At 63.8% G+C, this 55,880-nt stretch carries 53 protein-coding genes (2 of these 53 cut by a window edge); 32 read left to right on the top strand and 21 right to left on the bottom strand.

Annotation, left to right across the window (positions count from 1 at the left end):
- From norR to AAHK20_RS15420, 9 genes are all read left to right on the top strand, one after another.
- On the top strand, positions 1-214 hold the 3' end of the coding sequence (norR, locus tag AAHK20_RS15380) for a nitric oxide reductase transcriptional regulator NorR (RefSeq protein WP_449182334.1). Its footprint begins 1,388 nt before the window's first position; 214 of the gene's 1,602 nt are visible here — the last part of the coding sequence; its start codon lies beyond the left edge, outside the window; the stop codon is at positions 212-214.
- Between the two features lie 429 nt (positions 215-643).
- On the top strand, positions 644-1,327 hold the full coding sequence (locus tag AAHK20_RS15385) for a c-type cytochrome (RefSeq protein ID WP_498063346.1): 684 nt from the start codon (positions 644-646) through the stop codon (positions 1,325-1,327).
- 12 nt (positions 1,328-1,339) lie between these two features.
- Complete coding sequence (locus AAHK20_RS15390; protein WP_449182335.1) at positions 1,340-2,659, top strand: c-type cytochrome; 1,320 nt, start codon at positions 1,340-1,342, stop codon at positions 2,657-2,659.
- A 13-nt stretch (positions 2,660-2,672) separates the two neighbouring features.
- Positions 2,673-2,855: a hypothetical protein gene (locus AAHK20_RS15395; RefSeq protein WP_449182336.1), complete on the top strand. Its 183-nt coding sequence runs from the start codon at positions 2,673-2,675 to the stop codon at positions 2,853-2,855.
- Between the two features lie 29 nt (positions 2,856-2,884).
- The gene (locus AAHK20_RS15400; protein WP_449182337.1) at positions 2,885-3,454 is read left to right on the top strand and encodes a cupredoxin domain-containing protein; all 570 of its coding nucleotides are present in this window, start codon (positions 2,885-2,887) and stop codon (positions 3,452-3,454) included.
- On the top strand, positions 3,444-5,066 hold the full coding sequence (locus AAHK20_RS15405) for a b(o/a)3-type cytochrome-c oxidase subunit 1 (RefSeq protein WP_449182338.1): 1,623 nt from the start codon (positions 3,444-3,446) through the stop codon (positions 5,064-5,066). The genes AAHK20_RS15400 and AAHK20_RS15405 overlap by 11 nt, the downstream gene beginning before the upstream one ends.
- Entirely contained in the window at positions 5,063-5,863 is an 801-nt protein-coding gene (locus tag AAHK20_RS15410; protein ID WP_449182339.1) for a c-type cytochrome, read from the top strand. The genes AAHK20_RS15405 and AAHK20_RS15410 overlap by 4 nt, the downstream gene beginning before the upstream one ends.
- 301 nt (positions 5,864-6,164) lie before the next feature.
- Positions 6,165-7,817 carry an alkaline phosphatase family protein gene (locus AAHK20_RS15415; RefSeq protein WP_449182340.1) on the top strand — a complete coding sequence of 551 codons (1,653 nt, stop codon included), beginning with the start codon at positions 6,165-6,167 and terminating at the stop codon, positions 7,815-7,817.
- A 336-nt stretch (positions 7,818-8,153) separates the two neighbouring features.
- Complete coding sequence (locus AAHK20_RS15420) at positions 8,154-8,294, top strand: hypothetical protein (RefSeq protein ID WP_449182341.1); 141 nt, start codon at positions 8,154-8,156, stop codon at positions 8,292-8,294.
- Between the two features lie 60 nt (positions 8,295-8,354).
- On the opposite strand, the gene AAHK20_RS15425 is transcribed toward AAHK20_RS15420, so the two are convergent.
- Both AAHK20_RS15425 and AAHK20_RS15430 read right to left on the bottom strand, forming a co-directional pair.
- On the bottom strand, positions 8,355-8,840 hold the full coding sequence (locus tag AAHK20_RS15425; protein WP_449182342.1) for a hypothetical protein: 486 nt from the start codon (positions 8,838-8,840) through the stop codon (positions 8,355-8,357).
- A 26-nt stretch (positions 8,841-8,866) separates the two neighbouring features.
- The gene (locus AAHK20_RS15430; protein ID WP_449182343.1) at positions 8,867-9,874 is read right to left on the bottom strand and encodes a hypothetical protein; all 1,008 of its coding nucleotides are present in this window, start codon (positions 9,872-9,874) and stop codon (positions 8,867-8,869) included.
- A gap of 349 nt (positions 9,875-10,223) precedes the next feature.
- Between AAHK20_RS15430 and AAHK20_RS15435 the strand changes: the two genes are divergently transcribed.
- Positions 10,224-11,255 (top strand): hypothetical protein, encoded by a 1,032-nt coding sequence (locus AAHK20_RS15435; RefSeq protein ID WP_449182344.1) that lies wholly within the window; start codon positions 10,224-10,226, stop codon positions 11,253-11,255.
- A gap of 1 nt (position 11,256) precedes the next feature.
- Here the strand turns inward: AAHK20_RS15435 and AAHK20_RS15440 are convergent, their stop codons facing one another.
- Together AAHK20_RS15440 and AAHK20_RS15445 are read right to left on the bottom strand one after the other, a co-directional pair.
- Positions 11,257-12,330, bottom strand: a complete 1,074-nt coding sequence (locus AAHK20_RS15440) for an ABC transporter ATP-binding protein (protein ID WP_449182345.1) — start codon at positions 12,328-12,330, stop codon at positions 11,257-11,259.
- Positions 12,331-12,387: 57 nt separating this feature from the next.
- The gene (locus tag AAHK20_RS15445; RefSeq protein ID WP_449182346.1) at positions 12,388-13,164 is read right to left on the bottom strand and encodes an SDR family oxidoreductase; all 777 of its coding nucleotides are present in this window, start codon (positions 13,162-13,164) and stop codon (positions 12,388-12,390) included.
- 259 nt (positions 13,165-13,423) lie between these two features.
- Between AAHK20_RS15445 and AAHK20_RS15450 the strand changes: the two genes are divergently transcribed.
- From AAHK20_RS15450 to AAHK20_RS15460, 3 genes are all read left to right on the top strand, one after another.
- Complete coding sequence (locus tag AAHK20_RS15450) at positions 13,424-14,656, top strand: ABC transporter substrate-binding protein (protein WP_449182347.1); 1,233 nt, start codon at positions 13,424-13,426, stop codon at positions 14,654-14,656.
- Positions 14,657-14,719: 63 nt separating this feature from the next.
- The gene (locus AAHK20_RS15455) at positions 14,720-15,640 is read left to right on the top strand and encodes a carbohydrate ABC transporter permease (protein ID WP_449182348.1); all 921 of its coding nucleotides are present in this window, start codon (positions 14,720-14,722) and stop codon (positions 15,638-15,640) included.
- 8 nt (positions 15,641-15,648) lie between these two features.
- Complete coding sequence (locus tag AAHK20_RS15460) at positions 15,649-16,482, top strand: carbohydrate ABC transporter permease (RefSeq protein WP_449182349.1); 834 nt, start codon at positions 15,649-15,651, stop codon at positions 16,480-16,482.
- A gap of 24 nt (positions 16,483-16,506) precedes the next feature.
- Here AAHK20_RS15460 and AAHK20_RS15465 read toward each other — a convergent pair whose 3' ends face one another.
- Positions 16,507-16,734 carry a CDGSH iron-sulfur domain-containing protein gene (locus AAHK20_RS15465; protein ID WP_449182350.1) on the bottom strand — a complete coding sequence of 76 codons (228 nt, stop codon included), beginning with the start codon at positions 16,732-16,734 and terminating at the stop codon, positions 16,507-16,509.
- Between the two features lie 198 nt (positions 16,735-16,932).
- Between AAHK20_RS15465 and pdhA the strand changes: the two genes are divergently transcribed.
- The 4 genes from pdhA to AAHK20_RS15485 all read left to right on the top strand — a co-directional run bounded on the left by pdhA (position 16,933) and on the right by AAHK20_RS15485 (position 21,897).
- Positions 16,933-18,039 carry a pyruvate dehydrogenase (acetyl-transferring) E1 component subunit alpha gene (gene pdhA, locus AAHK20_RS15470; RefSeq protein ID WP_449182351.1) on the top strand — a complete coding sequence of 369 codons (1,107 nt, stop codon included), beginning with the start codon at positions 16,933-16,935 and terminating at the stop codon, positions 18,037-18,039.
- Positions 18,032-19,009 carry an alpha-ketoacid dehydrogenase subunit beta gene (locus AAHK20_RS15475; RefSeq protein WP_449182352.1) on the top strand — a complete coding sequence of 326 codons (978 nt, stop codon included), beginning with the start codon at positions 18,032-18,034 and terminating at the stop codon, positions 19,007-19,009. Before pdhA ends, AAHK20_RS15475 begins: the two co-directional genes overlap by 8 nt.
- A 137-nt stretch (positions 19,010-19,146) precedes the next feature.
- A complete protein-coding gene (locus AAHK20_RS15480; RefSeq protein ID WP_449182353.1) occupies positions 19,147-20,280 on the top strand; it encodes a dihydrolipoamide acetyltransferase family protein in 1,134 nt (377 codons plus the stop codon).
- A gap of 246 nt (positions 20,281-20,526) precedes the next feature.
- Complete coding sequence (locus AAHK20_RS15485) at positions 20,527-21,897, top strand: MFS transporter (protein ID WP_449182354.1); 1,371 nt, start codon at positions 20,527-20,529, stop codon at positions 21,895-21,897.
- 75 nt (positions 21,898-21,972) lie between these two features.
- Here the strand turns inward: AAHK20_RS15485 and AAHK20_RS15490 are convergent, their stop codons facing one another.
- The 4 genes from AAHK20_RS15490 to AAHK20_RS15505 form a co-directional block, all read right to left on the bottom strand.
- The gene (locus tag AAHK20_RS15490; RefSeq protein WP_449182355.1) at positions 21,973-22,458 is read right to left on the bottom strand and encodes an aminoacyl-tRNA deacylase; all 486 of its coding nucleotides are present in this window, start codon (positions 22,456-22,458) and stop codon (positions 21,973-21,975) included.
- Positions 22,459-22,557: 99 nt separating this feature from the next.
- Entirely contained in the window at positions 22,558-23,526 is a 969-nt protein-coding gene (locus AAHK20_RS15495; protein ID WP_449182485.1) for a LacI family DNA-binding transcriptional regulator, read from the bottom strand.
- A 92-nt stretch (positions 23,527-23,618) separates the two neighbouring features.
- Positions 23,619-23,984, bottom strand: a complete 366-nt coding sequence (locus tag AAHK20_RS15500; RefSeq protein WP_449182486.1) for a type II toxin-antitoxin system VapC family toxin — start codon at positions 23,982-23,984, stop codon at positions 23,619-23,621.
- Positions 23,978-24,196 (bottom strand): CopG family ribbon-helix-helix protein, encoded by a 219-nt coding sequence (locus tag AAHK20_RS15505; protein WP_449182356.1) that lies wholly within the window; start codon positions 24,194-24,196, stop codon positions 23,978-23,980. The genes AAHK20_RS15500 and AAHK20_RS15505 overlap by 7 nt, the downstream gene beginning before the upstream one ends.
- 230 nt (positions 24,197-24,426) lie before the next feature.
- Here AAHK20_RS15505 and AAHK20_RS15510 point away from each other — a divergent pair, with 230 nt between their 5' ends.
- The 3 genes from AAHK20_RS15510 to hpaI all read left to right on the top strand — a co-directional run bounded on the left by AAHK20_RS15510 (position 24,427) and on the right by hpaI (position 28,185).
- Entirely contained in the window at positions 24,427-25,974 is a 1,548-nt protein-coding gene (locus AAHK20_RS15510; RefSeq protein WP_449182357.1) for a UxaA family hydrolase, read from the top strand.
- A gap of 107 nt (positions 25,975-26,081) precedes the next feature.
- Positions 26,082-27,422, top strand: a complete 1,341-nt coding sequence (locus tag AAHK20_RS15515) for an MFS transporter (protein ID WP_449182358.1) — start codon at positions 26,082-26,084, stop codon at positions 27,420-27,422.
- Positions 27,391-28,185 carry a 4-hydroxy-2-oxoheptanedioate aldolase gene (gene hpaI / locus AAHK20_RS15520; protein WP_449182359.1) on the top strand — a complete coding sequence of 265 codons (795 nt, stop codon included), beginning with the start codon at positions 27,391-27,393 and terminating at the stop codon, positions 28,183-28,185. Before AAHK20_RS15515 ends, hpaI begins: the two co-directional genes overlap by 32 nt.
- A gap of 697 nt (positions 28,186-28,882) precedes the next feature.
- Here the strand turns inward: hpaI and AAHK20_RS15525 are convergent.
- Positions 28,883-31,753, bottom strand: a complete 2,871-nt coding sequence (locus AAHK20_RS15525) for an ATP-binding protein (protein WP_449182360.1) — start codon at positions 31,751-31,753, stop codon at positions 28,883-28,885.
- Positions 31,750-32,904, bottom strand: a complete 1,155-nt coding sequence (locus AAHK20_RS15530; protein WP_449182487.1) for a substrate-binding domain-containing protein — start codon at positions 32,902-32,904, stop codon at positions 31,750-31,752. The genes AAHK20_RS15525 and AAHK20_RS15530 overlap by 4 nt, the downstream gene beginning before the upstream one ends.
- 655 nt (positions 32,905-33,559) lie before the next feature.
- Here AAHK20_RS15530 and AAHK20_RS15535 point away from each other — a divergent pair.
- A complete protein-coding gene (locus tag AAHK20_RS15535) occupies positions 33,560-34,417 on the top strand; it encodes a hypothetical protein (protein WP_449182361.1) in 858 nt (285 codons plus the stop codon).
- Positions 34,418-34,542: 125 nt separating this feature from the next.
- On the opposite strand, the gene AAHK20_RS15540 is transcribed toward AAHK20_RS15535, so the two are convergent.
- The 3 genes from AAHK20_RS15540 to AAHK20_RS15550 all read right to left on the bottom strand — a co-directional run bounded on the left by AAHK20_RS15540 (position 34,543) and on the right by AAHK20_RS15550 (position 38,226).
- Positions 34,543-35,982, bottom strand: coding sequence for an MFS transporter (locus AAHK20_RS15540; RefSeq protein ID WP_449182362.1), 1,440 nt, complete (start codon positions 35,980-35,982; stop codon positions 34,543-34,545).
- Positions 35,983-36,103: 121 nt separating this feature from the next.
- Positions 36,104-37,252: a CaiB/BaiF CoA transferase family protein gene (locus AAHK20_RS15545; RefSeq protein WP_449182363.1), complete on the bottom strand. Its 1,149-nt coding sequence runs from the start codon at positions 37,250-37,252 to the stop codon at positions 36,104-36,106.
- 8 nt (positions 37,253-37,260) lie between these two features.
- Positions 37,261-38,226, bottom strand: coding sequence for a hydroxymethylglutaryl-CoA lyase (locus AAHK20_RS15550; RefSeq protein WP_449182364.1), 966 nt, complete (start codon positions 38,224-38,226; stop codon positions 37,261-37,263).
- A 299-nt stretch (positions 38,227-38,525) separates the two neighbouring features.
- Between AAHK20_RS15550 and AAHK20_RS15555 the strand changes: the two genes are divergently transcribed.
- From AAHK20_RS15555 to AAHK20_RS15575, 5 genes are all read left to right on the top strand, one after another.
- Positions 38,526-39,443 (top strand): LysR family transcriptional regulator, encoded by a 918-nt coding sequence (locus AAHK20_RS15555; protein ID WP_449182365.1) that lies wholly within the window; start codon positions 38,526-38,528, stop codon positions 39,441-39,443.
- 162 nt (positions 39,444-39,605) lie between these two features.
- Entirely contained in the window at positions 39,606-40,061 is a 456-nt protein-coding gene (locus tag AAHK20_RS15560) for a hypothetical protein (protein WP_449182366.1), read from the top strand.
- A gap of 482 nt (positions 40,062-40,543) precedes the next feature.
- Entirely contained in the window at positions 40,544-41,287 is a 744-nt protein-coding gene (locus tag AAHK20_RS15565; protein ID WP_449182367.1) for a type IV pili methyl-accepting chemotaxis transducer N-terminal domain-containing protein, read from the top strand.
- Between the two features lie 24 nt (positions 41,288-41,311).
- Entirely contained in the window at positions 41,312-42,721 is a 1,410-nt protein-coding gene (locus AAHK20_RS15570; protein ID WP_449182368.1) for an MFS transporter, read from the top strand.
- Positions 42,722-42,798: 77 nt separating this feature from the next.
- The gene (locus AAHK20_RS15575; protein ID WP_449182369.1) at positions 42,799-43,287 is read left to right on the top strand and encodes a GNAT family N-acetyltransferase; all 489 of its coding nucleotides are present in this window, start codon (positions 42,799-42,801) and stop codon (positions 43,285-43,287) included.
- 20 nt (positions 43,288-43,307) lie between these two features.
- Here the strand turns inward: AAHK20_RS15575 and AAHK20_RS15580 are convergent, their stop codons facing one another.
- Complete coding sequence (locus AAHK20_RS15580) at positions 43,308-43,982, bottom strand: pentapeptide repeat-containing protein (protein ID WP_449182370.1); 675 nt, start codon at positions 43,980-43,982, stop codon at positions 43,308-43,310.
- Positions 43,983-44,086: 104 nt separating this feature from the next.
- Here AAHK20_RS15580 and AAHK20_RS15585 point away from each other — a divergent pair, with 104 nt between their 5' ends.
- The 5 genes from AAHK20_RS15585 (at position 44,087) to AAHK20_RS15605 (ending at position 47,558) form a co-directional block, all read left to right on the top strand.
- Entirely contained in the window at positions 44,087-44,650 is a 564-nt protein-coding gene (locus AAHK20_RS15585; RefSeq protein ID WP_449182371.1) for a TetR/AcrR family transcriptional regulator, read from the top strand.
- Positions 44,651-44,723: 73 nt separating this feature from the next.
- On the top strand, positions 44,724-45,401 hold the full coding sequence (locus AAHK20_RS15590) for a heavy metal response regulator transcription factor (protein WP_449182372.1): 678 nt from the start codon (positions 44,724-44,726) through the stop codon (positions 45,399-45,401).
- Positions 45,401-46,843, top strand: a complete 1,443-nt coding sequence (locus tag AAHK20_RS15595) for a heavy metal sensor histidine kinase (protein ID WP_449182373.1) — start codon at positions 45,401-45,403, stop codon at positions 46,841-46,843. The genes AAHK20_RS15590 and AAHK20_RS15595 overlap by 1 nt, the downstream gene beginning before the upstream one ends.
- A 65-nt stretch (positions 46,844-46,908) precedes the next feature.
- On the top strand, positions 46,909-47,364 hold the full coding sequence (locus AAHK20_RS15600) for a hypothetical protein (protein WP_449182374.1): 456 nt from the start codon (positions 46,909-46,911) through the stop codon (positions 47,362-47,364).
- Positions 47,361-47,558: a hypothetical protein gene (locus tag AAHK20_RS15605; RefSeq protein WP_449182375.1), complete on the top strand. Its 198-nt coding sequence runs from the start codon at positions 47,361-47,363 to the stop codon at positions 47,556-47,558. Before AAHK20_RS15600 ends, AAHK20_RS15605 begins: the two co-directional genes overlap by 4 nt.
- Here AAHK20_RS15605 and AAHK20_RS15610 read toward each other — a convergent pair.
- The 4 genes from AAHK20_RS15610 to AAHK20_RS15625 all read right to left on the bottom strand — a co-directional run bounded on the left by AAHK20_RS15610 (position 47,512) and on the right by AAHK20_RS15625 (position 53,866).
- Positions 47,512-48,990, bottom strand: coding sequence for an efflux transporter outer membrane subunit (locus AAHK20_RS15610; protein WP_449182376.1), 1,479 nt, complete (start codon positions 48,988-48,990; stop codon positions 47,512-47,514). The two genes, AAHK20_RS15605 and AAHK20_RS15610, sit on opposite strands and share 47 nt — an antisense overlap.
- Positions 48,991-49,013: 23 nt before the next feature.
- The gene (locus tag AAHK20_RS15615) at positions 49,014-50,315 is read right to left on the bottom strand and encodes an efflux RND transporter periplasmic adaptor subunit (RefSeq protein WP_449182377.1); all 1,302 of its coding nucleotides are present in this window, start codon (positions 50,313-50,315) and stop codon (positions 49,014-49,016) included.
- A 30-nt stretch (positions 50,316-50,345) separates the two neighbouring features.
- On the bottom strand, positions 50,346-53,570 hold the full coding sequence (locus AAHK20_RS15620) for an efflux RND transporter permease subunit (protein WP_449182378.1): 3,225 nt from the start codon (positions 53,568-53,570) through the stop codon (positions 50,346-50,348).
- Positions 53,571-53,734: 164 nt separating this feature from the next.
- The gene (locus tag AAHK20_RS15625) at positions 53,735-53,866 is read right to left on the bottom strand and encodes a hypothetical protein (RefSeq protein ID WP_449182379.1); all 132 of its coding nucleotides are present in this window, start codon (positions 53,864-53,866) and stop codon (positions 53,735-53,737) included.
- 38 nt (positions 53,867-53,904) lie between these two features.
- Between AAHK20_RS15625 and AAHK20_RS15630 the strand changes: the two genes are divergently transcribed.
- Complete coding sequence (locus AAHK20_RS15630) at positions 53,905-54,240, top strand: DUF4148 domain-containing protein (protein WP_449182380.1); 336 nt, start codon at positions 53,905-53,907, stop codon at positions 54,238-54,240.
- 96 nt (positions 54,241-54,336) lie between these two features.
- Here the strand turns inward: AAHK20_RS15630 and AAHK20_RS15635 are convergent, their stop codons facing one another.
- Together AAHK20_RS15635 and AAHK20_RS15640 are read right to left on the bottom strand one after the other, a co-directional pair.
- Positions 54,337-55,104 (bottom strand): HpcH/HpaI aldolase family protein, encoded by a 768-nt coding sequence (locus tag AAHK20_RS15635; RefSeq protein ID WP_449182381.1) that lies wholly within the window; start codon positions 55,102-55,104, stop codon positions 54,337-54,339.
- 28 nt (positions 55,105-55,132) lie between these two features.
- On the bottom strand, positions 55,133-55,880 hold the 3' portion of the coding sequence (locus tag AAHK20_RS15640) for an NAD-dependent epimerase/dehydratase family protein (RefSeq protein WP_449182382.1). 65 nt of this gene lie beyond the right edge of the window; only the last 748 of its 813 coding nucleotides appear in the window; its start codon lies off the right edge, out of view; it ends in the stop codon at positions 55,133-55,135.

Here is a 55,880-nt window from a genome sequence, read left to right on the forward strand (position 1 = left end):
CACACCCGATTCACACGGACACAGCAAGCCGCCGCTTGCCGACGAACCCGAAGCCGTCGAAAAGGACTTCCGCACTTCAGTCGCGGACTTCGAGCGCAAGACGGTTCTCGATGCACTCGTGCGTCACAAGCAGAACTGGGCCGCTACTGCGCGCGAGCTCGGTCTTGATCCGGCGAATCTGAATCGATTGGCAAAGCGGCTTGGATTGAAATGACGCGCGCCCGTCAATGCGACGCTTTCCTGCTTTAGCCGGCAACTGGTCACCTGGAGCGGCCTTAAATAACTTTTGAATTGGCTCTTTGGCGATTGCGGCCATATGGTTAGACTTTTTTGCTTTCGCGAGGCGGCTCTCTTGGACAGCACGGTACGTCGCGCGGCATTAACTGTTTAAGGAATTCGTCTAAGACGAAAAAAATTCTTGCGCAGTTCTTTTAGCCTCACATAATGACTCTGCGTGTAGAAGACCGGTCACATGATTCGTGTAGCCTTTGCTGGCCATGCGAATGAGCAGGTTTGCGGGTGCAGTAGGCTGCGCAATTCGCGCGGCGGATAAAGCGAATAGAACAATAGGAATCGCTCCTGACATGCAATCCGTACGAGGACTCCGGTGACGAATCGAATCGCCTTAGGGATCGTCGCGCTATTGGCGTCATGCACGTTATTCACGGTGCGGGCATTGGCCGCCGGCCCCGTCGCCGAGAAAGCGCCGGACACGATGGAGGCACGCGTGATGGGCTGCGCGGCCTGTCACGGCGCGCATGGCGAAGGCACTGATAACGATTACTTCCCGCGCCTGGCCGGCAAGCCCGCCGGCTATCTCTACAACCAGTTGGTCGCGTTTCGCGACGGCAAGCGCAAATACCCGCCGATGAATTATCTGCTCGCGTATTTGCCCGATGCCTACTTGAAGCAGATTGCCGATTACTTCGCGAGCCAGCGCCCGCCGTTCCCACAGTTGGGGGCGCCCACGGTCGACGCCGCCACGCTCGAGCACGGCAAGTCGCTCGCGACCGGCGGCGAGCAAACGCGCGGCGTGCCTGCGTGCGCGAGCTGCCACGGTGCGGCGCTCACCGGCATGGCGCCGGCGATTCCCGGCTTGCTCGGCCTGCATGCCGACTATCTGAGCGCACAGCTCGGCGCGTTCCGCTACGGCACGCGACACGCGGCGAGCCCCGATTGCATGCACGAGATCGCTACACGCCTCTCCGATCGAGACATCACCGCGATCGCCGCGTGGCTTGCCTCGTTGCCCGCGCCCGCGAACCCGACGCCTGCCGCGGCCGGCTCCTTGAAGCTGCCGCTCGCGTGCGGCAGCGTTCCCAACTAACCGAGGCCATCCGTGCACCGCGTGTTGAGTCATCGCTACTTCAAGGCCAAGGCGTTTGCTGCGCTGACCGCGCTTGCCACGCTGACGTGTGGCCTCATGCTCTCGCTTGGTGTGCCGCGAGCTCAAGCGCAAACGTCAGCGCCTGCAAGCACCGGCACCGACGCCCAAGTCATCGCGCGCGGCGAAACCCTCGCGCGCGCAGGCGACTGCATCGCGTGCCATACGATACCGGGCGACAAGCTCTTCGGCGGCGGACGCCCGATGGCCACGCCATTCGGCACGCTCTTTTCGCCCAACATCTCCTCGGACAAGGAAACCGGCATCGGCAATTGGACGGCCGACGAGTTCTACCGGATGCTGCACGAAGGCAAGTCCAAAGACGGCGAGCTGCTGTATCCGGCTATGCCCTACGCGTCGTACACGAAGGTCACGCGCGCGGACTCCGACGCGATCTACGCGTACCTCCAATCGACGCCGCCGATCCACCAGCCGAACCGTCCGCATGAGCTGCGCTTCCCGTTCAACAAGCGGCAATTGCTGCTCGGCTGGCGCACGCTGTTTTTCCGGGCCGGCGAATACCAGCCCGATCCGTCGCAATCGGTCGAATGGAACCGCGGCGCGTATCTCGTGCAAGGGCTCGGCCACTGCACGATGTGCCACACGGAGATCAACGCGCTTGGCGGCAATACGAAGTCGAAGGAGTTCCAGGGCGGGCTGATCCCGATCCAGGACTGGTATGCGCCGTCGCTGACTTCCAACAAGGAAGCGGGCCTCGGCGACTGGAGCATCGACGATATCGTCGACCTGCTGCACGCCGGCGTCTCGAACCGTGGCGCGGTGTACGGACCGATGGCCGAAGTCGTCTACGACAGCTTCCAGTACCTGAGTGAAGACGACGTGCGCGCCGTGGCTGTCTATCTCAAGGCGTTGCCGGGTCATACGAGCGAAGTCAGCAGCGCGCCGCCCACGACAGCGATGACCGAAGAGAAGAGCCGGCTCGCTCCACTCGGCAAGAAGATTTACGACGCGCAGTGCGCGGTGTGCCACGCGGACCAAGGGCAGGGCAAGCTGCCGAACTTCCCGCCGCTCGCGAACAATCAGTCGATCCAGATGACCTCGTCGGTCAATCCGATCCGGATGGTGCTCAACGGCGGCTACGCGCCGGGCACGATGAAGAACCCGATGCCGTACGGCATGCCGCCGTTCGCGCAGTCGCTCTCGGATGCCGAGATTGCGGCGGTCGTCACCTATATCCGCACGGCCTGGGGCAATCACGGCACGCCGGTCACGGAGAAGGAAGTCAACACGCTGCGCTCGGCGACCATCTTCTGAATCTGAGGACGCGATGATCAATTCCCCTGTCCCCCAGAACAGCAGCGAACCACCCGAAGCGGAGCGCGTCGACGAGATCGTGCGCCGCGGCCCGCGCGGCGCGATCGCGGTGGCCGGCATCGCGACAGCCATCGTGATCGGCATGTGGTACGCGTTCTACTTCCTGGTGTTCCTGCCGCGCGGCGTCATTCAATGAACGGCTCATTCCTCTAACCAGACGGCGCTATGTCGAACCCTACCGTTCCCGATCCGCATGCCTCCGCCCAAGTCGCCGAAAGCATCGAGCGGCGCTGGGCGTTCCTCGCGGTGCTGCTCGTCGCGAGCACCATCGCGGTGGTGATCTTCACTGGCTTGCGCTGGTCGGCGATGCCGCCTTCGCGCGTCGAGACCATCGACCCCGCGACGCTCAACGTCTCGGGCGAATTCGTCGAAAGCAACCTGGGCAGTGCGGTTGCGCCCGACGGTTCGGTGACGGTGCGCATCGTCGCGCAGCAGTACTCGTTCACGCCGCAGTGCCTGCTGGTGCCGGCCGGCGTGCCGATCACGTTTCGCGCGACGAGCGCCGACGTCGTGCATGGCTTTCTCGTCACGAACACCAACATCAACTCGATGGTCGAGCCCGGCTATATCGCCACGTTCAGGACCACCTTCGCGCAGCCCGGCGATCACCTGATGCCGTGCCATGAGTTTTGCGGCACGGGGCACCAGGGGATGTGGGCGCACGTGAAGGTCATCGATAAAGACGCGTTCATGCAAATGGCGGCCGCATCAAGGAGACTCAGTTGTGTTAAATAACAAGCGGCTCGTGCTCTCGCATTTCTGGCTCGCATTCGGCGTGTTCGGCGTCGCGCTCCTGCTTGGGGCCTGGCAGATGTATGTGCGTAGTCCGCTGCATCCTTGGCTGAAAGATCCCGAGATTTACTATCGCTCGGTGACCGAGCACGGCACCGTGATGGGCTATGTGTTCCCGACGCTCATCGCAATGGGCTTCGGCTACGCGGTGACGGAGCTTGCGCTCAAGCGCACGCTCGTCGGCGTGCGCTGGGCGTGGGTGGGGTTCTGGCTGGTGGCGCTCGGCGCGGTCATGGCGTCGATCACGGTGGCGCTCGGGCTCGCCTCGGTGCTCTACACGTTCTATCCGCCGATGATCGGCAACGTGTTCTATTACCTTGGCGTCGTGCTGGTGGTGGTGGGCTCGTGGATCTGGGTGGCGCTGATGTCGGTGAATCTCGCGGCATGGAAGCGCGACAACCCGGGCAAGCCTGTGCCGCTCCCGATGTTCGCGACCGTGGCGGGTTCGTACCTGTGGGGCTGGACCGCGGTAGGCGCGGCGATCGAAATCATCTTCCAGATTCTACCGGCCGCGTTCGGCTGGAAGACGACCATCGACGCGGGCCTCGCACGCGTGTTCTTCTCGTGGACGCTGCACGCCATCGTCTACTTCTGGCTGATGCCCGCGTATATCGCCTATTACACGATCGTGCCGCGCGCCATCGGCGGGCGGCTGTACAGCGATACGATGGCGCGCATCTCGTTCATCCTGTTCCTCGTGGTGGCGATGCCGATCGGCATTCACCACCTGTTCGCCGATCCGCAAGTAGGCTCGGGCTTCAAGTTCCTGCAGTCGGTATTCACGGCGCTGGTGGCGGTGCCGACGCTCTTGACCGTGTTCACGATCTGCGCGTCGGTGGAGATCGCCGCGCGCCTGCGCGGCGGCAAGGGCGCGTTCGGCTGGCTCACGGCGCTGCCCTGGGACAACCCGCAGATGCTCGCGATCGCGCTTTCGTTCGTGATGCTCGGCTTCGGCGGCGCGGGCGGCCTCATCAACATGAGCTACCAGCTCGACTCGACGATCCACAACACGCAGTGGATCACGGGTCACTTCCATCTGATCTACGCGGGCGCGATCGTCATCATGTACTTCGCGATCGCCTACGATTTGTGGCCGCAAATCACGGGCCGCGCGATGACGAACTGGAAGCTCATGCGCCTGCAACTATGGCTATGGTTCATCGGCATGATCGTGCTGACGTTCCCATGGCACTGGGTCGGCATTCTGGGCATGCCGAGGCGCATGGCCTATTACGACTACACCGATCCCGAGATCGCCGCGCAGGCGATCTGGGTGGCGATGTCGGCGATCGGCGGGTTCATTCTCGTGCTCTCGGCGATTGTGTTCTTCATCGTGCTGATTCAGGGGCATCGGGCTCAGGCCGCGGCGCCTGAGGAGTATCGCTTCGCCACCGCGGTGCACGAGCCGCACACCGTGCCGGTCGCGCTCAACAGCTTCGCGCTGTGGCTCACGCTGATGGTCGCGCTGACGGTGCTCAACTACGGTTATCCGATTGCGCAATTGATGGCGAGGGGCGACACCGTGCCCGTGATTCCGATTGGAGCCCAGCGATGAGCGAAGAACGCCTGTTCTCGTTGCGCAACCCGTGGTTCAGGGCGAGCGTCGGCGCCACGGCGGTGGTGTTCGTGTTCAGCGTGGTGGTGGGCTTCGTGTGGTTGCCGTCGGTGCAGCGCGACGCGCAGTTCCAGGGGCTCTGGAATGCGATCTGCAGCGCGGCGGGCGTGCCGCAGCAGTGGCTCGCCAACGACGCGCCGGTCGCGCCGCAAGTGCAGTTGAGCAAGGTCGAGGTGACGCCGCAATTGCTCGCGGGGGCGACGGCGTCATCAATCGGACGCGGTGCGACGCTCGCGCTGCGCTGCACGATGTGCCATGGCGAGCGCGGCATGAGCGGAGCGAACTCGCCGAATCTGGCGGGGCAGTATGCGATCGTGGTCTACAAGCAGTTGCAGGACTTCCAGAGCGGGGCGCGCACGAATGCGGTGATGTCGCCGATGGCCTTGAACTTGAGCGATCAGGACATGCGCGACTTATCGGCGTATTACGCGTCGCTGCCGCGTCCGGCTGCGGGTCAAGCGCTCGATCTGGCCGATGCGCCCGGGATCGTCGTGCACGGTGCGCCGCTGCGCAATATCCCGGCGTGCGCGGCGTGCCATGGCGGCATCGACCACAAAGCGGGCAGCCCCTGGCTCGACGGCTTGCCGGCTGCCTATACGCAGGCGCAGTTGCAGGCGTTTGCATCGGGCGCGCGGCATAACGATATCTCCGGGCAGATGCGCAACATCGCACGCAATATGACACCCGATGAAATGGTTGCGGCTGCAACCTTTTACGCGCAAAGCACGAAGCGGTAACTTCTCCCAAGCTGTGTTGTCGTCGCGGAAATTCTTTCCGCAGACGCACGCCTGCGCTTTTCCGTCCCGCTACTTCAGACCATCTGGCGTCTCGCACGCCTATCCTGGGCGAGGCTGCCCGTTCGCGACTGACTTCGCATTCCAGAACATGTTTTCGCTCACGACGCGCGACTGAATGCCGGGATAAGTCCGACATGTAATTGTTTGTAAATAGCAGATCGACTTCACGGACGAGACTCAATCGACATTCACATTGCCTGCGCTGTTGCTCATTTCTGAAAACAAACCAACGAGGTCGTGAATGAAAAAGGTCTTCAGGAGGTGGTCTGCAAAAAGCGCTGCAATCGGCGCGGGCGTGCTGGCGCTGGCCGGCATGCAAGCACCGGTTCAAGCGCACGAGATGAAAGAAGCGAAGCACGTGCTTCTTATCAGTTTCGACGGTCTGCACGAACAGGACGTGGCGCGCTGCATCGGCGCAAATACCTGCCCGAATCTGGCGCTCTTGGCGAAATCGGGTGTGACGTATACGAACGCGCACACACCGGGTCTGTCCGATTCCTTCCCCGGTCTTGCCGCGCTCTTGACCGGCGGCTCGCCGAAGACGGCGGGTCTCTTCTATGACGTGTCGTACGACCGCACGCTCTATGCTCCGTCCGATACGACTTGCACCGGCAAGCAGGGATGGAACGTCGTGTTCGACGAAACGACGGGCATCGACGGGGAAAACGGCGGCGCGCTCATCCACCTCGACGGCGGCGGTGCTTTCAATCCGCAAGCGATTCCGCACGCGATGGTCGGCGGTGTCTGCACGCCCGTGTATCCGCACAACTATGTGAAGACGAACACGATCTTCGAAGTCGTCAAGGAGCACATTCGCGGCGCGCGCACGGCATGGGCCGACAAGCATGCATGGGGCTACGACTGGGTGAACGGACCGTCGGGGCAGGGCGTCGACGATCTCGCGCGCACCGAGATCAACTCGATCGACCCGGCGACCGGCAAGTACTACCTCGACAGCTACACGCACACCGAGAAGTTCGATAACTATCACGTGCAGGCGCTGATCAACGAGATCGACGGCAAGGATTCCACGGGCACGACGAGCGCGCCGGTGCCGACGGTGTTCGGCACGAACTTCCAGACGCTGAGCGTGGCCCAGAAGGCAACCGTGGCGACGGGCGGCGGCTACCTCGACGCGGACTTCACGCCGGGTCCGCAGGTCACGGGCGCGATTGCCTACCTCGACGACTCGCTTGGCCGCGTCGTGGCCGAGTTGAAGCAACGTGATCTGTATAAGTCGACGGTCATCATCGTGACGGCCAAGCACGGCCAGTCGCCGACGGACCATACGAAGCTCGTCAAGAACGGCGACACGCTCACGAAGCAGCTCGAAACCAACAACTATCTGAACGTGAACGGCAACTTCGGCCAGAACAATACGACGTCGGGCAACTTGAACGACGGCACCGGTCTCGTCGACACGGGCTTCGTGCAGACCGACGACGTCGGCCTGATCTGGCTGCGCGACCGCAGCCAGTTGCGCTCGGTGGTCGCCACGCTGAACGCCAACCGGAGCTGCAACGCGCCGGGCATCTGCGCGGACGGTCCGCAGGCCTACATCCTGTACGGCGACTCGCTGTCGTCGCGCTTCGGCGATCCGGCGCAGGGCCGCACGCCCGACATCATCGTGCAGCCGAATCCGGGCGTGATCTATACGTCGAGCACGAGCAAGGATGAAGAGCACGGCGGCAACGCACCCAACGACAGCCATCTCGGTCTCGTCGTGTCGTTCGCGGGCCTGCCTCATGCTGGCCGCACGGTGTCCGACTATGTGCTGACGACGCAGGTCGCGCCGACCATCCTGAGCTCGCTCGGCCTCGAACCGGAACTGCTGCACTCGGTCGCGGTGGAAGGGACACAGGTGCTGCCGGGCCTGGGTGTCTCGCACCATTGAGCATGGCTTAGCGGCTTGTATTAGGGCCGCAGTCGAGGGGGCCGCGCTGGCGGATAACGCCAGCGCGGCCCTCGTTCCATTGCGACCCGTTTATCGGGTTCTCCCTTGTAGGAAAGCGCTGACAGCGCTAAGCCGTGTACTACGCGACTTTCAGCGCGGACTGATTTAAAGAACGAGGAGACTGCCCAATACTGTGCTCAAGAGAACAGTCTTTCGGCGCTATCCGTTAGCCAAGGCACTGCAAACGGACGTTCGATGAGGCTTACTTCTCCCATGCGCCGGACAATGAACCGGCAGCGCGATGTCTTCCTTACTCGACCAAAACGGGGGAACAACATGAGCCTCATTGCGCGGGATCTGCTCGAACTTCGACGCCTCGCCCTCGGCGGCGCGGGCGCCTTGACCCTCCACCTGCTGCGCGAACTGGCGGCGAACCTGATTGCCCCCGGCGTCGCGGATGTACGGGACGGCTGCTAAAAAAATCGCTCGCCAACGCAAACGTTTGGCGAGCCAAGGAAGGCGGCGCGCAATGCGCCGCTAGATGCCGATGGCGTCGTGCTTGACCACCGAAGGTTGACCGGCGCCCTTGACCAAGCTCTGCCATGCCGAGCCCTGCTCGGGGCCTTCATCTTGCGCATCGTAGAGACAGTCGTCGAGTTGACCCGCCACGCTGTCGATCGCGTGCACGAAGCTCACCGACGACTTCCCATATTCGCGAGCGAGTTCGGCGAGATCGAGCAACGCCGCGTAGTTCGCCGCGCAGCGCGGCGGCAATTGCGACTCTGCGGACGGAGCCGGTTGTTCGGCATCCGCCGAGGGAGCCGCATTCGCCACGCTGACGGTCGCCGCCGCAAGCGCCGCGAAGGCGACGATCAGCGGCACGAGAAAGGCGAACTTGCGCAATAAGAAGACCCATAGTGCGGTGCCGCCGGGACGGGGAGATGTCGTTTGGCTCTGTTCCCGAATCGGGGACTCAATCACGCGTTTCATCGGTTCGCGCTCCATTTGATCGATTTGGCTCATGGTGGCTCGTCTTCGCTCGTGGTTGCTCAGGCCCAGTGAGCCGGAACCCAGACTGCGCCGACCCAGTGTCCCGGCACCCAGACCGCGGGCCGCGGCGCCACGTAGACGGGGGCCGGCGCGACATAGACGACCTTCGGCGGCGGAGGCGGCGGCACGACGACGACCGGGGGCGGCACGTAGACAACCGGCGGCGGAGGAGGCGGCGGCACATAGACGGGCACCGGCGCGATGACCACCGGCGGCTTGGCGACGACGACCGTGGTGCCCGTCGTGACGGTGCCGCCCGCTACCACCGTGGTGCCGGTCGTGACGGTTCCGCCTCGGACCACGGTTCCGCCCGTCGTCACGGTGTTGCCGTTCACGCCGGTCACGGTGCCGCTCGTCGTCACGTAGCCGGTGCCGACGCCGTTGGCGGTGCCCGAGTGGGTGACGGTGCCGCCGTTCGAACCGGTGGCGGTGCCGGAGCGGGAGCAGGTCGAGCCCGAGCAGTTCGTCGACGCGTTGTGGTTGACCGTGTTGCCGTTCGAGCCAGTGACCGTACCCGACGACGAGTATTGGCCAGGCGCGGTGCGCGTCACGCTGCCGTCGGTCGTGGCGGTCTTGCCGTCGGGGCCGGTGGCCGATCCGGTGTGCGAGCAGGTGCCGCCCGCGCAGTTCGTGTTGCCCGAGTGCTGGACCGTGTTGCCGTAGCGTCCGGTCGCGGTGCCCGAGTTCGAGAACTGGCCCGGTGCGGTGCGGGTGACGTTGCCGGTGTTGGAGGCCCAGCCGCCATTCGGGCCGGCGACGCTGCCCGCGTGCGAGCAGCTTCCGCCGCCGCAGGAGCCCCAGTGAGCCCCGTTGTAGGTGCCGCGCGACGTGTAGGCGGTGCCGTGCCCCGAAAATCCCCAGGCGAACGCCGATGCGCTGCCGAACGCGAGCACGGTGGTGGTGGCCGCGAGCACGAGGTTTCGCAGGAGGCCGCGCGCGGGTGCGGCAATCGCGGCGGGAGCCGGCTTGGCGTCGGCGGACTGGAGGGCAAATGAGCGGAGTTTCACGGTGCGTCCTTCTCGGTTCGGGCCACTTCGCGCGCTGCGGCGTGGCGACGGATGGACTATAGAAGGACGCGCCGATTCAAGCTGTTGCAAAAGTATTTCGCCGGGTGTCACTGCGGGCGCTTAAAAACCCGTGCTTTGTTCATAAAATTACAAATCGAAAGCCATGGCGCTGGTTCATCTCGAAATTGTTGACCAAGGACAAAGGCAGCCCGGCGGCAATTTCCTACCATGGTATCGAGCATGGTCGTTCCGGATTGCCTGGTCACAGAACTACACGACAGAACCGCACGATCGATGTCTTGATCGTCAAGCAGCATGACTAAGGAACTGTCGAATACGGAGGTCGACCATGGGTATCTTCAACTGGCTCCTGCGCCGCGATGGCGCAATTTCGGAGTCCGCCGGATGCGATACGCAGCAAACGCGTGAAGCCGTCGAGCGCATCGTCGCGATGAGTCCGCAACTGCGTCTCGCGAACCGGTATCAAGCGCGACTTGGGGCCGCCGTGCGGGTTTCGCTCGAACACATCGGCAAGCTCGCCGAACTGTTGCCGGCGCCGCTTCAAGCGAGCGCGTCAGCCTGGTCTTCCGATTCGCACGTTCACGCCTTCTTTGCCACCGCGGCCGATGTTACGGAAGCAATCAGCCGTTCCGCCGACGTGCAAGCGTATTTCGACCAATATCCCTGTGCCGACGAGGTCATCGGTGTGCTCAGCATGGCGATGACCGAGCGCAATGGACTCGGTGTGAAGCAAGAGGGCGGCATGGTGCGTACGGACGTCGCGCGGACCACCGTCAGCTTCGGCGATCATGTCGTGCGCCTTTGCGCTGCTACTGTCGAGGACGTCCGCCAGGAGCTGATCCGGCTTGCCGTCGATCAGCTTGCCGTGGAAGGGCTCGCGAGCATCGAGGCCGACGCGTCCCGGCGCGCTGAACTCGAAGAGGAGCACGCACTGCTTAAAGCGCGTTTGCAGTTGCTCGAGCGTCGCAACGTCGGCATGAATTCACTGGCGAGCGGCGGGGCGCTGGCCAAGCTCACGGAGGCTGCGCACGTACAGGAGAAAATCGATGAAAACGAGCAGAACCTCGCGAAACTCGGGCAAAAGTCCGAAGCGCTCGAAAGGCAATTGACGCTCGTTTGCGAGGTTCTCTCTGATACGGCAGCGCATGTCGATGTCACGAAGAAGCTCGTTAGGCTCAACCGGATGAATGTGATCGTCGACGCAGGCGGTGCGGACGCGGGCTCGGAGATCGAATTCCGCATCGCGCGCATCCCGGGGAATCCGCCTCGCACGCGTGCGTTGGCGCTAGTGCGTATCGCGCGCGCTGACTTGATGCCGGCTACGAGTCTCACTCACGAAGCGAAGCATTTCGTGATCTGACTCACCCCAGCCTTTGCCCGCTCCCCGTATCGAACAGATGCACGTGCTCGCCGGGCAGGCGCAGCGTCACGCGCTGACCGGGCTCGATCGTCGCGCGTTGGCGCGTGGTGGCGCACCACGTGTTGCCGCCGATCTTGCCGTACAAGTGGGTTTCGGCTCCGGTCGGCTCGGTCACTTCGACTTCCATCACCACGCCCTCCGACGCCCGCGTTTCGATATGCTCGGGCCGGATGCCGAGCGTGATCTTCGCGCCCGGAGCGGTGGACAGGTTCGTCTGCGGCAGCGCAATCGAGCCGCCGTCGGCGAGCATTAGCCGCGCCCCCTGAGCGTCGCGCTGCCATTCGCCTTCCACGAAATTCATCGACGGCGAGCCGAGAAAACTCGCGACAAACAGGTTCGCAGGGTGGTCGTACAGCTCGAGCGGCCGGCCGATCTGTTCGATGCGCCCCGCGTTCATCACGACGATGCGGTCGGCCATCGTCATCGCCTCGATCTGATCGTGCGTCACGTAGATCACGGTGTTCTTCAAGCGCTGATGCAGCGCCTTGATTTCGGTGCGCATCTGTACGCGCAGTTTGGCGTCGAGGTTCGATAGCGGCTCGTCGAACAGGAACAGCTCCGGCTCGCGCACCACCGCGCGCCCCATCGCGACGCGCTGCCGCTGGCCGCCCGACAGCGCGCGCGGCAAGCGGTCCAGATAGCTGCTCAAGTTCAGCATCTTCGCGGCGGCCTCGATGCGCGGCTTGAAGCTCGTCGCCGGCTCTTTGCGGATGCGAGGACCGAAGGCGATGTTGTCGAAGACGGACAGATGCGGGTAGAGCGCATAGCTCTGAAACACCATCGATACATTGCGCTGCTGCGGCGAAAGCCCGTTCGCGCGCTTGCCGCCGATGGTCAGCTCGCCGCCCGTGATCTCCTCGAGCCCGGCGACCATACGCATCAGCGTGCTCTTGCCGCAACCCGACGGGCCGACCAGCACGACGAATTCGCCCTCGTCGATCGAAAGATCGATGCCGTGCACGACCTGGGTGTCGCCATAGCGTTTGAAAATGCCGCTCATCTGCACTGCTGCCATGCTGTCCTCGTTGCGGTCGGATGCGGTGTTTTAGCGAAAAACGCGTTGTTTAGCGATTCAAAACGATTCGAGCGTCAGCTCCTCGGCCATCAGCCGGTTGCCCGCCATGAGCCCGCCGTCGACCGGCAGCGCGACCCCGGTGATCACGCGCGCCATCGGCGAGGCGAGGAACATCACGGCGTCGGCGATATCGTCGGGCGTCGCGAAGTCGCCGAGCGGGTACCACTTCTTCAATGCTTCGAACACCTGCGGATTCTTGTCGACGCGAGCCTGCCAGGCCGGCGTCTTCACGGTGCCGGGGCAGACGATGTTCGCGCGGATGCCGTGGCGGCCCAACTCGATCGCAAGCGCCTTCGTATAGCTGATCAAGCCCGCTTTGGCGGCGCTATATGCCGGATGACCTAACGCGGTCATGCCGTTCACGGAGCCAATCAGCACGATCGCGCCGCGCTTGCGCTCGATCATCGAAGCGCGCACGGCTTCGACCGTGTGATAGGTGCCGTCGAGGTTGAGATGCACGTCGCGCTGCCAGCTTGCCGCATCGGTGGAAGCGAGCGAGCCGCTTTGCGCGCCGCCCGCATTGGCGACGAGCACGTCGATGGGGCGGCCTTTAGCGGAAACGGCTTGTGCGACCGAGGTTTTAACGGCCGCTGCATCGCCCAAGTCCACCGCGATCGGCGTCACGCGATCCGCGCCGAGTTCGGCGGCGAGCGTGCTCAGGGCCGCTGATTCGATATCGAGCGCGAGCACGTCATCCCCCGCCTCTATGAAACGCCTGCACAGCGCGCCGCCGATTCCGCCGCATGCGCCCGTCACCAGCACGACACGATTCATCGCTGTCCTCGTTTGTTGGGTCGCTTTCAAAAGGGCCACTATGAAAGCCCAGTTTCGACTGGTTTGCCGCATTAAGACAACCCAGCCCGCATTGCACCATTTCGGCTTTCTTAACAACATATTAGGCAAACGATAGGCGCGCCAAAAATGTGCAGATCCTACGTGACAAGTCTATTTTCGTAACGTAGGATTTTTCGCAATTCAAATAATCAACAACCCGGCGGCCTGTCAGGCGGCGGATTCATTCAGGAGAGTCAACATGTCGTTGCAATCCCGTGCTTCCCTCGCGCTTGGCAAATTCGCCGTGGCGCTGGCGTTTGCTGGAATCGCCGTGGCGGCCCAGGCCGACACGGTGCGCGTCACCGTCGCCCACTACAGCGACGCGACCGCGCCGTACTTCGAGAAGATGGCCCGCGAGTTCGAGAAAGCCAACCCCGGCACGACGATCAAGATCGAAGACGTGAACTGGGACACGCTGCAACAAAAGCTGCAGACCGACATTTCCGGCGGCGCCAACGCCGACCTCGCGATCATCGGCACGCGCTGGCTCCTCGACTTCGTGAAGGACGGCGTGGCCGAGCCGCTCGACAGCTACATGGACCCGAACTTCAAGAACCGCTTCATCGGCCCGTTCCTGGCCCCGGGCCAGATCGACGGCAAGACCTACGGCCTGCCGATCGCGGCTTCCGCACGCGCGCTTTACTACAACAAGGACATGCTCGCTTCGGTTGGTTATCCGAATGGTCCCAAGACCTGGAGCGACGTCATCGATGCTTCGAAGAAGCTGAAGGCGAAGAACATCGCGGGCTTTGGCCTGCAGGGCAAGGAAATCGAAACGGACGTCTATTTCTACTACGCGCTGTGGACCAACGGCGGCGAGGTCGTCAACAAGGCGAACCAGGCGGTGTTCGGTTCGCCGGCCGGCGTCAAGGCCGCGACGATGTACAAGTCGATGATCGACGACGGGCTCACGCAGCCGGGCGTCACGGGCTACAGCCGCGAGGACGTGCAGAACCTCTTCAAGCAGGGCCGCGTGGCGATGATGATTTCGGCGCCGTTCCTCGCGAAGCAGATCAAGAAGGAAGCGCCGAACCTGAAGTATGGGATTGCGCCGATTCCGAAGGGCACCACGGCCGCAACCTATGCCGTCACCGATTCGATCATGATGTTCCAGAACTCGAAGGTGAAGAAGTCGGCCTGGAAGTTCCTCGACTTTCTGTTCACGAAGGAGCCGCGCGTCGAGTTCACGAGCACCGAGGGTTTCCTGCCGACCACGAAGGCTGAGGCGGCCGATCCGGCGTTCAACGATCCGGACACCAAGGCGTTTGTCGCGCTCCTGCCGACGGCTCGCTTCGCGCCGACCGTCACCGGCTGGGAAGACACGGCGAAGGCCGTGACGGATGCGATGCAGTCGGTCTATCTCGGCAAGGCGCAGCCGGCCGATGCGCTGAAGGCGGCGGCTACCCAGGCCGACAAGTCGCTCGGTCATTGATGTAACGATGTCACGGCGGGCGGCCTGGCGCGAGCCTGTGCCGCCTGTCCACGCGCGCAACTTATGGCCCACGTCCCCTACGATCAAACCGGTGTCGGCCGCTCGGCGGCGTCGCGCTTCAATCAGCCTTGGCTGCTAATCGTGCCGAGCCTGATCCTCGCGCTGTTCATCATCAGCTACCCGATCTTCAACATCGTGTACCAGTCGGTGCACGATGTGTCGCGCTTCGGGGCGATACGCGGCTTCAACGGCCTGCAGAACTTCTACAGCGTATTCGGCGATCCCGTGTTCATCGACTCGGTCAGGCGCACGATCGTGTGGACCGCGTGCGTGGTCGGCGGCACGGTGCTGTTTTCCGTGCCGGTCGCGCTTGTGCTCAATCAGGACTTTTACGGGCGCGGCATCGCGCGCACGATCGTGATGCTGCCGTGGTCGGTGTCGCTGACGATGACGGCCGTGGTCTGGCGCTGGGCGTTCAACGACGACTACGGGATGGTCAACGTCACGCTGCAGCGGCTCGGGCTGATCGGCGGGCCGATCCACTGGCTGGCGACGCCCGAATTCGCGTTTCCGGTGGAGATCGGCATCGGCATTCTCGTGTCGATTCCGTTCACGGTGACGATTCTCTTGGGCGGTCTCTCTTCCGTGCCGGCCGATATCTATGAAGCCGCGCGCATCGACGGCGCGAGCGCCTGGCAGCAGTTCCGCAAGCTGACGCTGCCTTTGCTGCGGCCTTTCGTGAACATGGCGATCCTCTTGAACGTGATCTACGTGTTCAATTCGTTTCCCATCATTTGGGTCATGACGCAAGGCGGGCCCGATGAAAGCACCCACATCCTCGTCACGTACCTCTACGAGCTGGGGTTCAGGCTCGGGCGTCCCGGTCAGGCGGCGGCGGTGTCGCTGATCATGCTCGTGATGCTCTTTGTGTTCACGGTGATCTACTTGCGCCTGCAGCCCAAGCAAGAGGGGGAAAGCGCGTGAACGCCAAGATGAAACGCACCGTATGGTGCTGGCTCGCGTTGTCGCCGCTGATCGTGATCGTGCTGTTCCCGTTCGCGGTCATGCTGTGCACGGCCTTCAAGCCGGCCGACGAGATCTTCGTCTATCCGGCCCGCTGGCTGCCCGTGCATTGGCGGTGGGAGAACTTCGTCGAGATGTGGGACGCGGCCAACTTCGGCGTCGCGTTGAAGAACAGTTGCGTGGTCAGTTTTCTGTCGACGTCGCTCGCGCTCGCCGTCAGCGTGCCCGCCGCTTACGCGCTCGCGCGCTTTCCGTTCAGAGGACGCGGCGTGTACCGGCAGTTCCTGCTCGTCACGCAGATGCTGTCGCCGATTCTGCTCGTGGTCGGCCTCTTCAGGCTCGCCGCGATGATCCCGTATGGCGACGGCAACCTCGTCGATTCGAAGCTCGGCGTGATCGTCTCGTACGCCGCGTTCAATATCGCGTTCGCGGTGTGGATGCTGTCGTCCTACTTTCAGACCGTGCCGCGCGATCTCGAAGAGTCGGCGTGGCTCGAAGGATGCGGACGCACGAAGGCGGTCTTCAAGGTGTTCTTGCCGCTTGCCGTGCCCGCGATCGTCGTAACGGCGATCTTCACCTTCATCAGCGCGTGGAATGAGTTCGCGGTGGTCTATACGCTGATCCGCTCGCCCGAGAACAAGACGCTGACCGTGCAGGTGACCGACATGGTCGCCGGCAAGTACACGGTCGAGTGGCATCTGGTGATGGCGGCGACGCTGTGCGCCACGCTGCCGGTTTCAGTCGTGTTCGCGTGGCTGCAGCAGTATCTCGTGAAGGGGCTGGCGCTTGGGGCGGTGAAGTAGGGCGCCTGGGGATGCTTGGGCGCGTCAAGGCGTCTCGCCTGCTTCCTTTGGCGGCTCGTCGAGATTGCTCGTAAACCCCGCCTTCTTGTGCGTGCCGTCGCAGAACGGCTTGTTGCCCGAGTGGCCGCATCGGCAGAGCCAGACTTCGTCCTTTTCGACATCGATCGATTTGCCGCCTTGCGTGACGATCTTGAATTCGCCCTTGATGTAATACGGGCCGTCGTTGCGTGGGGTGATGATTGCCGTTGCCATGTGCGCCTCCAGGGAGGGTGAACCGCGCAATCCTGCATGGCGCGGCACGCGTTATGCGGCCGACTGCACGCAGGGCTGCTTCCAGTCTATAGCCTATGAACTCGCCTATAACTACGATAAAGGATCGGTAGGCTGAAGAGCTTTGCATGGGATCAGAGTAGGCGCTAAAGCGCCAACTCTGATCGACAGGGGGTGGTCATGACCACGGCTGCCAGTTTTCATATCGGCTACACGCAGTATCTGGGTCCGGACGGCGAACCGGTCCAGCCGTTGCCCGCGTTTGCACACGATGCGGCGGCGCTGATCCCGCTCTATCGCGCGATGGTGCTCACCCGCGCGTTCGATACCAAGGCCGTTGCACTGCAGCGTACCGGCAAGCTCGGCACGTTTGCGTCCTCGGTGGGGCAGGAGGCGATCGGCGTGGGCGTCGCGAGCGCGATGCAGCCTGACGACGTGCTGTTTCCGTCCTATCGCGACCACGCCGCGCAATTGCTGCGCGGCGTCACGATGGCCGAAAGCCTGCTGTATTGGGGCGGCGACGAGCGCGGCAGCGATTTTGCCGTGCCGCGCCAAGACTTTCCGAATTGCGTGCCGATCGGCACCCAGGTGTGCCATGCCGCAGGCGCGGCCTACGCGTTCATGCTGCGGCGCGAAGCGCGCGTCGCGGTGACGATTTTCGGCGACGGCAGCACGTCCAAGGGCGATTTCTACGAGGCGATGAATCTGGCGGGCGTGTGGCGCGCGCCGCTCGTGCTCGTCGTCAACAACAACCAGTGGGCGATCTCGGTGCCGCGCAGCCGGCAGAGCGCGGCGCAGACGCTCGCGCAAAAAGCGATCGCGGCGGGCATCGATGGGGTGCAGGTCGACGGCAACGATGTGATCGCGGTTCATCACGTGGTTCATTCGGCGCTCACGAAGGCGCGCCGCGGCGACGGCCCGACGCTGATCGAAGCGCTCAGCTATCGCCTCGGCGACCACACGACCGCCGACGACGCGACGCGCTACCGCGACGCCGAACTCATCAACAAGCAATGGGAGAACGAGCCGCTGCTGCGTTTGCGCACTTACCTGATGCGCGCAAACGTGTGGGACAAGGCGCGAGAAGAAGCGCTCGCGAAGACGTGCCGTGCCGAAGTCGAGCAGGCCGTCGAGGCGTATTTGGCGGTCCCGCAGCCGGACGTATCCGCGATGTTTGATCATCTGTTTGAGACGTTGCCGCCCGCGATGCGCGAGCAACTGGAGCTGGCGCGGTATTTCGCACCAGCGAACGGTGGAAACGGCAGCAACGGGGGCCGCCATGGCTGATCTCAATATGATCGAAGCGCTCAATCAGGCGCTCGCCTACGAACTCGCGCACGATCCCGCAGTGGTGCTGCTCGGCGAGGACATCGGCGTGAACGGCGGCGTGTTTCGCGCGACGGCCGGCTTGCAGACGCGTTTCGGCGTGGAGCGGGTGCTCGATACGCCGCTGGCCGAAACCGCGATCGCCGGCACGGCGGTCGGCATGGCGGCGATGGGATTGAAGCCCGTTGCCGAAATCCAGTTCAGCGGCTTCATCTATCCGGCTATCGACCACATCCTCAATCACGCCTCGCGTCTGCGTCATCGGACGCGCGGGCGGCTCGCTTGCCCGCTCGTGCTTCGCTCGCCGTGCGGCGCGGGCATTCACGCGCCCGAGCATCATTCGGAAAGCCCCGAGGCGCTGTTCACCCATATCCCGGGGTTGCGCGTGGTCACGCCTTCGTCGCCGGCACGGGCCTACGGCTTGCTGCTCGCGGCGATTCGCGACCCCGACCCAGTCGTCTTCTTCGAGCCGACGCGCCTCTATCGCCTCTACCGGCAGTCGGTCGAGGACAACGGCGAGGCGCTGCCGCTCGATAGCTGCTTCACGCTGCGCGACGGTTCGGACGTGACGCTCGTGAGCTGGGGCGGCGCGCTGCAGGACGTGCAGGCCGCGGCCGACTTGCTCGCGCAGGAAGGCGTGATGGCCGAGGTGATCGACGTCGCGACGCTCAAGCCGCTCGACATGGCGACGATCCTCGCATCGGTCGCCAAGACGGGACGCTGCGTGATCGTGCACGAGGGTTCGCGCACCGGCGGCGTCGGCGCGGAAATTGCGGCCAACATCGCCGAGCGCGGGCTGTACACGCTGCTCGCGCCCGTACAGCGCGTCACCGGCTACGACGTGGTGGTGCCGCTCTTCAGACTCGAAAGCCAATACATGCCCGGCGTGGAACGCATCGTCGCTGCGGTCAGGCAAGCGCTGGAGGCCTAGTCCAAGATGAACAACCCCCACGCTCACTTACGTTCGCTGTCGACCGGAGTTAGCGCTTTAGCGGTTACTCCGGTCCCATGCAAAGCTCCCCCCGAGGGGGCCGACGCCTCCCTCGGGGCGGCCCAGCGGGAGGCGTCATGAAAATCTTCAAACTCCCCGACCTGGGCGAAGGACTGCAGGAAGCGGAAATCGTCGAGTGGCACGCCAAGCTCGGCGACGACGTAGGCGCGGACCAACCGCTCTTGTCGGTCGAAACGGCGAAGGCGATCGTCGAGATTCCCTCGCCGCAAGCGGGGCGCATCGCGAAGCTGTTCGGGCAGCCGGGCGATATCGTGCATCTGGGCGCTCCGCTCGTCGCGTTCGAAGGCGAGGCCGACGACGCCGATGCGGGCACTGTCGTCGGCCATATGGCGGTCGGACAGCAAGTCGTGCAGGAAACGCCTGCCGCGATCGGTGGTATGGGCGGCATCAGTTCAGGTGGTGGCGCCGGCGTTGGCGCGTTCAAGGCGATGCCTGCGGTGAGGGCGCTGGCGCGCAAGCTCGACGTCGATCTCGCGATGGTGACGCCATCGGGGCCCGAGGGCGTGATCACGGCGGCGGACGTGCAGCGCGTTGCGAAGGTCCTCGCCGAACTCGGGCCGCCCGAAGTGCTGCGCGGCGTGCGGCGTGCGATGGCGCAGAACATGGCGCGCGCGCAAAGCGAGGTCGCGGCGGCCACGGTCATCGACGACGCCGACATTCACGCCTGGCCGCCGCATACCGACGTGACGATCCGCCTGATTCGCGCGCTCGTCGCCGGCTGTCGCGCCGAGCCGGGGCTCAATTCATGGTTCGACGGACACACGGGGCGGCGCCACGTGGTCGAGAAAATCGATCTGGGCATTGCGGTCGACTTGCCGGATGGGCTGTTCGTGCCGGTGCTGCGCAACGTCGCGCATCGCGACGCGGCGGATTTGCGCGGCGGGCTCGACCGGATGCGCGTCGATATCCGCGCCCGCAAGATTCCGCCTGAAGAGATGCGGGGCAATACGATCACGCTGTCGAACTTCGGCATGATCGCCGGTAAATATGCGGCGCCCGTGGTGGTGCCGCCGACTGTCGCCATTCTCGGCGCGGGGCGGATTCATGAGCAGGTCGTCGCCGCAGGCGGCGTGCCCGCCGTCCACAAAATCTTGCCGCTGAGCCTCACGTTCGATCACCGCGTCGTGACGGGCGGCGAGGCCGCGCGGTTTCTCGCGGCCACGATGGCGGATCTGGAGATGCCGCTGTAGGGTCGGTCTCGCAACGTTTCCATGCTTGGGTCAGGATATTGTTACCGGCAAGTTCATGAAATATATGCTCAGTCATCCTGAGCATATAGACATAACCCGAAGAAAAATTTACTTGCTTCGTGTCGATAAGACGATTCGAATGAGTCGTTGTGCGGATGATGGATAGGCGTTGTCGTCATCTAATGAACCTATCGGAGTGCGTATTGTCGATATATTTATGTCTCTTTTTTGTGGGAGGGACATCAAATGGCTACGACGTCCCCAGGGGCGATGCCCCTCTCCGAAGAGGAATCCCGGCGCCAACTACGCCGCGCCGTGATTGCAAGTACGATCGGTACTACGATCGAATGGTACGACTTCTTTCTCTACAGCATCGTGACCGGCCTGATCTTCGCGAAGCTGTATTTCCCTGAATCGAATCCGCTCGTCGGCACCTTGCAGGCGTTCCTGATCTATGCCGTCGGCTTTGTTGCCAGACCGGTTGGCGCGGCCATTTTTGGCCACTACGGCGATCGGATCGGGCGCAAGGCCACGCTGATCGTGACGCTGTTGTTGATGGGGCTTGCCACCTTTGCCGTGGCCTTCGTCCCAACGTACGCGACGATCGGCATCTGGGGCGCGGTGATCCTCACGGTGCTGCGCTTCATTCAAGGCGTAGGTGTGGGCGGTGAATGGGGCGGCTCGGTCTTGATGTCGATGGAATGGGCGCGCACGAACGGGCATCGTGGCTTCGTCGCCTCCTGGCCGCAGTTCGGGGTGCCGGCGGGACTGTTCCTGGCTAACTTGGCAGTGCTGGCGATGAGCCAGATTTCCGCCGGCAGTTTCGCGACGTGGGGCTGGAGAGTCCCGTTCTTCCTGAGCATCGTGCTGGTCGCGATCGGTCTTTATATCCGCTTGAATATTCTCGAAACGCCGATCTTTGCGAAGCTTCTCGCCGAGCACAAGATCGAGAAGACACCGATTCTCGAGGTGATACGCCGCCAGCCGAAGGACATCATTCTCTCGGCCTTTGCTCGCATGGCGGAGCAGGCGCCTTTCTATATCTACACGGCCTTCGTCTTCACCTATGGCGTGCGGAACCTGGGCGCGACACGCGACTTGTTGTTGACGGCCGTGCTGGCCGCTGCCGTGCTGGAGTTCTTCACCATCCCGCTCTTTGGCCACGTGTCCGATCTGATAGGGCGGCGCAAGATGTATTTGATCGGCGCTGTCTGCGCCGGCATATTCGGCTTCGTCTATTTCAGCATGGTCGATACCAAGAGTCCACTCTGGATCTTTGTGGCCATCGTGCTTTCGCTGGTGCCGCACGCCATGTTGTACGGCCCGCAGGCGGCTTTCATTGCTGAGTCCTTCACGGGGCGGATGCGTTACAGCGGCGCGTCGCTTGGCTACCAGTTGGCGTCGGTCATCGCGGGCGGTCCTGCACCGCTCATTGCGACTGCGCTTTTTGCCTACTACCACTCGGGCTACGCAGTCGCGTGCTACGTCCTCGCATGCGCGGTGCTCAGTCTGATCTCGGCTTCGATGATGGGCGATCACACCAACCAGGACATTTCGCGCGAATACGATGAAGCGCGGGCGATGGGGGATGACGGGCACGCACGGCCCGCTACTTGATCAACCCGGTTGGGAACAAAAAAGAAGCGGCTGGTTTCGACACCAGCCGCTTCTTCGTCGACCCAAATTAACACTTCAAACCGTCTTTCCCTGCATCCGCCGTCCGAAGCGGCCACGCTCCGCGCTATCCATCAGCGCCAGAAACTGATCGGCATCCATGTGAACCAGCTCTTCGTGATCGCCGGCCTCGAAGTAGACGTCCGGCTGGTTCGCCAGGCTTTCGTCGAGATAGGTGGTCATGCCGTAGGCCGTGCACACGGGCGGCAGCGCGCCGTATTCACAGTCCTTGAACAGCTCGCGCAAATCGACTTCCTTCGCGAGCGTGAGACGCCGTCCCGTTTTCGACCACAACTCGGACAGCTTCACGGCATAGGTCGACGGCAGCACGGCGGCGATGTAGCCGTGCTCGTCTTCGAAGAGCACGGTCTTCGCGAGGCGGTCACCCGGAATGTGGGCCGCTGCGGCCGTTTCCATGCTGGAGTGGCTATAAGGGTGGTGGACGAGTTCGTACCGGGAGCCCTTGTTGCGCAGGGCATCCTCGAGGATTGCAGACATTGACATGGCACACCTCCTGTCAGATATCGCATTGAAAAAACTCTGTGTGATCTTTCAGGATAGGTCGCTTGCGCGCGAATGGCAGGTGAACTTTGATCTGACTTTTCAGGCCGTTTCCCGCTCGACCAACGTAAAACCGACATCGACCTTGCGTTGCTTTCCAGTCCCCATTTCGATCTTGTCGACGAGCATCGACGCGGCCAGCTTGCCGATCCGAGTGCCGTCGATACGGATCGTGGTGAGCGGCGGATCGGTATCGGCGGCAAAGTTCTGGTCGCCGTAGCCGATCACCTTCAACTGCCCCGGGATCGACAAGCCCCGGTGCCGCGCTTCCATCAGCACGCCGAGCGCCATGATGTCGGCACCGCAATATACGGCGTCGATGTCGGGGTGCGCGTCGAGCAGGCGCGTCAGCGCGCGCCGGCCGTCCCCGAGGTTGGCCGGCGATTCGACGGATACGACGGGAATGTCCTGCGCGGTTTCGAATGCCTTGACGAACGCCTGCGCACGCGTTTGCGCGCGATGATCGCCCGGCGTCACGATCGCCGGACGCCGCGCGCCGCGTTCTTGCAGATAGCGCGCCGCTGCTTCGCCCACTTTCTGATGCGAAAAGCCGACGAGCATGTCGAGCGGCGCACGCGTGATGTCCCAAGTTTCGACGACGGGAATGCCGGACGCCTTCAGCTTTTGCTTCGCGTGCTCGGAATGGACGACGCCGGTCAGGACAATGCCGGCCGGGCGCCGGCCGACGATCGCATCGAGCAGGGCGTCCTCGCGTGATTCGTCGTAGCCGCTCTGGCCGAGCAGGAGTTGATAGCCGGCAGCGGCGAGCTCGGCGGTCAGCGCGGCGACGGTTTCCTGAAACACGCTGCCCGCCATGGCCGGAATCAGCGCGACGATCAGGCGGCTGCGATTGGACGCGAGCGACCCCGCGATCAGATCGGGCGTGTAGCCAGTCTGCTGCACGGCGGCGCGCACGCGTTCGAGCGTTTCGCTCGATACGAGCTCGGGCGTATTGAGCGCCCGCGAGACCGTCACCTTCGTTACGCCGATCAGCTCGGCGAGGTCGCTCAAAGTCACGCGTCCAGTGCTTTTGCGGGCGCGCCGCGCGGTGGCGGGGCGAGGTGCTTGCGGAAGCGGCGGCATCGGGGTCTTGGTCACGGCTTTTAAACGTTGTAGGGCACACGGACACCGGGTTCATCCGCCGGAAAATCCTTCGTATTGCGTGACACGAGCAACAGCGAATTCACTTGCGCGGACGCCCAGACAATCGCGTCGGGCAGGCGAATCCTTTTCTCTTTGCGAATCGCGACAGCGCGATTCGCGATCGCAGTGTCCAAGGCGATGACGTCAAACGAGTTCAGCCATAGGCGGATCGCCCTATCTTCATCCGCCGTGGCGCCAACCAGCACTTCCATCCACGTGATCGCGCTGATGGCTCGCGACTCATAGCGCGACAGCTCTTTCTGGGCCGCGCCGACGCCGCCGAGATAATCGATCAGGATGTTCGTGTCAAAAAGGGCTTTTACCATTCCGAGCGCATCTCCTGTTGATATTCGAGCCCGTCGATTTTCTTGCGCTTCCACAGGCCAAAGACGTCGCCCCCGCGCAAGCGCTTGTGATCCGCGATATAGGCCTCGATCGCGTCGCGGATGAGCGCGGCGCGGGGGCGTTGCTCTTCCTCCACGATTGCCGCGAGCGCTTCGAGCTGCGTATCGGGTATGTCGACCAAGACTCGGCTCATTGCCTTCTCCGTTGCATGATATACATATCGTATATCATCGCATCCATCTGCGCAAACGGGCGCATGCCCTCGACCACCTACCGGTACCTCCCCAAAAAACCCGCTGGCAATTCTCTTCAAAGCGTACTAGCATGGGAGCCAATGTTACCGGTTACATAAACCGGTAACAGCCCACAATCAGAAGGAGACGGCAGCGCGTGATCGCGCGCGGCCATAGAGGATTCGATCGCATGCTGCAGGCCACCACGAATTTCACCGGCGCGTTGCTCAGGCTCAATGACGCGGACAACGTGCTGATCGCGCGCGAGGCGCTTGCGATCGGCCAGCAGGTGCGCGTCGGCGAGGCGGTGGTGCGCATGCGTGCGCAGATCGCGGCCGGTCACAAGGTGGCGGCCAGGCGCATCGTTCGCGGCGAGCCGATCCGCAAGTACAACGCGATCATCGGCCGTGCGGCGCGCGATATCGAAGCCGGCGAGCATGTTCATGCGCACAACATCGAGTTGATCGATTTCGAGCGCGATCCGGGTTTTGGTCTGGATGTGCGTCCCGTCGACTACTTTCCCGAATCCGAGCGCGCGACGTTCCAAGGCATCGTGCGTCCGGACGGGCGCGTCGCGACGCGCAATTTCATCGGCATTCTCGCTTCGGTCAATTGCTCGGCCACGGTCATCAAGCACATCGCCGCGAGGTTCACGCCGGAACGTCTGGCCGCGTATCCGAACGTGGACGGCGTGGTCGCGTTCGCGCAAACGAGCGGCTGCGGGATGTCGTCGCCGAGCGAGCACTTCGATGTGCTGCGGCGCACGCTGGCGGGCTATGCGCGTCATCCGAATCTGGCGGGCGTGCTCGTCGTCGGACTGGGTTGCGAGCGCAACCAAGTGGCCGGCCTGCTCGAATCACAGGGGCTGCATACGGATAAGGCGCTGCATGCGCTCGTGATGCAGGACACGGGCGGCACTCGCGCGACGATCGAGGCGGGCATCGCCGCGATCCAGCAGATGCTGCCTGCCGCGAACGACATTGAGCGTCGTCCGGTGTCCGCGAGCCATCTGAAGATCGGGCTCGAATGCGGCGGGTCGGACGGCTTTTCCGGCATTACCGCCAATCCCGCGCTCGGCGCGGCGATGGATTTGCTCGTGCGCCACGGCGGCACGGCGATTCTTTCGGAGACGCCAGAGATCCACGGCGTCGAATACATGCTCACGCGCCGCGCCGTGACGCCCGAGGTCGGCCAGAAGCTGCTCGACCGGCTTGCGTGGTGGGAGCGCTACACGCGCGGCCATAACGGCCAGTTCAACGGCGTGGTCGGGCCCGGCAATCAGCAGGGCGGTCTCGCGAACATCTTCGAAAAGTCGCTTGGCTCGGCGATGAAGGGCGGCACCACGCCGCTACAGGCGGTGTACGAATACGCCGAGCCGATCGACCGCGCGGGCTTCGTTTTCATGGATTCGCCGGGCTACGACCCGGTCGCCGTCACGGGGCAGATCGCGAGCGGCGCGAACCTCATCTGCTTCACGACGGGCCGCGGCTCGATGTTCGGCTCGAAGCCCGCGCCGACGCTCAAGCTCGCGAGCAACACGCCGATGTTCAAGCGCCTCGTCGAGGACATGGACATCAACTGCGGGCTCGTCGTCGACGGCGAGCGCTCCATCGACGAGATGGGGCGGGACATCTTCGAACACATACTGCGCGCCGCCTCGGGCGAGCGCACCAAGAGCGAAATGCTGGGCCTGGGAGATCACGAGTTCGTGCCGTGGCACATGGGCATCGTGAGTTGATTGAGGCGTAAGACGTTGCACCTCGTATCGCGAACAGACGCCTCGAAGCGTCGCGCGATGCGCCATAGGAAGTGCAGGAGAGCATTGCATGGGAAAGGAGACAAGACATGCAGGATGACCCGCAACAGCCGCGCTCGAAGGTGCGCTGGCTCGTGGCTGGCCTGATGTGGGCGGCGATCGCGATCAACTATATCGACCGCACCGTGCTTGCGGCGGCGGCGCCCCACATCCAGTCGGAGTTCGGTTTGGGCGCGATGGAAATGGGCATCGTGATGTCCGCGTTCTTCTGGTCGTACGCGCTGCTGCAATTGCCCGCGGGCATACTCGCCGACCGCTTGGGTCAGAAGGCGGTGCTCGGCTTCTCGGTGTTCTGGTGGTCGGCCGCCACCGCCGTGACGGGGCTCGCAACGGGCTTCAAGTCGCTGGTCGCGTTGCGCGTCGCGCTGGGTGCGGGTGAGGCGGGCGCCTACCCGAGCAACGCGGGCATCGCCTCGAAGTGGTTTCCGCGCAAGGAACGCGCGACGGTAGCGGGCATCTTCGACAGCGGCTCGAAGCTCGGCGGTGCGATCGCCATGCCGCTGATCGCGCTCCTGCTCGCGATGTTCGATTGGCGGATCACGTTCGCGATCACCGGCTTGCTCGGCATCGCCTGGTTCGTCGTCTGGCAGTTCACGTTCACCGATTCGCCCGCCGCCCACAAACGCGTGAACGCAGCCGAACTCGCGCACATCCGCGAAGGGCAGAGCGCGCGGCACACCGACGAAGACACCGCTGCGCCGCCATGGCGCAAGCTGCTCGCACATCGCAACATCTGGGCGATGTGCATCGGCTTCTTCATGATCAACTACAACTCGTATTTCTTCATCACGTGGCTGCCGACGTATCTGATCAAGGCGCGCGGCCTTTCGATGATGGAGATGGGTTTCATGGCGTCGTTGCCACTGTTGGCGTCGATCGTCGTCGAGATTTTCGCGGGCTGGGCCTCCGATCGCGTCTACAGCTCCGGCAAGCTTTCGCTCACGGCGACGCGCAAGCTGTTCCTCGTGATCGGGCTCGTGATGGCGTCGAGCATCGGGCTCGCGGCGTTCGCGCAGTCCGCGGTGATGGCGGTGGTGCTGCTCACGATCGCGAAGTCGGGCACGACGGTCGCCGCTTCGCAAGTGTGGGCGCTGCCCGCCGACGTGGCGCCGCGCAATGCGGTGTCGATGGTGGCTGGTATACAAAATACGGTATCCAACATCGGCGGCGTGATCGGGCCGATCGTGACGGGCGCGATTGTCGGCGCGACCGGCTCGTTTATTCCTGCGCTGGTGTTTTCGTCGGCGCTCATCGGGCTCGCGATCCTGAACTATGTGTTCCTGCTCGGCAAAGTGGAACCGATCCGATTCGACGACCAACCTGTGGAGCGTGATGTCCATGTCCAACGAAATGCCGATTTCAGCGCTTAATCCATTCAAAGCCGCGCTCAAGGCCAAGCAGCGTCAGATCGGCTTCTGGCTATCGATGGCGGATGCGTATCTGTCGGAAGTCAGCGCGACGGCGGGATTCGATTGGCTGCTGATCGATAGCGAGCATGCGCCGAACGACTTGCGCAGCATCCTCGCGCAACTGCAGGCGGTGGCGCCGTACCGGGCGGAAGCGGTGGTGCGGCCGGTCAACGGCGATCCGTCGCTGATCAAGCGACTGCTCGATATCGGCGCGCGCAATCTGCTCGTGCCGATGATCGATACGGCGGACGAGGCGCGCGCGGTGGTGGCAGCCGTGCGCTATCCGCCGCATGGCGTGCGCGGCGTGGGCAGCGCGGTGGGACGGGCGTCGCGCTGGAGTGCGCGGGGCGATTACCTCGATGTCGCCGATGACGAAGCGTGTGTGCTCGTGCAGGCGGAGACCAAGACGGCGCTCGAGAATCTGCAGGCGATTTGCGAGGTGGATGGCGTTGATGGCGTGTTCATTGGGCCGGCGGATCTCGCGGCGTCGATGGGCTATCGCGGCAAGGCCGGGCATCCGGAGGTGCAGCAGGCGATCGATGCGGCGATTCGCACGATCGTGGCGTCGGGCAAGGCGGCCGGCACGCTGACGTCTGATGCGGCGCTCGCTAGGCATTACCTTGAGCTTGGGTGCACGTTTGTCGCGACTGGTGTCGATATTCTGATGTTCGCGAATGCTGCTCGCAAGCTCGCTCGTGAGTTTGTTGAGTTGGGGGCGAGGTAGTCGGGCTCGCCATAGTCGTTGTCGTTGTTGTGCAACTTTGAATTCGCGGCGGTCCGTTTAATCCGTCCCTCCCCGGGACCGGGGTCACTTTGGTCCTTGCCCAAAGTAACCAAAAGCGCGTCCTGGGCGGACAGCCTAGCCCGGAGGCACTCAACCCTGTTAGTTCCGGTATCTCGAACGCAACCGTGGGAAACCGTTACTACTCGCCGCGCGGCCGAGTAGCACGCGGCACAGAATGTCGTCCGTTCGCGTCAAATCGACTCTGGAGGTCAGGAGAGGTCTAAAGAGACTGTCTTACGGTGGTCCAGTGCGCATGGGCTCGCCTCCAATCGTAGGCACGTGGGGCGCGGCCAATTCGACAGCTTCGATTTGTTGCGACTCTGCGCGATTCGGTGCCGCATGCAAACGGGACGTACGTCGAGTAGTAACGGTTTCCCACGGTTGCGCTTGGAACATCGGTACTAACAGGGTTGAGTGCCTCCGGGCTAGGCCGTCCGCCCAGGACGCGCTTTTGGTTACTTTGGGCAAGGACCAAAGTGACCCCGGTCCCGGGGAGGGACGGACTATACGGAACGGCGCGAAATCAAAGTTGCACGCCAAACCAAGCATCAAAGTTGCACGCCACACCAAGCATCAAAGTTGCACGCCACACCAAGCATCAAAGTCGCACGACAAACCAACCGCTAGTGAACCGAATTCATCGAGCCACAACCAAATAGCGCTTAACGAAGCTGAGAATCGCCTTGGACCGATAATCCTTCGCCAACTGGCAAAGATGCTCGGCAAAAGGCCGATACCGCTCATCGAGTTCAGTCAGCCGCGCAGCGTGCTGAACGATCCCCCGCATATCGCCGAGCCGCGCCAGGTGGTGCAGCGCTTCGATCTCATCCGGCGGCGGCGCGATCAAGGCCGCGGTCATGAGCTCGGCAGCGGGTGCAGCCAAAGCATCGGAGTCCACAGCCTGCGCCGTCAGGTCTTCGTCGCTCCATTCGATATTCAACAGACCCGCAACGTGTGACAACAACGCGCTGAGGTCGATCGGTTTTGTCAGAAAGGCGTTGGCGCCGGCGGCCAGGCTTTTCGCCGCATCGCTCCCCGAGGCGCCGGCGGAGACGGCAATAATGGCCAGATCCCGGAACTCCGGCATGTGGCGCAGGCGGCGCGTGGTTTCGATCCCGTCCATGCCAGGCATGACGACATCCATCAGGACGAGCGCCGGCCGCAGGACTTTGACTTTCTCCAAGGCTTCGAGTCCGTTGCTCGCCTGAGCCATCAGGAAGCCGAGCGGGCCGAGCATATCGACCGCCACGGCGCGGTTCTCCGCCACGTCATCCACGACCAGGATGGTCTTGCGCGGCCCCTTGTAGCCGCTGACCGTCCATTCGGGCGGAGCGACAGCCACAGGAGGCGCGACCACCGGAACGTCGAGCTCGAACCAGAAGAGGCTGCCGGCGCCGCGGCGGCTCTCGACGCGAATCTCGCCGCCCATCAGGCGCACGAGCTGCCGGCTGATGGCGAGGCCCAGCCCCGTGCCGCCGAACCGATGCCGCGTGTCGCTCGCTTGCTCGAACGGCTGGAAGATCGTCTCCAGGCGCGCCTCTTCGATGCCGATACCGGTATCGCGTACTTCGAAGCGCAGCCGCGCGGGCGGCAGGAACCCGGCGCGCAGATGCACGCTGCCTTCCTCGGTGAATTTGATGGCATTGGAGAGTAGATTGAGCAGCACTTGGCGCAGCCGCTGTTCGTCGACCCGCACGCCGACGGGCAGATCGGGCGCCATCTCGCACGCGAACGCCAAGCCCTTTTCCAATGCCTTCACCCGGATCGTATCGGCGATGAAGTCGATGAAGCGGTCGAGCGCAATGTCGCAGAGGTTGAGCTCCACCTTGCCGGCCTCGATTTTCGCCATGTCGAGGATGTCGTTGATGATCGCCAGCAGGTGTTCGCCGCTGCGCTGGATCACCATGATGCCGTCGGTCTGGCGTTGATCGAGGCCCTTGTCGAACTTGAGGATCTGCGCGTAGCCCAGAATCCCGTTCAACGGCGTGCGCAACTCGTGGCTCATGTGCGCCAGGAAATCGCTCTTGGCGCGGTTGGCCGCGTCGGCATGTTCCTTGGCGACGGCCAGCTCGGCCGTCCGTTCGCGGATCATGTCCTCGAGGTGCTCGCGATAACGCCGCAGTTCCTCTTCGGCATGCTTGTGCTCGGTGATGTCGCGCGAGATGCCGAGCAGGAAGCGCGGCTCGCCGCGCACGTCGAGGATCGGCATCTTCATCGTGTGCACGAGACGCGGCCCGTGACGCGTGTGAACCGTCTCCTCGGGCACGTCGACCATCTGCCGCGATTCGAACACGTCACGATCCTTCTGCGCGAAGAAGGCCGCCTCCTCCGGCGGAAACAGCTCGCGATCCGACTTGCCGATGAGCTCCTCGCGCCGGTAGCCAAGCAGCTGCTCGCCCGCCTTGTTGAAGCGCACGTAGTGCAGCGTCGCGGCGTCCTTCACGAAGATCATGTCGGGGATGTTCTCGACGATGCTGTCCAGGAAGTGCTCGCTGGCGCGCACGGCCGCTTCGGCGCGCTGCCGTTCGGCGATTTCGGCCGTCAGGCCCTCAAGCGCCGTGCTGAGTTCGGCCGTGCGCTGCGCGACGCGTGCCTCGAGCTCGGCGTTGAGCGCCTTCAGTGCGTCCTCGGCCTGTTTGCGCTGGCGCCGGTCTTCGAGGAACTGCTCGACCGCGCGCGCCATGTCGGCTATTTCGTCGCCGCCGTGCACGGGGACGACGGCTTGCGCGCCGCCGGATAAGCCGTCCCCGGATAGCCCGTCGCCGGATAGGCCGTCCCCGGCATCCCCGTGCCGCAGCGCGTGGCTGACTCGGTCCAAGCGCTCCACGACATGGCGGCCGAGGAATACCCGGGCGATCAACCAGGCGAGCAGCAGGCTCATCGCCACTTCAGCGCCGACCCAGCGGCTCGTGCGGTCCGAGTGCTCGGCCAGGTCCTGGACCGCCTGGCGGTAATCGCGCGTGAAATAGTCCGACTGCTGGTGCGCCGCGGCGGCCAGCGCGTCGGCTTGGCGGCGCAGATCGTCATCGAGGCTGGCCAAGGACACGCCCGACCGCGGCGCGGACGCCGGCGCGGCGCGGGAGGCCAGCGCGGTCTCGCGCAGTTGGGCGACGACGTTGACCGTGTTGCGAAAGCGCTGGCTCGACCGAAGCATCTCCAGCGCGCCGACGCTGACATCTTCGCTCGCGCTCGCCGTGGCCAAGTGGTCCACGAGGCGGTCGAAGGCGGCGAGCTGCTCGATGACATGCTGATAAGTCTTGCGCACGGCGTCGACGCTATCGTCATTCGACAACTGCAGCGCCATACGCTCGATCAGCAGGGTGCGTTGCGCCAGGTCCTGCGCCTCCTCCAGGCGCGCGAGCCGCTCGTCGGCCAGCTGGCGGATAGCGTGGGCGGAGCCTGCCAGCGAGTAGAGCGTCGTGGCCCCGACCGCGACCACCAGCGCTGCCAGGCAGGCAACCACGAGCGTGAATTGCGCGGTGAGCGATTGGGGGAGCGGTAGTTTCACGGGCGGAGCCAGATGCGTCGATAGATGTCGCGATAGCCGTTGTCGGGATCGTAGTGCAGATGATCGCCGCCGTCCGCGCCGATGTTCTCGGCCGTCACCAGATGCACCGGAAATACGTAACCCGTGACGTTTTCCCCGGCGAACAGCCGGTTCATCTCGTCGACCAGCTGATAGCCGTGCAGATTCAGGGGTTCGGCCACCGTGCCCGTCTGGAACGTGCCGCTGCGGATGCGCAGAAAGGCCGACTCGCTGCCGTCGCCGGCCGACAGCATGGACATGGCCGTGTTCGGCCAGCCGGCCTCGGTCAGCACCGGGGCGGCGTAGTCGAAGTAGATGTCGTTGATCGCGAGCGCGTACGTCCAGCGGCTGCCGTAGCGCGCGAGCAAGGCGCGTGTCGTGCCCGGCATCTGTTCCTGGCTGCGCGAGATCGGCACGTCGCGCATTTCAAGCAGGGTGCAGCCGCTGCAGGCGCGCACGACGGCGGCCATTTCGTTCGCCTTGTCCCGCGCGATGCGGTATTTGGAGTCGGTGAAGATGACGGCCCTCGCATGCCCGTCGGACTGCACGATGGCCGCCAGCGCGGCCACGCGCGCGACCTCGAGCGGATCGGTCGACACGTTCATCGCCACCGGCGTGCCGGGCACCGGCCCGGCCCGGGGCGCGACATGCCAGCCGACGATCGGAATGCGCGCTTGGGCGAACGGCTCCAGCCCGGGCAGCAGGACGTGCGCGTCGCTGCCGACGATGACGAGCCCGTCCGGGCGGCTTGCGAACGCAGTCGCAAGCACCTTCAGCTCCAGGTCCGGCGCGCCGGCGTCGTCGAAGATCTTCACGCTCCAGCCGATGACCTTGGCCGCCTCCAGCACGCCGTCGACGACGCCGGCGATGCCGCCGTTGCGCAAGTCCTCAGCGACGACGGCGAGGTGTTTTCCAGGTTGGGCGCGCGGCCCGGTGCGCGGCCCGTTCCAGGGGGCGGCCGGTTGCGCCGCGGCGTCGACGATCTGCTTGGCTTCGGCGAGGAAATGACTCGTGGCGGCGGCCGAGGCCCCGGGTGCGGACGCGGGTGACGAACCCTGCGCCGCGGCAACCGGCGGCATGCACGCGCATGCCAATGCCGATGCCAATGCCCATGCCAGAAGCAAGCTCCTCATGCTGTTTCCCACGGGCCCGGTCGCGGCCGATTGGCCGTCATTGGAGATAAATTCAAATGCTGCCCGCAGGGCGACCTTGCGGACAAGGTGGTATACCCCAACGGCCGCTCAATGGCACCGCCCCTCGAGCCGTGGATGGATGAGTTTCCGGGCGCTCTCTTATTGCATGGTAATTGACGGCAGCGTCGTTTCGCCGACGCCAGCCCGCTGAAAAAGCAGCATCGATATCTGTTGACTCAATTTGAGTTGTTTATATATGAATCTGCGGTAGCTAAAGAACGTGCAGTGCCGCCAATTACATTATTTGGCTCGATGTGGATTTGGAATTTCTATTTTCTGGAGTAGGCCAAAATAATAGGGTTCGAATTCGTCTGCCATTTCCAGGCCGTTCACTCAGCCTTCGTCATTCTCCGTGCGAACCGAATGAATACCCTCTGTCAATACTGACAGTTATAAAACGACCTCCGTTTTGAGATAACGCATACGCAGTACACCGAAGGCACAAATACCTTATGCAAGGAAATGCATTTTGGTTACTGCGGGTTATTCCGGTCCAGTGTCGCTGGTGTTCGGAAAGCAGATTTTATTTTTATATTTCCGCGCCAGCACGCTGGTTATTTTTCATGAAATCGTTTTTCCTGATTTGGAGCGTGACATGACGATACTTGCGGAAACCACCACCGTCAGCCCGGCCCTGGTCTCTTTCGGGCGCGCTGGTGTGATGCCGGCACTCTATGTGTCCTGGACCGGTACCGACCCCCAACATAGCTTGAACGTGCTGGGTACGCACAATCCGGGCGTCTGGCCCGACAGCCAGAAGATCACGCTGCCGCAGCAGGACCTCGATGGTCCGGCTCTGGCGGGTGGGCCGGCCTTATTCGCCGCTTGGACCGGGGTGGATGCGCAACACCATCTGAACGTGATTCGCAGCTACGACGGCCGCGAGTTCCAAGGCAAGGTTACGCTCGGCGAAACCAGCAACTTCGGCCCCGCCCTGGCCTATAGCGATGGTGCGCTGTACATCGCGTGGACGGGAACCGACGGCCGCTTGAACGTCGCCTCGTCGTTCGACGAGGGCAAGACGTTCGGCAACAAGGTCACGCTGGCTGAAACGTCGGGCGCGGCTCCCGCGATCGCTGCGGCGGGGCGCACGCTGTACCTGAGCTGGTCCGGCACCGATCAGGACCATCACCTGAACGTGATCGAATCGAAGGACGGCGGCCGTACCTGGGTCGGTAAAGTCACGCTCGGCGAAACGACCACTCAGCAGCCGGCGCTTGCCGTGACGGGCAACGCCGCGCACGGCACCCTCTACGTCGCCTGGACCGGTACGGACTCGGATCATCACCTGAACTATCTGCACTCGCCGACCGACCACCTGGCATTCTCGGGAAAGCAGACGATCGCGGATACGTCGATCGCCGGCCCGGCGCTCGGTGTTTATAACCAACACGTGTACATCTCGTGGGCGGGAACGGACCCCGAGCATCACTTGAACGTCGCACCGCTTTGAGCGAGCCGCGCGACACACGCTAGCGGGACTTAAGTACTCTTCGTCCCCCATGCAGGTTTGCGTGGGGGACGGCTAACCGGCTTTCCAATGGCGCGCTGGATATCGCACGAAAGGTTTTGCATCACTCAACGACTCAGTTCCTCCAGCCGCATCCCATTCGTCTTCGGCCCGAACCCGCCGATCGCCACCACCACCGCGAGCATGCAAACCGTGATGCCCGTAAATACACCGGCTACGCCAAAATCGCGCAACAGCGACGCGATGACGAAGCCGGACATCATCGCGCCCACCCGGCTTGCCGAGTAGACGATGCCGTTGGCGCGACAGCGTATGGCAGTCGGAAAGAGTTCGGCTTGATAGGCGTGGTAGCACACGGAGATCGTTTGACCGGCAAGGCTGATCAGTACGCCGAGCACGATCAGCGGCACGACCGACTTCATCTGACCAAACAGCAGCCCGAAAATCACGACCGCCAATGCCGAGAAGACGATCAGCCATTTGCGCTGGACTTTGTCGGCATAGAACATCGCCAAGAGCGGGCCGACCGGCAGGGCAATCGCGATGACGGACGAATAGAGCAAGCTCTTGGTGACCGTGATGCCCTGACCGATCAAGAGCGTCGGCACCCAGTTGGCGAAGCCGTAATAGCCGATCGCCTGACAGAAGTTGAAGGCCACCAACATGATGAGCCGCGATCGATAAGGCGGCTGCCACAGCTCTGCCAGCGATGCTCGGCGATGCGGCGGCAACTCCACTGTCGGCAATGGCGGCGGCAACGCTTGGCCAAACTGCTGCTCGGCGCGAGCCTCCATCGTCTGCACGACGCGTTCGGCTTGCTGAACACGGCCGTGCATCGCAAGCCAGCGCGGACTCTCCGGCACCGCACGGCGAATGAACCAGACCAGCACCGCGCCGGCCGAACCCGCCAGCATGACCCAGCGCCAGCCGTCGATGCCGAAGAGCGTGGTGGGAACGAGCCAATACGACAAGATCGCGGCGACCGGCGCGGCGGCAAACATCACCATCTGGTTGAACGCCATCGCGCGGCCGCGCATGTGCTGCGGCACGAGTTCGGTGACGTAGCTGTCGATCGTCACGATTTCGATGCCGACGCCAATGCCGGTGATGAAGCGCCATAGCACCAGGCCCTCGGACGTGTGCTGGAACGCCATGATCGCCGAGCCGACGGAATACCAGATGAGCGAGAACGTGAAGACCGTGCGGCGTCCGTAGCGGTCGGGCAGCCAGCCGAAGCAGAAGGTGCCGATGAACAAACCGGCGAAGGTCGCCGCGATGAAGCCGGCGATGCCCTGCAAGCCGAAAAACGCCGAGGTGGTGGTCTTCAGCATGCCGCTCTTGGCCATGCCCGGCGCGATATAGCCGGTGAAGATCAGGTCGTAGACCTCGAAAAAGCCGCCAAGCGAGATCAGGAGCACGAGCAACCACAGATAGCGCGTGGCCGGAATGCGATCCATGCGCGCGGAGAGCGCGGCTGCGGCGCGAGCATGGGGTGGGGTCGAGGTTGACGCAAAGGGGGCGGTGTCCGCGGTGGCGGTACGCTGCATGGTTGTCTCCGATCGCATGCAATGCTGTCGATGTTTCCGGCGGCATATTTTTATGAGGATGCCTGACGGATTGGAATTCGCAAGGGGCCATGCTCCTGCAATCATGGCCCCGGGGGATCAATCAAGCGTCATGGCGCTTGAGGCGTCCCAGCACTTCGTCCGTGTGCTCGCCGGCTCGCGCCAACGGCTGGCGCACACCTGGGCGGCGTCCGCCCATCAACAAAGGCAGGAGCACGACTTCGGTCGTGCCGCCGTCGTCGGTTTGCATCGGCGCGAGCCCGCCGCTTGCTTTCAAATGCGGGTCGTCGAAGAGCTGATCGGGGCGCATGATCGGTGCGTAGGGAATACCGGCGGCTTCGAGCTTTGGCGCGAGCTCGTCGGCGCGATGGTCTTTCAGGATCTCGCCAAGGCGTGCGAGCAATTCAGGGCGTACGGCCACACGCTGCGCGTTGCTGGCGAATTGCGGCTCGGCGGCGAGCTCCGACCGCTCCAGCACGTCGCACAGCGTAACGAACTGCTTGTCGCTGACGGCGCCGATGAACAACTGCTCGCCGCCAGCCAGCGTGAACACGTCGTACACGCTCCATGCCGATACGCGCGCGGGCATGGGCGGCGGCGCTTCGTGCGTCATCGCGTACTGCTGCATGTGCTGCGCGGACAGGAACACGCAGTTCTCGAACAGCGCGCTTTGCACTTCCTGGCCGCGCCCGGTGGCGTCGCGCTCGCGCAGCGCGGCGAGCACGCCGATCGCGCCGAACATGCCGCCCATGATGTCGTTCACCGACGTGCCCGCGCGCAGCGGACGCCCCACCGGCCCCGTCATGTACGACAAGCCGCCCATCATCTGCACGACTTCGTCGAGCGCGAGGCGATGCTCGTAGGGGCCGGGCAGAAAGCCCTTGTGCGAAACGTAGATGAGCCGCGGGTATGGCTTGGAAAGCGTCTCGTAGTCGAGCCCGAGCTTCGTCATCAAGCCTGGCCGGAAATTTTCGAGCATCACGTCGCATTGGCCGATCAATTCGACCACGGTCGCACGTCCTTCGGGCGTGTTGATGTCGAGCACGACGCTCTTCTTGTTGCGGTTGAAAGTGCGGAAAAAACCGATGCCGAGACCGGGAAGGTTGCGGGTCTTGTCGCCGCCGGGCGGTTCGATCTTGATCACTTCGGCGCCGAGGTCGGCGAGGATCATGCCGCAGGTCGGGCCCATGACCATGTGAGTGAATTCGATGACGCGAACGCCTTCGAGCGGAAGCCGGGTGGGGGTGTTCATGCGGAACCTCAGACAGTGGGCGCTTGGACGGATTGAGCCGATTGGGCAGATTGGGCCGGGAAAGTCTTGGGCAAACCGGCGAGCCACAAGGTGCCGTGCAGCGTCTCGTTCTCGAGCCATTGCGCGACCTTGGCGCGCAGTACGAGCAGCCGCTCGATATCGATGCCGGTCTCGATGCCCATGTCGGCCAGCATGAAGGCGAGGTCTTCGCTCGACGCATTGCCGCTCGCCCCCGGCGCATGCGGACAGCCGCCGATGCCAGCGAGCGTCGCATCGAAGCGCGCGATGCCGGTTTCCAGCGCGGCGTAGACATTGGCGAGCGCGAGGCCGCGCGTGTCGTGGAAGTGGCCGCACCAGAGCGTGTCGCCCGCGATGCCGCGTGCCTTCTCGAACAGGTCGCGCACGGCGGCGGGATTCGCGTAGCCGACCGTATCGGCGAGGCTCACGCGATCGGCGCCTGCGTCGAGCAGGGCCTGCATGCAGCGCAGCACCTCGCTTGGCTCCACTACGCCTTGGATCGTGCACCCGAACGCCGTGCCGATACCGCCTTCGATCAAGGTCTTGGAGCCGGCGGCATCGCGCGCGGCGCGGATGCGGGCCACTTCCGCGACGACTTCGTCGGGCGTCTTGCGCAGATTCGCGAGGCTATGGGCGTGGCTAGCCGACAGCGGCACGAGCAGGACATCCGCCTGCGATTCGATCGCGCGTTCGGCGCCCTTCAGATTCGGCACGAGTACCGAAACGACGAGGCCGGGCAGGGTTTTCGCGTAGGCGACGAGTTCCGCCGTATCGGCCAACTGTGGCAAGAGCCGGGCAGGCACGAACGAGCCGACCTCGATTTCGCGCTGACCGGCGGCGTAGGCGTCGGCGATCCATTCGATTTTCTGCGGGGTCGGGAGAATGGTCTCGATGCTTTGCAGGCCGTCGCGCAAGCCGACTTCGCGGATCACGACGCTAGGGGGGAAGGGGGGCATGGGTCGTCTCGCGGTTATCTGCCAGTCGTTTGTCCGCTGGCGCTGTGCTAACTTTAGACATTCCACTAGATGCATAAAGAGGTATTTCGGAACAGTCAACATTCCGAATCGGAAACCCACGAGCGCCGAAGGCCCCAAGTAAGAGCTTTGCATGGGGCCGGAGTAAGTGCTGAAGCACTAACTTGGAGCAACTCCGGCATGGGACCAGAGTAAGAGCTTTGCATGGGACCTAAGTAAGCGCTGAAGCGCCAACTTAGGTCGACAGCTAAAGCGCCAACTCTGGTCGACAGGAGGCATCGATGCGCGACATCGATCTGAAAACATTGCGGCTGCTGGTGTCGGTCTGCGAGCACCGGAACATGGCGCGCGCCGCCGAGGAGGAGCACATCGAGCCGTCGGCGATCAGCAAGCGTATCGCGCAGTTGGAGCACGACCTCGGCGTGCCGCTGCTCGTTCGCACGCGCCGCGGCGTGCAGCCGACGCCGGCCGGTGTTGCGCTCGTCGAGCACGCGAAGAGTGTGCTGTTCACGATGGATCGCATCGCAAGCGACGTGGCCGCGTTCGGCAGCGGGCTCAGGGGCAGCGTGAACGTGTGCGCGTCGGCATCGGCGATCGCGGAAGCGCTGTTGGACGACATCGCGTCGTTCATGCGGATGCCCGCGCACGAGAACATCCGCGTGAACGTTGAAGAACGCTTGTCGCTCGATCTCGTGCGCCGCTTGCGCGAAGGGGCGGCGTCGATCGGCGTGTGCTGGGACAACGTCGATATCGAAGGGCTGCAGTCGCGTCCGTACCGCCAGGACCGCTTGGCGCTTGCGGTCCATCCGGAACATCCGCTCGCGCTCCGCAAGTCGCTCAGCTTCGAACAGACGCTCGATCACGAGCACGTCGGGCTGCCGCCTGCCACCGCGGTCCACACGATGTTGCAGCACGCGGCCTCGCGCAATGGGCGCACGGTGAGCTATCGCGCGATCGTGTCGAACTTCGACGCCGCGTTTCGCGTGGTCGCCGCGAACCTGGGCATCAGCGTGGTGCCTGCGGAAGTCGGCGACACGTACAAGCGCCTGCTCAACATCAAAGTGATTCCGCTCACGGACCGGTGGGCGGAACGGCGCTTCATCGTCTGCTTCCGAGACTTCGATGCGCTGCAGCCGGCGGCGCAGCGCATGGTCGATCACCTCGCCGAACGCGCGAAAGATGCCGCAAATATCGAGTAAACGCCTACGCGTGACGTGATATCTCACGGCGCGTTCAGCGCGCCATTCAACCCGCCTGGGTCGGCACCCGTCAACTTTGCGAGCTAGTTGACCGGGCATCGCGTGACTAGCATGGATTGGGGTTCCGAGCGGAACCCCATGACCACTGATAGGAGACCAGGAATGGCTATTCTCAGTTTCAACGGACGGGTCAACATCGCGGTGCGCATCGTCACGGAGAAGTTTCCGCAAGCGAAGCTCTACGAGGCGGACGGCGTGGCGCTAGGAGGACCGACCACGCATCCCGCCGAGATCAATCAGATGCGCGTCGTCTTTCAGAACGTGCACAACACGACGGTCATCATCAAAGAGACCGGCTATGGCGAATTCGGGCCGCCGGTGCTGTATCCGGAGCCGTGGCTCGAAGACGTCGTGATTCCGTGGCCGGTCGAGATGGACCTCGACAAAGCCAATCAACTCAAAGAAGCGGCCGGTTTCAAGGGCCCGTATAACACCGTCACGCTGCGCAATCCGCTCGGGCCGGTGCGTCAGAATCCGCTGTTCATCTTCGGGCTCAGCGGCTCGGGGCAATACATCTTCGTCGACACCATCACCGGCAAGGTGAGTTCCGGGAGCTGAGCCGGCACAGCGGCTCGTGCTCCCTTTGTCCTGCCTCCGCGTCAGTTCGTCAGTGGGGGCAGGATCTTGTTCTTCCGGTTAGCGCCATGATCGCCGCTGAGTGCAACGCTCAATGCGCGCGATCATGGTGCGCTGCGTCATCGAAGTGCACCCACTGCACTCTATCCGCACCGCCAGCCCTTCCTTTGTCCCGGCCGTTTCCCCCATTCCTGCCGCTGTAGCTTGCCCAGCCTAAGCACGCACGCGATGGCACGGCTATTGCGTTAAGTCGCCGCAAGGCCAACGGCGGCCTTAATGCATTCACACATTCATCCACCGCTCTCGCGAGCGGCTACGGGGCAACGGCGTCCCGAAGCGACTTTCACGCTGATCGCGCAACCGATCCGCGCGGCGTCGCTTCGGGACGTTTTTTTTTGCGCTGTCGACGGAGTGCCGCGCGCTCCGCTCGACGGTCCTGAGTCATCCGCTAAGCACATCACGCCATGAAAGGACGGACCCCTATCAGTAACGAATCGGTTTCCGGAGAAGTGATCGGCGAACTCATCAATCTCTCCGGACGGCAGCGGATGCTTTCGCAGCGCATCGTGCTGCACGTGCTGCTCGCATCGCGCGGGGACAGCGCGGCGCTCGATGTCGTCAAAACCTGCCTCGCGACGTTTTCGGCCACGCACACCGATCTCGTGAGCGGCAATGCGCGCTTGCCGGGCGTGTTTTCCGACGCGCTGAAACAGCTTTACTTCGGCACCGTATGCGCCGACGACGCTATCCGTCAGTTCATCGCGCGCACCGCCAATGCGATCGCGAGCCTCGAATCCGGCGTTGCCGCGAGCGATGAACAGATCGATGCGCTCGTGATGCAGGCCACGCCGCTGCTCGAACTGCTGCAGCAAATCACGCTCGCGTACCAGAACGAGATGCACGGCATCGAAACGGCGGCGAAGAAGCGCCAGGCCGAGATCGCCGAGCAGTTGGGCAGCATCTCGATGCAGGCCAACATCGTCGCGCTCAACGCACGCATCGCGGCGGCACGCGCGGGTCACTTCGGACGCGAGTTCGCCGTGATCACGACGGTGCTCGCCGACATCATCAAGGAGATGGATCAGCTGATCCATAGCGTGGTCGATACCCGCGATTCACGCGAAACCAGGCAAGCCCCCGGCGCGCCCACTCAACGCAGCACCATTCCGCAGAGCCGGCATGCCAATGCCGGCCGCGCGTTTCAATAGCCTTCGCCACTGTGTGAGAGACCGATGACAAACCTGTTGAATTCGCTCAAGAGCGGTAACTGGCGTGCGTTGCTTGCATGCTTTCTATACTTCGATACCGGTTTCACCGTGTGGGTGATGTTCGGGCCGCTCGCGCCGTTCATCCACAAGGACATTGCGATGACGCCGGCCGAGCAGGGCTTTCTCGTCGCCGTTCCGGTGCTCGGCGCGGCCATTCTGCGCGTGACGCTCGGCAATCTGTATCAGGCTTACGACGGCCGGCGCGTGGCGCTGTTCGGGGTGTTGCTCTCTGCGGTGCCTTCGGTCGTGCTGCTGTTGATGCCGGCTGCGCCGTCGTACACGCTGCTGCTCGTGCTTGGCGTGTTCCTCGGTGTCGGCGGCGCGAGCTTCGCGGTCGCGCTGCCGATGGCCGGCAGCAACTATCCGCCCAAGGTTCAGGGGCTCGTGCTCGGGCTCGCGGCAGCGGGGAACATCGGCGCGGTGCTCGACGGCTTCATGTTTCCGGGGCTCGCCGATCATTTCGGCTGGGCGAAAGCGGCGGGCGCGGCGCTGCCGCTGCTCGCCCTCGCGGCGACGGCGTTGTTCTTCTGGGCCAAGGATCTCGGCGTCAAAGCGGGCAGCGCGCCGCGTGCGCTCGGCAGTTTCGGCGTGACGCTGGCGGGGCTCGTCGCGCTGGTGCTCGCCGTGCATGCCGGCGTGTTCGGCGCAGGCAAGACGGGCGTGCTGCTGCTGCCGGTGCTAGGCGCGCTGCTCGCGATCGCCGTGTTGCCGCGGCACTATCGCAGCGTGCTCGTCGAAGGGGATACGTGGGTCGTGATGCTGGTGTACAGCATCACGTTTGGCGGTTTTGCCGGGATGTCGTCGTATGTGACGACGCTGTTGATTTCGCTCTATCAGTTGCCGAAGCTCGAAGCAGGGCTGTTCATGTCGCTGCTTGCGTTCATCGGAGCGTTGGTGCGGCCGATCGGCGGCTTGATCGCCGACCGCATCTCCGGCGTGCGTGCGCTCGTGCTGCTGCTGGCCGGCATCTCCGTGTGCGATTTCGCGTTCGCCGCCTGGATGCCGCCGCTGCCGGCCGGGATCGCGTTGCTCGTCGTCACGTATCTGCTGTTCGGTCTCGGCAATGGCGCGACGTTCCAGCTCGTGCCGCAGCGCTGGGCCGGCAAGACGGGCTTGATGTCGGGCATCGTCGGGGCGGCGGGCGGCATCGGCGGGTTCTATCTGCCGGTGATCATGGGCATCGCGAAGGAAAGCACGGGCAGCTACCAAATGGGGTTTGCGACGTTCGGCGGATTGTCGGCGGTGGCGTTCGCACTGGTTGTTTTGCATCGCACACGCTGGCTCGAATGGGCGCTGCCTAAAGAAAGTCTCACGGTCGTGGAAGCGCCGAATGCAATACCCGTAGGCGCGTTGCGGGTGGATAGCGAAGCGTAATGTGCAATGCGGGCGAGCCATGGGACGACCTCGCCCGCCGAGCGCTACACTCGCTTCTTTATCGTCGAGAAGCACGAATGGTCACGATTCGAGAAGCGGCCTTTCCAGAACAAGCCGAGGCAGTGCGCGCCATCTTCCGCGAATACGCGGAGAGATTGGGCGTCGATCTCTGCTTTCAGAACTTCGACGAAGAGCTCGCGACCCTGCCGGGAAAATATTCCGCGCCAGCGGGCCGAGTGCTGCTGGCGTGCGACCAAGGACGTGAAATCGGGTGCGTGGCCATGCGTCCCATCGATTCGGCGGTGTGCGAGATGAAGCGCCTGTATGTACGTCAGCAGGGGAGAGGGCTCGGGCTCGGACGACGTCTGGCGGAATCGATCTGCCGGATTGCCAACGAAGCGGGATATCGAAGTATCCGGCTGGACACGTTGCCGACGATGGCAGAAGCGCAAGGGCTATACGCGGATATGGGATTCAGACCTATACCGAGCTATGCCTTCAATCCCATCTCCGGAACCCAGTACTTGGAGTTGGATCTGGCGGAGTGGCAGTCAAGCAGAACGTAGATGGCTCGCGTCACGCACGATCAGGCCACCAAGATCCCCAAGTCGTTCGCAAGCAGCGCCGCCTGCGCGTAGGAAATCGTCGCGCCCTTGAAAATCGGCGCGGTCCGGATTTTGAGCGTGCCGAGTTCCACTTCGCGCAGATCGGCGCCATCGAATCTCGCGTTTGCCAAGTGCGCTTCGCGCAGGCTCCCGCCTTCGAAAATCGCCTCGCGGAAATCGCAACCGCTCAGATCCGCGCCGGAAAAATCGAGCTTCACGAGCCGCTGCTTCCTGAACGAAAAGCCCCGCATGTCGGCGCCGACCAAGAGCGTATCGGAGAACTCGATCCCCAACGCCGACACCTCGGTAAACACCGCCCCGGTGAGCTTCACCCCGTCGAACATCGATGACGCCAGCTTCGATCGCGCCCACGACGAGTTGTTGAAATCGGAATCTTTAAACCGTGCGTCGGTGAGATGCGCGGCGCCGAAGTCGACGCTGCGGGCTTTGCAGCCCAACCAGCGGGTGTTGTCGAGCTTGGCGCGCCGAAAGGACGTTTCCGCCGCCGAGCACCGCAAGAACGTGCAATCGCGCAAGGTCAGGTCGGACAAATCCTCGCCGTCGAAAACGCAGCGCTCGAACTCGATCGGAGCGGGGTTCTCCTCGAGCAATGCAACGAGGTCGGCGCGGTTCAATGTTTGATCGGTGATAGGCATAGGGTCGGTTCGTGAGCGAGAAAACAAAAACATGAGGCCTCGCGTTTGCGGTCCGGGAGAGGCGAAATTATAATCCGAAACATTCCATCCGGATGGTTTGATCCATGACGAACGCTCACCGCCGACAAAAGCAGCCCGAACTGGTGCGTAAAGAACTGCTCGCCGTCACGCTGCAAATCCTCGTCGACGAAGGCCCGCATGCCGTCACGCTCGACGCGGTCTCCAGGCAGGCCGGCGTCACCAAAGGCGGGCTGCAGCATCACTTTCGCAGCAAGCAAGCGTTGCTCGACGCGCTCTGCGACCAGGTTCTCGACGACTTCCAAGCGCGCTACGAACTGGCGCTGCTTGCCGAGCCCGATACGCCGGGAAAGCACGCGCGTGCTTACGTGCGGCTCGGCTTCGACAGCGGCAACGATCCGGAGCAGGTTCGCATGCAACGTGCGATCGCGTCGCTCGCGCTGACTTGGCCGCCGTGCCGCGAGCGCTGGAGCACATTCGTCCAAGCCGCGATCAAGGCGGACGGGCCGGGCAAGGACGCCGCAAACCGTCTGCTGCTTTGCCGGCTCGCATCGGACGGGTTCTGGTATTCGCAGATGTTCGATACCTACGCGATCGGCAAGACCCGCAAGAAGGCGCTCTTGAACGCGCTATTGGATCTTTGCGAATAGTTACGCAGGGCCGCGAGCGCGCCTCGTTGCGCTTAGAATCGAGCTATCGATCCAACTGCTGGCGGAGCATCCGATGCAAATTCTGGTCATCGAAGACGAGCCGAAGACAGGGGCCTACCTCAAGAAAGGTCTGGAAGAATCGGGCTATCACGTCGACGTGGCGAACGACGGCGCCGAAGGGCTGATCCTCGCGCAAGAGGAGAGCTACGACGTCATCGTCCTCGATGTCATGCTGCCCACGATGGACGGCTGGACGGTGCTCAAGACCTTGCGCGCCACGCACACGACTCCCGTGCTGTTCCTGACCGCCCGCGACGATGTCGCCGACCGCGTGCACGGCCTCGAACTCGGCGCCGACGATTACCTCGTCAAGCCGTTTGCCTTCGTTGAACTGCTCGCGCGCGTGCGAACGCTCGCGCGTCGCGGCCCGCCGAGAGAAAGCGAGCTGCTCAAAGTCGGGGATCTGGAAATCGACGTCAACCGGCGCCGCGTGCGGCGCGGCACGACGCGCATCGATCTCACGCCGCGCGAATTCGCGTTGCTGCAATTGCTCGCGCGGCGTCAGGGCGAGGTGCTGAGCCGCACGCAAATCGCGTCCTACGTCTGGGACATGAATTTCGACAGCGACACCAACGTGGTCGAAGTGGCGATCCGCCGATTGCGCGCGAAGATCGACGACGATTTTCCGGTGAAGCTGATCCAGACCGTGCGAGGCGTCGGCTACGTGATCGAAGCCAAAGAGGCCGATTGATGGCGTCGCGCTCGCTGACCGCCACGCTCGCGCTGGCTTTTGCCGGCACGACGCTGGCAGTGTTCGCGCTCGTGGGCAGCGTGCTGTACTTCGCGCTCGACCGTCAGGTCAAGCAGCAGGACGATCTCGACATCGTGCTGATCTCGCGCCACACGCGGCGCCTCGCAGAAGAGCTCGGCACGCTCGACGATTTGCGCAATCACGCCGATCGTCTGACGAGCCAGGTGCTCGGCAACACGGCGCTCTCGATGCAGATACGCGACGCCGACCGGCGCGTGCTCGTCGATCACAACACCGAGAGCATCGCCGATCCTTCGACGCCTTCGCCCGCGCTGTCGCGGCGCGTCGGCGCCACGCAGCGGATCACGCAAGGCGACATTACGGAGTGGCACACGTCCCAGGGCGTGCCGGTGCGCGGCCTTGCCACCGATGCCGTGCTGCGCGACGGCACGCCGGTCACGCTGATCATTGCGCGCAATATGACCGATCGCTGGCTCCTGCTCGACTACTATCGCGACCGCCTCTACTGGGTGGGATTCGCCGGCGCGCTGCTCGCGTTCCTGATGAGCTGGCTGCTCGTGCGCGAATCGCTGCGGCCGCTGCGCGAGATCGCGAGAAAAGCGGGGACTGTGACCGTCGATCGGCTCAGCACGCGTATCGAGGCGGAGAACGTGCCGAGCGAGCTCGAGGCGCTGGTCGCCTCGCTGAACCGGATGCTCGACCGCTTGCATGACGGTTTTCAGCGGCTCTCACAATACACGGCGGATCTTGCTCACGATATGCGCACGCCGCTTGGCAACTTGCGCGGCGCGACGGAAGTCGTCCTCGCGCGGCCGCGTTCCGTTGATGAATATCAGGCGGCGCTTGCGTCGAATCTAGAAGAGTGCGACCGCATCTCGCGCATGATCGAGAGCGTGCTGTTTCTCGCGCGCGCCGAGCATCCGCAGTTTGTCGCGCGGCTCGGCGATCTCGATGTCGCGAAGGAGCTTGCGCATATCGCCGACTATTTCGAAGGTCTGGCCGATGATGCAGGCGTGCATCTGCGCGTGACCGGCAACGCGCGATTGCGCGCCGATGCTGAGCTGTTCCGGCGCGCGGTCAGCAACTTGCTGGCGAATGCGCTGCGTTATACGCCGCGTGGCGGCGGCATTACGCTTGTGGCCGAGGAAGCGCCGAACGCGGTGCGCGTGACGGTCGCCAATCAAGGCGCGCCGATCCCGCCTGAGTTGCTGGAGCGGATCTTTGACCGTTTCTATCGCGTCGACCCGTCGCGCAAGCGAGAAGCGAATTCGGCGGGTTCCACTGGCCTCGGGCTCGCAATTGTGCGCACCATCATGGATCTGCACGGCGGCCGCGCTCATGCTGAGAGCGACGCGGAAAGCACGCGGTTCGTTTTGACGTTTCCTCCCGAGAAAACGCCGGGCCGGTCTGCGTCTTATTGACTCTCCTGTCTCGTGTTGTATCGATATCGTGCTATAAAGCAGCCCTCTTTATTAAGGAGGGTTGAATGATGGCGACGTGTCCGAGTTTCAGCGCAGCATTTAGAAGGAATATGGAGGCTCTGGGTCTGGAGGTTCCCCATAGCCTCTTCGGCACACAGCAAGCGGCCATCGGTACGCTCACGATGCTACTCGCGCCGCTTAAAACCCTCGGACCGAATGCCACGGTCGCCGAGTTGATTGGTGCCACCACCGGGCTTGAAGCGCTCGCTGTAGTCGCGGGGCTTGGGGCGGCGTTTTACGTTGGCGCTGTCGTTGGCAGCCTTATGGTTGCGGCAGATGAAGCGATGGTTTGCACCAACGGATTCCAAGCTTCGCAGGCTGCACATTCCTGGGCTTTACGGCACGGCTTTGCGCTGCCGCGCGAAGTGGAGCTTGTCCTGTTGCACCATCCCGAGATCCTGCAACCGAGCCCGTATCGGCGCGTTTATGCGGAACGCGCACGCGTTGGGGCTCAAGCATGAAATGGCTCGCTGACAAAGCCGCACTCATCGCGACCGCAATTGTTGCAGCCGGATTGGCGTGGGCTGCGCTCCACTATGCAGGGCAGTGGTATTTCTCGGTGGGTCTCGCACTCGTCATCGTGTTGTTGTTCGTCGAGAACCACCGGCTCAAGAGGCGTTTGCGGGAGCTTGGCGAGAAGCCGCGTGGCTGGTGAGTCCTTGCCACCCCCCACCCAGCGCCCTCAACAACGCCACACTCGCATCCATTCGCCGCGCCTCGATCTGATCGGAAGTCCGCTCGTTGGCGAGCGCGATCGTCTGCGACGTCACGACGTCGAGATAGCTGACGGCGCCCGCCTTATAGCGATTCATCGTGAGCTGAAGCGCCTGCTCAGCAGCAGCGGTCGCACGCTGCTGCGTATCCGCTTCGCTCGCGAGCGTTTGCAGCGCCGATAAGTTGTCCTCGACCTGCTGAAACGCAACAAGCACCGTCTGACGATAGTCAGCGACCGTCCCGTCGTATTGCGCGGTCGCACCCTTGAGCGTCGCATCGCGGCGGCCGCCGTCGAACAGCGTGCCCGCGAGCTGCGAGCCGATCGACCAGAACAGGCTTGGCGCGGTGAGCCAAGGTGCGAAGAACGTGCTTTCGAGCCCGGCCGACGCCGACAGCGTCAGATCCGGATAAAACGCCGCGTGCGCCTCGCCGATCTGCGCGTTGGCCGCTGCGACGCGCCGTTCGGCGGCGGCGATGTCCGGCCGCCGTTCGAGCAATTGCGAAGGCATGCCGGCGGGAATTTGCGGCAAAGTGGCGGACGTGGTCGTGTCGGGCGGTAGCGTGAACGACGACGCCGGCACGCCGATCAGCGTCGCGATCGCGTGCTGCAGCTGCGCGCGCTGGACGTCGAGATCGGTGTCCTGCGTGCGCGTGCTTTCGAGCTGCGTCTGCGCTTCGGCGACCGCCGACTCGTCGATTCCGCCCGCCGCGAATTGCTGCTGCACGATCTTGAGCGACGCCGCATAGGCGGCGACGGTGTCGTCGAGCAGCTTTTTCTGGATGTCGAGCGAGCGCAGGTCGAAGTAGTCGGTCGCGAGATCGCTTGCCATCGACAGCCGCACGGATTGCAGGTCCGCTTCGCTCGCTTGCGCGTTGTCGCGCGCGTTGACCACCGCATCCTTGACGCGCCCGAACAGATCCGGCTCCCAGCTTGCGCCGACGCCCACGTCGTAGTCGGGCACGGTTTGCCCCGCGAGCGAATGCCCGAGTACGTTCTGCGAAAGGCGCGTGCGTGATTGGGCGATGCCGGCCGTGACGGTCGGCGAGTAGCCGGCGTGCTGATAGTCGACCATCGCGCGCGCGGCCTGCAGTTGCGCGACGGCTTTCTTGACCGATTGGTTCGAGACGTCGATTTGCGCTTCGAGGCGGTTCAGTTCCGGATCGTCGAACAGCGTCCACCATGGGCCGCGCGAGTGGTCGTCGGCAGGCGTCGCGACCGACCAGCCCCCCGACGCCTGCGGCGCGTTCGCGTAGTGGTCGGGCACGGCGACCTCGGGCTTCGTGTAGGGCGGCAGCGTCGAGCATGCAGTCAAGGCGCAGACGAGACCGATGACAGCCGTCGTGCGGGCGAGGTGTGCGGATAGGATGGGCATCGAGGTTCTCCTTGGCACGGCGCTCAGCCTTGCTTGCCTGCAGACGCAGACCCGGACGCAGACCCGGCCCCAGGCGCGGCCGCCGCCGTCGTCGATGCAATGCGCACCGCCTCACCAGCGACGATCGCGTCGCCCGGATTGTCGATGACGCGATCGCCTTCGGTTACACCCGTCGCGACTTCGACGTAAGTGCCGAAATCACGACCGATCGTGACTTGCTTCAACTGCACTTTGTTGTCGCTGCCGACGACCGCCACGGTCACGCCGTCCGGCCGAAACAGCAGCGCGCTGACGGGCAGATCGAGCGCGGGATGCGTCGTTTGCAGCGCGAGATGCGCCTGCGCGTAGGCGCCGGGCAGCAGCGCGCCGTCGCGGTTGTCGACGTCGATCTCGACGCGCAGCGTCCGGCTCACGGGATCGATCGCATCGGCGCTGCGCGCGACCGTAGCCGGGAATTGGCGGCCGGGATATTGCTGGGTCGTCAGATAGACCTGGGTGCCCGATGTGACATAAGCCGCGTCGTCCTGCGGCACGTTCACGAAGATCCGCAGCTTGTCGGTCTGCTCGATATGAAAGAGTTCGCCCGGATTGCCCGCGAGGCCCGGCGAGCCGCCCGCGGTGACGAGCGAACCGACATCGACGTTGCGCGTCGTGATGACGCCGTCGAACGGCGCGGTCACCTTCTCGTACGACACCAGCTCGGTCAAGCGCGCGACGTTCGCCTGCGACGCTTCGAGCGCGGCTTGCTTCGCCTGCATGTCGCTGGTTTTCGTCTCGGCGTCCTGCTGCGAGATGGACTGCGTTTGCAGCATCGTCTGCCAGCGTTTTGACGTGCTCGCCGCGTAGTCGTAGTTCGCTTGCGCGGCGGCTTCGTCCGCGCGCGCCTGCTTGAGCTGCGCGTCGAGCTCGGGTGTATCGATGTCGGCGAGGGTCTGGCCGGTCTTCACTTTCGCGCCGATATCCGTATACCAGTGCTGGATATAGCCGCTCGTGCGCGCGTAGATGGAGGCGTCGGCGTAAGGCGTCACCGCGCCCGGCAGCAGCAGTTCCTGCGAGGCGGGCGCGCGGCGAGGCGCGACGACTTGAACCATGGGCTCGAGCTGCGCATCGACTTGCTCAGTGAGCGCCGTGCTCGCCGATAGGCGCGGCACGATCCCGATCGTGAGCAAGGCGGCGGCCACGCAGACGAGCGCAATGGGCAGCATCAGGCGGCGGCGCGATGGGGTGGAGGGTGTCGACGCATCGGCGCCCGCGCGAACGACGGGCACCAGTTCAGTCGACGCGTGCGTGTCGCGGTCATTCGACGGCAGATTGGGCGTAGTCATGGCGATTCCTATTCCTTCCAGGCTTTCGAGTTATTGAGCGTGTTCGCTGGCGGCCTCGGCGGCGGCCTTGCGTGCGAGGGATTCGCGGTGTTCGCGACGCTTGGCGAGCCACGTGTGCACGAGGCCGAACACCACCGGCACGAACAGCAGCGTGGAGACGGTGCCGAGCGCGAGCCCGCCGATCACCGCGCGGCCGAGCGGCGCGTTCTGCTGGCCGCCGTCGCCGAGGCCGAGCGCCATCGGCAGCATGCCGATCAGCATGGCGAGCGCGGTCATCAGTACCGGACGGAAACGGCTGAACCCCGCTTCGAGCGCGGCCGTGAGCGGCTCGACGCCGCTGCTCAACATCTCGCGCGCCGTGTTGATGACGAGAATGCTGTTGGCCGTCGCGATGCCGATACACAGGATCGTTCCCGTGAGCGCGGGCACGGAGAGCGTGGTGTGTGTCGAAAACAGCATCCACGCGATACCCGCGAGCGAGCCGGGCAGGCCGCAGATGATGATGAGCGGATCGATCCACGACTGGAAGTTCACGACCATCAGCAGGTAGACGAGCGCGATCGCGAACACGAGCCCGGCGCCGAGCCCTTCGAACGATTGATTCATCGATTGCACCTGGCCGCGGATCACGATCGACGAGCCCGGCGGCAGTTGTGCGCGCGCCTGGTCGACGAGGCGCGTCACGTCCGACGCCACGCCGCCAAGATCGCGCCCCTGCGCCGACGCGAAGATATCGAGCACGGGCTGCACGTTGTAGTGCGAGACGACGGCCTGCTGCATGCTGCGCGACATCGTGCCAAGCGTGCCGAGCTGATTCTGCGGAACGGTTTGCGAACCGCTCGAAGGCGGGTTCGTCGTCACCGGAATGTTCGCGAGCGTCTGCAGCGAATGAATGTCGTATTGCGGCACCTGGGCCATCAGCGGATAGCTCACGCCGTTCTTCGGATCGAGCCAGAAGTTCGGCGTCGTCTGCGAGCTGCCGGAGAGCGCGATCAAGAGGTTCTGCGCGACGTCGTGCTGCGTGAGGCCGGCTTGCATCGCCTTGGTGCGGTCGACGTCGACGTTGATGGTCGGATAGTCGCCCGGCTGCTGAATGCGCGCATCGACGAGACCGCGCACACCGCGCAATTGCGTGAGCAGGTGGTTGGCGACCACGCGATTCTCGGCGAGCTTGTTGCCGACGATCTGGATGTCGATCGGCGCGGGCAGACCGAAGTTCAGGATCTGGCTGACGATGTCGGCGGGCAGGAACGCGAACGTCACGCCCGGGAACGACGCCGTGAGCACGTTGCGCAGCTTGGCGACGTATTCGGCGGTGGGGCGGTGATCGGGCTTCAGCGTGATCAGGATGTCGGCGTCCGCGGGGCCGATCGGGTCCGACGAGTCGTAGGTGAGGTTGATGCCGCTCACCGGCAGGCCGATGTTGTCGAGCACGGCGGCCTGCTCGGACTTCGGGATCACCGTGCGGATCTTCGCTTCGACTTCGTCGGTGATGCGCGCGGTTTGTTCGATGCGTGTGCCGGTCGGCGCGCGCAGATGCAGGCGGATTTCGCCGGTGTCGACCGCCGGGAAGAAGTCGCGGCCGGCGAACGGAATCAGCGCAAGCGAGCCGAGGCACAGCGCGAGGTAGATCGGCAGGAAACGGCGGCGGCTGTTGATCGCGCGTTGCAGCGCGGCGCGATAGCCATTCCTCAGCGCTTCGAAACGGCGCTCGAACGACGCCTGGAACCGCACGAGCGCGCCGAAGCGTCCGCTTGCCGCCTTTCCGTGCTTCGACGGCGCGCGCATCAGATACATGGCGAGCGTCGGAATCAGCGTGCGCGAGAAGAAGTACGACGCGCACATCGCGAACACCACGGCCTCAGCCATCGGCACGAACAGATAGCGCGCGACGCCCGAGAGCAGGAACATCGGCACGAACACGATGCAGATCGCGAGCGTCGAGACGAAGGTCGGCACCGCGATCTCACCCGAGCCGTTGAGGATCGCGTCGTGCAGCGGTGCGCCGTTCTCCAGGTGATGGGTGATGTTCTCGATCGCGACGGTCGCGTCGTCGACCAATATCCCGACCGCGAGCGCGAGGCCGCCGAGCGTCATGATGTTGATCGTCTGCCCGAGCGCGGAGAGCGCGATCAGCGAGGTCAGCACCGAAAGCGGAATCGACACCGCGATGATCAGCGTCGCGCGCCAGCTGCCGAGAAACAGCAGGATCATCGCGGCGGTCAGGCACGCGGCGATCAGCGCCTCGCGCACGACGCCCGAAATCGCCGACTTCACGAACACCGACTGATCGGACAGCGGCGTGATCTTGAGCGCTTTCGGCATGCCGGCGGCGATCTTCGGCAGCATCGCCTTGACCTGCTGGATGATCGTGAGCGTCGACGCGCTGCCAGTTTTCTCGACGGTCAGCAGCGCGGCGCGCTTGCCGTCGCTGCGCACCATGTTCGTTTGCGGCGCGTAGCCGTCGATCACGTGCGCGACGTCGCGCACATAGACAACAGTGCCGTTGACGGTCTTGATCGGCAAGTTGTTGAGCGCCTCGACCGACTGCGTGCTGCCGTTCATTTCGACGTTGTACTCTTTCGAGCCGATCTTCGCGGTGCCGCCCGGCAGAATCAGATTTTGCGCGTTGACGGCGTTGACGACGTCGATGGGCGCGAGGCCCTTCGCCTGCAGCGCGCGCGGATCGAGCTGAACCATGATCTGGCGGATCTTGCCGCCGTAAGGCAGCGGCACCGCGGCGCCTTGCACGGTCGCGAGCTGCGTGCGGATGAAGCTGTTGCCGAGGTCATAGAGCGTTTGCTCGGGCAGCGAATCGCTCGAGAGCCCCAACTGCAGCACCGGCACCGTCGACGCGTTGTACGTGATGATGTTCGGCGGCAGCGTGCCGGGCGGCAGGACGCGCAGGATCGAGGCCGAGTTCGACGCGGCTTCGGCGATCGCGCGGTTGATGTCGGCGCCGGGGTGGAAAAAGATCTTGACCACCGACACGCCGTTGAGCGATTGCGATTCGATGTGCTCGATGTCGTCGACGTCGGACGTGAGCGCGCGTTCGTAGTTCGACGTGATGCGGTGGGCCATGTCCTCGGCCGAGAAACCGTTGTACGTCCACACGATGCTGACGACTGGAATGTCGATGTTCGGAAAAATGTCCGTCGGCGTGCGCATGATCGCGATCGGCCCGAGGATGAACAGCAGGACGGCGAGAACGATGAAGGTATAGGGGCGGCGCAGAGCCAGTCTGACGATCCACATGGCAAATCCTCGGAGAGAGTCTTTTTGCAGCGTCCTGGCGCGAAGGCGTGCGGCAGGGGCTTTACATGGCGGAAAGTTTGACTGGCGGGCATTTACCCGCCACTGACCGGAAAATTACAAGTCTGTTATCTGAGGAGAAGACGGCTGCGCGCGGCGGGAGGGCTTCAGGCGGAAAAAAGATTACGAGCTTGTAATGCGCGGGTCAGCTTCGGGACAGCGGCCGATTTCCACAATGAGGGCAACTCTTCATCGAAATCGACATCGACGCCGATGGAGGGCCTCAAGGCCTCGTTCATGGTGAATGCGGCCTCTACGCTCTCGAAGGAGACACATCATGAAAGCACTGATCCAGGCCGTCCTGATTTCCTGCGCACTGGCCGCGCCCGCATTCGCATTCGCTCAATCGACCAATGCGCCGGTGACGCGCGCCGAGGTGAAGGCCGATCTCGTCCGCGTCGAGCAAGCCGGTTATCGTCCGCAGGGCAACGATCTGTACTATCCGGCCGACATTCAGGCCGCCGAGGCGAAGATCGCGGCACAGCAGACGTCGCCGGCGGCATCGTCGGTGGGTGGTGTGGCGATGGCGGGTACGTCGCAAGCCGGCGCGCCGAGTGCGTCGATCACGCAGCTTGCGATGAACGACGCGCAATCGCTGTATGCGCACCATTGAGCGCGCGATATGCGCGCAATGTTGGGCCGCGATCGGGCCCGATGAAGCAGGAACTTGCCGCACGCCGAGTTTCCGCTCGACGTGCGGCTCGGCACGTCATGAGCTCTTGAACCGCGCCGCAAGCTGCTCCGCGCCACGCCCGAGAAGGCCCACATCCGAACCCACCGCCGTAAACGTGCAGCCAAGCTCGATATAGCGCCGCGCGAGCGTTTCATCGGGCGTCAGAATGCCGGCGGGCTTGCCTGTCGCCACGATGCGGCGGATCGAATCCTCGACGACCGCCTGCACGTCCGGATGCTTGATCTCGCCGACATGACCGAGCGCGGCCGCGAGATCGCCGGGGCCGATGAACACGCCGTCGATGCCCTCGACCGCCGCGATGCGCTCGAGATTGTCCAGTCCGAGCCGGCTCTCGACCTGCACGAGCACGCACAGCTCGCTTGCGCACAGCTTCGGATAGTCGGCCACGCGGCCGAACCCAGAAGCGCGCGATGCGGACGCATACCCGCGCACGCCTTCCGGCGGATAGCGCGTATACGCCACCGCGTTGCGCGCTTCTTCTTCGGTCTCGACGTACGGGATCAACAGCGTCTGCACGCCGATATCGAGCAGGCGCTTGATCGTCACCATCTCGTTCCAGGGCGGCCGCACGATCGGATGCGTGCTGGAACCCATTGTCGCCTGCAGTTGGCTATGCACCATCGGCAGCTCGTTCGGCGCGTGCTCCATGTCGAGCAGCAGCCAGTCGAATCCGGCGCCGGCGAGCAGTTCGACCGAGCCGTGGCTCGCGAGGCTCGACCATAAGCCGATCTGTTGCTTGCCTGCGGCAAGCGCGCGCTTGAAGGGGTTGTCGGGCAGCTTCATCGTGCGTCTCCTTGCGTGAAGGCGAGCGTCAGCGCGCCTGTTTCCGGCGTTCCTGCGGCGTGTAGTCGAAGCTCGCGAAGCTGCCGCCTTGGTAGCGCTGCGCGGTGGCGTCGAGCGGGTTCGGCTTCGCGAGAATCTCCGCGGCGTAGTCTTCCGCGTTCTGGCGCGGCTGGTAGCCGAGGCGCGCGGCGCCCGAGTTGTCCCAGTAGCTGCGCGTGTTGTTCGAGACGCCCCAGACCACCTGAAAGCCGAGATCGGGCACCTCGATCGACTGCTCGATCAACTGCATCAGATCGTCGAAGCCGAGCCACGTGCTCAAGTGGCGGAACTCCGTCGGCTTCTCGACGCAGCTGCCGATGCGGATGCACACGCTCTCGATGCCGTGCTTGTCCCAGTAGAGGCGCGCGAGCCCTTCGCCCCACATCTTGCTGAGCCCGTAAAAGCCGTCCGGGCGGAAATCGCAATCGAGCGCGAGCTTGTCCTCGACCGGGTGCATGCCGATCGCGTGATTGGAGCTTGCGAAGATGATGCGGCGCACGCCATGACGGCGCGCGCCTTCATACACTTCGACAAGCCCGCGCAGATTGTTCTCGATGATTTCCGGCAGCGGACGCTCGACGCTCGTGCCCGCCATGTGGATCAGCACGTCGACGCCTTCGAGCAGCCGGTCGACCACGGCCGGATCGCGCAGATCGCCATGCATGACATCCTCGCCGTCGACCATCGGTTCCAGCGGCCGCGTGCCGGCCGCCGAGCGCAGGTTCACGCCGCGCTCC

The organism is Trinickia camelliae, from assembly GCF_053525655.1.

What these genes read in the sequence shown, in the direction of transcription:
- AAHK20_RS15395 (WP_449182336.1), top strand. Translation starts at nt 2,673, where the DNA reads ATGATCAATTCCCCTGTCCCCCAGAACAGCAGCGAACCACCCGAAGCG.
- AAHK20_RS15400 (WP_449182337.1), top strand. Translation starts at nt 2,885, where the DNA reads ATGTCGAACCCTACCGTTCCCGATCCGCATGCCTCCGCCCAAGTCGCC.
- AAHK20_RS15410 (WP_449182339.1), top strand. Translation starts at nt 5,063, where the DNA reads ATGAGCGAAGAACGCCTGTTCTCGTTGCGCAACCCGTGGTTCAGGGCG.
- AAHK20_RS15415 (WP_449182340.1), top strand. Translation starts at nt 6,165, where the DNA reads ATGAAAAAGGTCTTCAGGAGGTGGTCTGCAAAAAGCGCTGCAATCGGC.
- AAHK20_RS15420 (WP_449182341.1), top strand. Translation starts at nt 8,154, where the DNA reads ATGAGCCTCATTGCGCGGGATCTGCTCGAACTTCGACGCCTCGCCCTC.
- AAHK20_RS15425 (WP_449182342.1), bottom strand. Translation starts at nt 8,840, where the DNA reads ATGAGCCAAATCGATCAAATGGAGCGCGAACCGATGAAACGCGTGATT.
- AAHK20_RS15435 (WP_449182344.1), top strand. Translation starts at nt 10,224, where the DNA reads ATGGGTATCTTCAACTGGCTCCTGCGCCGCGATGGCGCAATTTCGGAG.
- AAHK20_RS15440 (WP_449182345.1), bottom strand. Translation starts at nt 12,330, where the DNA reads ATGGCAGCAGTGCAGATGAGCGGCATTTTCAAACGCTATGGCGACACC.
- AAHK20_RS15445 (WP_449182346.1), bottom strand. Translation starts at nt 13,164, where the DNA reads ATGAATCGTGTCGTGCTGGTGACGGGCGCATGCGGCGGAATCGGCGGC.
- AAHK20_RS15450 (WP_449182347.1), top strand. Translation starts at nt 13,424, where the DNA reads ATGTCGTTGCAATCCCGTGCTTCCCTCGCGCTTGGCAAATTCGCCGTG.
- AAHK20_RS15455 (WP_449182348.1), top strand. Translation starts at nt 14,720, where the DNA reads ATGGCCCACGTCCCCTACGATCAAACCGGTGTCGGCCGCTCGGCGGCG.
- AAHK20_RS15460 (WP_449182349.1), top strand. Translation starts at nt 15,649, where the DNA reads ATGAAACGCACCGTATGGTGCTGGCTCGCGTTGTCGCCGCTGATCGTG.
- AAHK20_RS15465 (WP_449182350.1), bottom strand. Translation starts at nt 16,734, where the DNA reads ATGGCAACGGCAATCATCACCCCACGCAACGACGGCCCGTATTACATC.
- pdhA (WP_449182351.1), top strand. Translation starts at nt 16,933, where the DNA reads ATGACCACGGCTGCCAGTTTTCATATCGGCTACACGCAGTATCTGGGT.
- AAHK20_RS15475 (WP_449182352.1), top strand. Translation starts at nt 18,032, where the DNA reads ATGGCTGATCTCAATATGATCGAAGCGCTCAATCAGGCGCTCGCCTAC.
- AAHK20_RS15480 (WP_449182353.1), top strand. Translation starts at nt 19,147, where the DNA reads ATGAAAATCTTCAAACTCCCCGACCTGGGCGAAGGACTGCAGGAAGCG.
- AAHK20_RS15485 (WP_449182354.1), top strand. Translation starts at nt 20,527, where the DNA reads ATGGCTACGACGTCCCCAGGGGCGATGCCCCTCTCCGAAGAGGAATCC.
- AAHK20_RS15490 (WP_449182355.1), bottom strand. Translation starts at nt 22,458, where the DNA reads ATGTCAATGTCTGCAATCCTCGAGGATGCCCTGCGCAACAAGGGCTCC.
- AAHK20_RS15500 (WP_449182486.1), bottom strand. Translation starts at nt 23,984, where the DNA reads ATGGTAAAAGCCCTTTTTGACACGAACATCCTGATCGATTATCTCGGC.
- AAHK20_RS15505 (WP_449182356.1), bottom strand. Translation starts at nt 24,196, where the DNA reads ATGAGCCGAGTCTTGGTCGACATACCCGATACGCAGCTCGAAGCGCTC.
- AAHK20_RS15510 (WP_449182357.1), top strand. Translation starts at nt 24,427, where the DNA reads ATGCTGCAGGCCACCACGAATTTCACCGGCGCGTTGCTCAGGCTCAAT.
- AAHK20_RS15515 (WP_449182358.1), top strand. Translation starts at nt 26,082, where the DNA reads ATGCAGGATGACCCGCAACAGCCGCGCTCGAAGGTGCGCTGGCTCGTG.
- hpaI (WP_449182359.1), top strand. Translation starts at nt 27,391, where the DNA reads ATGTCCAACGAAATGCCGATTTCAGCGCTTAATCCATTCAAAGCCGCG.
- AAHK20_RS15530 (WP_449182487.1), bottom strand. Translation starts at nt 32,904, where the DNA reads ATGAGGAGCTTGCTTCTGGCATGGGCATTGGCATCGGCATTGGCATGC.
- AAHK20_RS15535 (WP_449182361.1), top strand. Translation starts at nt 33,560, where the DNA reads ATGACGATACTTGCGGAAACCACCACCGTCAGCCCGGCCCTGGTCTCT.
- AAHK20_RS15540 (WP_449182362.1), bottom strand. Translation starts at nt 35,982, where the DNA reads ATGCAGCGTACCGCCACCGCGGACACCGCCCCCTTTGCGTCAACCTCG.
- AAHK20_RS15545 (WP_449182363.1), bottom strand. Translation starts at nt 37,252, where the DNA reads ATGAACACCCCCACCCGGCTTCCGCTCGAAGGCGTTCGCGTCATCGAA.
- AAHK20_RS15550 (WP_449182364.1), bottom strand. Translation starts at nt 38,226, where the DNA reads ATGCCCCCCTTCCCCCCTAGCGTCGTGATCCGCGAAGTCGGCTTGCGC.
- AAHK20_RS15555 (WP_449182365.1), top strand. Translation starts at nt 38,526, where the DNA reads ATGCGCGACATCGATCTGAAAACATTGCGGCTGCTGGTGTCGGTCTGC.
- AAHK20_RS15560 (WP_449182366.1), top strand. Translation starts at nt 39,606, where the DNA reads ATGGCTATTCTCAGTTTCAACGGACGGGTCAACATCGCGGTGCGCATC.
- AAHK20_RS15565 (WP_449182367.1), top strand. Translation starts at nt 40,544, where the DNA reads ATGAAAGGACGGACCCCTATCAGTAACGAATCGGTTTCCGGAGAAGTG.
- AAHK20_RS15570 (WP_449182368.1), top strand. Translation starts at nt 41,312, where the DNA reads ATGACAAACCTGTTGAATTCGCTCAAGAGCGGTAACTGGCGTGCGTTG.
- AAHK20_RS15575 (WP_449182369.1), top strand. Translation starts at nt 42,799, where the DNA reads ATGGTCACGATTCGAGAAGCGGCCTTTCCAGAACAAGCCGAGGCAGTG.
- AAHK20_RS15580 (WP_449182370.1), bottom strand. Translation starts at nt 43,982, where the DNA reads ATGCCTATCACCGATCAAACATTGAACCGCGCCGACCTCGTTGCATTG.
- AAHK20_RS15585 (WP_449182371.1), top strand. Translation starts at nt 44,087, where the DNA reads ATGACGAACGCTCACCGCCGACAAAAGCAGCCCGAACTGGTGCGTAAA.
- AAHK20_RS15590 (WP_449182372.1), top strand. Translation starts at nt 44,724, where the DNA reads ATGCAAATTCTGGTCATCGAAGACGAGCCGAAGACAGGGGCCTACCTC.
- AAHK20_RS15595 (WP_449182373.1), top strand. Translation starts at nt 45,401, where the DNA reads ATGGCGTCGCGCTCGCTGACCGCCACGCTCGCGCTGGCTTTTGCCGGC.
- AAHK20_RS15600 (WP_449182374.1), top strand. Translation starts at nt 46,909, where the DNA reads ATGATGGCGACGTGTCCGAGTTTCAGCGCAGCATTTAGAAGGAATATG.
- AAHK20_RS15605 (WP_449182375.1), top strand. Translation starts at nt 47,361, where the DNA reads ATGAAATGGCTCGCTGACAAAGCCGCACTCATCGCGACCGCAATTGTT.
- AAHK20_RS15610 (WP_449182376.1), bottom strand. Translation starts at nt 48,990, where the DNA reads ATGCCCATCCTATCCGCACACCTCGCCCGCACGACGGCTGTCATCGGT.
- AAHK20_RS15615 (WP_449182377.1), bottom strand. Translation starts at nt 50,315, where the DNA reads ATGACTACGCCCAATCTGCCGTCGAATGACCGCGACACGCACGCGTCG.
- AAHK20_RS15620 (WP_449182378.1), bottom strand. Translation starts at nt 53,570, where the DNA reads ATGTGGATCGTCAGACTGGCTCTGCGCCGCCCCTATACCTTCATCGTT.
- AAHK20_RS15625 (WP_449182379.1), bottom strand. Translation starts at nt 53,866, where the DNA reads ATGAACGAGGCCTTGAGGCCCTCCATCGGCGTCGATGTCGATTTCGAT.
- AAHK20_RS15630 (WP_449182380.1), top strand. Translation starts at nt 53,905, where the DNA reads ATGAAAGCACTGATCCAGGCCGTCCTGATTTCCTGCGCACTGGCCGCG.
- AAHK20_RS15635 (WP_449182381.1), bottom strand. Translation starts at nt 55,104, where the DNA reads ATGAAGCTGCCCGACAACCCCTTCAAGCGCGCGCTTGCCGCAGGCAAG.